Raw genomic sequence first — 54,693 nt, forward strand, 5'->3', positions numbered from 1 at the left:
CGCGGCACTGATCACCGGTCGCGGCAAGCTGGCCGACCTGCCCGCGGCCCGGCTGGTCGATCTGGAGGTGATGGAGCCGGACGAGGCCCTCGGGCTGTTCGCCGCGGTCGCCGGGCCGGAGCGGGTGTCGGCCGAGCGGGCCGCCGCCATGGACGTGGTGGCGATCTGCGGGTTCCTGCCGCTGGCCGTACGCATCGTCGCGGCCCGGCTGGCCGCCCGCCCGTCCTGGACGGTCGCCTCGCTCGTCCCCCGGCTGACCGACGAGCGGCGCCGGCTGGACGAGATGCGCATCGGCCACCTGGCAGTGGACGCGACCTTCTCGCTGGGCTACGAGCACCTGGACCCGGCGCAGGCCCGGGCGTTCCGCCTGCTGTCGCTGCCCAGCGGGCCGGACATCTCGGTGCACGCGGCCGCCGCCGTGCTGGAGTCGAGCCCGGTGCGGACCGAGGACATGCTCGAGTCCCTGGTCGACGCGAGCCTGCTGGAGGCGCCGGCCGCCGGGCGGTACCGCTTCCACGATCTGCTGCGCCTGTTCGCCCGGCGGCAGGCCGAGGTCACCGAGAATCCGGACGCCGGCGCGGCGGCGCTGCGCCGGCTGCTCGGCTACTACCTCGAATCGGCGCGGGCCGCGCACCGGCTCGCCTACGAGGGCAGCGTCATCGCCGACCACCTGGTGCCGGCCGGGGTGTCGGGCCGGAACTTCACCGGCGCGGACGAGGCCGTCGCCTGGCTGACCGCCGAGGCGGAGACGCTGTTCGCGGCCATCGGGCAGTGCGCCGACGCCGGCCCGGCCCCGGCCGCCCTGCTGCCCGCCGCCGACCTGCTGCTGGCCATGGAGCCGCTGCTGGAGTCCGGCGCGTACGTCCGCGAGTTCGCCGGTCGGGCCGGCGCCGTCCTCGGTACCGCCCGGGCGATCGGGGACACCGCGAGCGAGCTGCGCTGCCGGTACGTCATGGGGCGGGTGCTGTTCGGCGCGAACCGGCTCGGCGACGCCGACGCGCAGTTCCGCGCCGCGCTCGACCTGGCCGAGACCACCGGCGACCACATCGTCACCGGCGAGATCTTCAACGCGCTGGCGGTGGTCGCCGGCCGCCGCCGCCGGCACGAGGAGGCGCTGGGCTGGTTCGACCACGCGCTCAAGGCCTACCGGGAGATCGGCGCGGCGGCCGGGGAGGCGCTGGTGGCGAGCTACTCGGCCCGCGACCACCTCGGGCTCGGCCATCCCGAGGAGGCCATCGCCGCGGCCGAGCGGGGGCTCGCCATCTTCTCCGAGCTGGGCAGCGGCGCCGGGACGGCCCGGGCGCGCTATCACCTGGGCATCGTGCTGTCGCGGGTCGGCCGGCTCACCGAGGCGGTGGTGCACCATGCCGAGTGCCTGGAGTTCTTCCGGTCCGGCGCGCAGAAGGTGTGGGAGCAGCGGGTGTGCTGCCGGCTCGCCGAGACGTTCATCGCCGCCGGGCGGTACCAGGACGCGGTGCGGCACGCCGAGGAGGCCCTGACGGTGAGCAGGGAGATCGGTCATCCCTACGGCGAGGCCCTCTCGCTGACCGTGCTAGGCCGGGCGCTCGCCGGGCTCGGCAGCGTCCGGCGCAGCGGGGACTGCCTGCGCCGCGCCCTCGACATCTTCACCCGCCTGGGGTCCCCCGAGGCCGACGACCTGCGCGCTCTGCTGCAGCTCGACCAGGTCGGCGATTAACTCCCGAACGCCGCAGAACGGTTCGTCGTCCAGGCGGGTCATCCACACGTGGTTGATCACAGCTCACCATGTCCCGTCGTCAGGTACGCCGTTCCGGGTCCGGCCGGCCGCCCGGCCACCGCCGGGCGCCGGGGGGCCCGGTGCCTGCCGGAGGCGCCACGCGGTGGCCGGCCGCCTTTCGGCGACGGCCGGCCGGACCTTCGGCACGGTCTCGAACCCCCAAGCCCCGTGCCACGAAACAGCCTGGCGGAGGCGGCTCAACGCCGGATCAATGCCGGATCAACATCCACGCCACGACACGCCCGAGGCCGATGACCTGGGGCTCCGGGTGGGCAAGCGGCAGGCAAGCCGTGGTCAAGGGGGTACAGATATCACAGTCGTGTAAGGCCGCGCCGTACATGCAAGGAGCGGATCTCCCATGTTGATCCCGTGTTACGCCTGCGAATCCCGGTTCCGGCCGGACGAGTTCTTCGGCGCCTGTCATGACTATCACCGGGGGCTGGATCAGGTCGCGTGGACCTGCCCGCGGTGCGGCAACCGCGACGACCTGCGGGTGCTGCCCGGCGCGCTCGGCTTCGGCTACCCGCGCCGGGGGCGCTTCGACGTGCACGACCGGGTGCGGGTGCCCGGGCTGCGCCGCCACCGGCAGGAGCTGCGGCTGGACATCTCGCTGGACGAAAAGGTCTGGCGGGTCCCCTCGCGCGTCCGGCAGGCCGTCTGACCGCTGCCGGAAACCCGCCCACATCCGAATACAGAAATCGTCTTGACAATAAAAGTTGTCGGTGAGACGGTGGTCGTACGCGAAAGGCGGACCCGCCCGGTCCCCTCGCGGAACCAGGTGAAGCCGGGCAACGACCACGAAGGAACCCCGATGAACGCCACTGTCGAGACCACCCCCGACCTGCGGGCCGGGCGGCGCGAATGGATCGGGCTGGCGGTGCTGGCCCTGCCGACCCTGTTGCTGTCGCTGGACATCAGCGTGCTGTACCTGGCCCTGCCCCACCTGAGCTCCGGCCTCGGCGCCGACTCGACCCAGCAGCTGTGGATCCTGGACATCTACTCGTTCATGCTGGCCGGCTTCCTGGTCACCATGGGCACCCTGGGCGACCGGATCGGCCGCCGCCGGCTGCTGCTCACCGGTGCCGCGACCTTCGGCGTCGCCTCCGTGCTCGCCGCCTACTCCACCAGCCCCGAGATGCTGATCGCCTCCCGGGCGCTGCTCGGCGTGGCCGGTGCCACCCTCATGCCCTCCACCCTGGCACTGATCCGCAACATGTTCCGCGACCCCAAGCAGATGGGGTCGGCCATCGGAGTGTGGTTCGCCTGCTTCATGGGCGGCATGACCGTGGGCCCGCTGGTCGGCGGCCTGCTGCTGGAGCACTTCTGGTGGGGTTCGGCCTTCCTGCTCGGCGTCCCGGTGATGGTGCTGCTCCTGGCCGTCGGCCCCCGCCTGCTGCCCGAGTACCGCGACCCGAACGCCGGGCGCCTGGACCCGATCAGCGTCGCCCTGTCGCTCGCCGCGATCCTGCCCGCCATCTACGGTCTCAAGGAGCTCGCCCGCTCCGGGGTGCACGCCCTGCCGGTCGCCGCCCTGATCGTCGGCATCGCCGTCGGCGTGGTGTTCGTGCTGCGCCAGCGCGGCCTGGCCAGCCCGCTGCTCGACCTGCGCCTGTTCGCCAACCGCTCGTTCAGCACCGCGATGGGCGTCATGCTGCTGGCCGGCATCGTGATGGCCGGCACGACCCTGCTCTCCAGCCTGTACCTGCAGACCGTCCAGGGCCTGTCGCCGATGAGCGCCGGGCTGTGGCTGCTCCCGCAGAACATCGCCATGGTCGCCGGCTCGATGGTCGCCCCGGCGCTGGCCCGCAGGTTCCGCCCGGCCTACGTCATCGCGGCCGGTCTGGTCATCGCCGGCGCCGGCCTGGTGGCGCACACCCAGGTGCCGAGCGTCGACGGGCTGCCCCTGCTGGTCACCGGTCTGGTGCTCGCCTCCTTCGGCATCGCGTTCCCGATGTCGCTGACCATGAACCTGATCATGAGCTCGGTGCCGCTGGAGAAGACGGGCTCGGCCGCCTCGATCAACCAGACCAGCGGCGAGTTCGGGGTGGCCATGGGCGTGGCCGCCCTGGGCAGCCTGGCGACCTTCGTCTACCGCACCCAGCTCGCCGACGACCGCCCGGCCGGCGTCCCGGCCGCCGTCGCCGACGCCGCGCACCAGAGCATCACCGCCGCGCTGACCGCCGCCCAGCAGCTCCCCGGCCGGCTCGGCACCGAGCTGGTCGAGGCCGCCCGCGGCGCCTTCACCGGCGGTCTCAACACCGTGGCCGCGGTGGGCGCGGTCATCTTCATCGGCCTGGCGGTGCTGTCGGCCGTGGTGCTGCGCGGCGGCGGGCAGCCGGCCCAGGCGCCGGGAGCCGCACCGGCGGGCGAGGCCGCCGAGAGCGGCGAGAGCGACCAGAACGGCCCGCACGCCGGCAGCGACGCCGAGGCCGGGCTGGTGACGGCCGGCAAGGACTGACCGGACCGCTCCCAGGGCCGGACACGGGCCGGGCGGACCACGGGCGACCGTGGACCGCCCGGCTCCTTCGCATGCGGGCCCGGCTCAGCCGAGCCGGAGACTCTGCCAGGCGGCGGCGCAGAGCATCTTGATCTCGTCTTCGGCCGGCTGGTGGGCGCCGGAGAACCACAGGCGGCACATCTCGGTCGCCGGGCCGAGCCACAGCACGTAGCACATGGTGGGGTGGACCGGCCGCAGCACTCCGGCGTCCATGTGCGGGCGCCACCAGTCCGCCACCTGGCGGAAGAAGGCCCGGCGCGACTCGGCGACCTCCTGACCCCCGGGCTCCTGCCGGCGCGGCGGCCGCTCGCTGATCAGCACCCTGGCCCGTTCGGGATGCTCGCCGCACCAGGCCATGTGCAGCGCCACGATCGCCTCGATGCCGCCCTGCGCGGTCTCGTGCCGGTACAGCTCGTCCACGAAGGCCCGCTGGTACATGGTCTGGATCTCGGAGTAGAGCACTCCGAAGACGTGTTCCTTGCTGGCGAAGTGGTGGTAGAAGCTGCCGACGCTGACGCCGCTCTCCTCGCGGAGGCTGGCCAGCGTGGTGGCGGAGACGCCGTCCTGGCTGAACCGGCGCAGCGCCCCCTCGATGATGCGGGTGCGGCCGTCGCGGCCGGTCTTCGCGGTCTTCACGCCGTCAATGGTGGCCTAACAGAACCTTGTTCTGCAAACTCCGCCGGGTCCGGTCATGCTAGCGCGGCCGTCCACCTGGCGGAAAGGCCGTCTCGGCATCCGGGCGGGCGCGCGGTCAGCCCCGCTGCTGCATGACCCGCAGCACCCGACGGAACGCCAGCAGCGACGCCGCGGCGGCCAGCACCATGAGCAGCGCCACCGCCGCCGTCCGGACGATCAGGTACGTCTGGATCGGCTCGCTGAACAGCAGCCACAGGCTGAGCGTCCCGTTGGCGAACTGCACCAGGCCCCACAGCAGCGACAGGTGCACGAAGAAGCGGCGCATCCGCGGATGCCGCACCAGGTGGTCGGGCAGCGGCACCAGGTCGGTGGTGACCCGCTGGATCAGCGGGCGACGCCCGGCCGCCGTGCAGAGGAACGCCAGACTGGCGCAGAACACCCCGAGCGTCGGCTGCAGGAAGTAGATGACCACGTTCCCGGTGAGCAGGGCCAGCGCCGCGCGCACCGTGATCGCCAGCATCGCGAGCAGCACGGTGCCCGGCACGGTGCGCCGGCGCACCAGGCGCAGCACCACCCCGCCGTACACCCAGGCGACCGCCAGGACCAGGCCGCCGTGCACGCCGGCCACCAGCAGGCCGGCGTAGAAGACCGCCACCGGAAGGATCATGCCCTCCAGCACCCGCGGGGCGGCATGCCGGACCAGCACCGAGATCCTCGGCAACGTCGCGGACTGCGGGACGGCCGGAAGCGCGATGGAGGACGCTGTCATGGTCGGGTGGGGCTCCTGCGGCCGATGTGGTGGTCTGGGGGCGAACCTCCACGACCGTACGGCATGCCCGACAGGTCGGCGAGCGGTTCCTGAAGATCATAGATGGCCGGCGGACATGCGGATTCCGCGGTCGTTCCCGCACCGCGGCCAGGCGCCGCGCCACCTGCCTCATCCGGTACGAGGGTGACATCACCGTCACCCCCGGTCAGGGAGATCTGGCGTTAAGGACATCCGGCCGCCCGGCCGGACCGGCACACCGGCGCGGGCCCGGCCGGGTGCGGGACCGCGGCCGGCGCTGCCTAGGCTGGCAGTCGTGTACCGGTTCCTCCTCAAGCCCCGGTGGCTGGCGCTCCACCTGCTCGTCCTGCTGCTGATCCCCGCCTTCGTGTTCCTGGGCCGGTGGCAGTACGGGCGCTACGAGGATCGGTCGGCGGCGAGCGAGCTGGCGTCCCGCAACCTGGCCGCGGCCGCGGTGCCGCTCACCGCGCTGGACCGGCCGGGTGCCGACCCGCCGGCCGCGGCCCGGCACCGCGAGGTCACCGTCGCCGGACGCTACGACCCGTCGCACGAGCTGGTAGTGCGGCGCCGGGTGCAGAACGGCCGGGTCGGGTACTACGCGCTGACCCCGCTGATCACCGCGGAAGGCGCCGCGGTGCTGGTCAACCGCGGCTGGGTGCCGATGGGGGCGACCGCGACCGCGCCGCCGCGGATACCGCCGCCCGCGGCCGGGCAGGTCGCCCTCACCGGACGGCTCCGCCAGGCGGAGACCCCGGAGAGCACCGGCATCCGGCCGCTGAGCGGCCTGCCCGCCGGGCAGATCATGCTGATCGACACCCCGGCCATCGGCCGCGCGATGCCGTACCCGCTGTTCGGCGGCTACGTCGAGCTTGTCGAGCAGCGGCCGGCCGCCGCGGCGGCGCCCGCGCCGGTCCCGCCGCCGGACGTCGGCGGCCGGGGCGGGCTCAACCTCGCGTACGCCGTGCAGTGGTGGGTCTTCATCGCCATCGCGATCGGCGGGTGGTTCACGCTCATCCGCCGGGAGGCCCGCGACCTTCGCGCCGGAGAGGGCGCCGACGGCGGCGCCGGCGGCGGCCGGCCGGCCGGCGCGGGCGCCCCGGCCTGAACGGATACCAACCGGAGACCTGCTGGCTTGTCTCGTGTTATGCCGACGCCATACGGTTTTCCTGTGACTACATCGCTGCCTCCTGACCCTGAGCCACGGCGGCGAGACTATGTGATCATTTCCGTCGATGATCATGTCATCGAGCCGCCGGACCTGTTCGAGGGCAGGCTCCCCGCCAAGTACGCCGAGGTCGCTCCCAAGGTCGTGGAGACCGAGGCGGGCCACCAGGTATGGCGGTACGGCGGCGGCACCTACTCCTGCGCGGGCATGGACGCCGGCGCCGGCCTGCCGCGCGAGCAGTGGACGCTCGACCCGGTGCGCTTCGAGGAGATGCGGCCGGGCTGCCACGACATCGAGGCCCGGATCGCCGACATGGACATCGCCGGCATCTGGGCGGTGCTCAGCTTCCCCGGCATGCTCGCCGTGCAGTCCGGCATGGCCTTCGCAAAGACCCGCGACCAGGACCTCGGGCTGGCCCTCACCCGTGCCTGGAACGACTGGCACTGCGACGTGTGGGCCGGCACCTATCCCGAGCGGGTCATCGCCCTGCAACTGCCCTGGCTGCCCGACCCGGAGGTCGCGGCCAAGGAGGTACGCGCCAACGCGGCGCGCGGCTTCAAGGCCGTCGTCTTCCCGGAATTCCCGAGCCGGCTGCGGCTGCCGTCCATCCACACCGGGCACTGGGACCCGTTCTTCGCCGCCTGCGAGGAGACCGGCACGGTCGTCTGCCTGCACACCGGCGCGTCCTCCTGGGCGCCGGTGCCCTCGCCGGACACCCCGATCGAGGCCATCACCACGCTGATCCCGGCCAGCGCGATGTTCGCCTGTGCCGACTGGCTCTGGTCGGGGGTGCCGCTGCGCTTCCCCAAGCTGCGCATCCTCATCGCCGAGGGCGGCGTCGGCTGGCTGCCCATGCTGGCCGCCCGCGCCGACTACGCGCTCGACCACCCGGTCGCCGGCGAGACCGAGTGGGAGGGCGGGCTGAAGCCGAGCGAGGTGCTGCGGCGCAACTTCTACTTCGGCACCCTGGACGACTACGCGCTGTCGGGCGTGCGGCTGGCCGTCGGCCTGGAGCACGTCCTGCTGGAGAGCGGTTACCCGCGCTCGGAGTCCACCTGGCCCGACGTCCAGCACGCGCTGGCGCGCAACCTCGGCAGCCTGCCGCCCACCGACATCGCCCGGGTGGCCTACGGCAACGCGGCCCGGCTGTTCGGCCACCCGCTGCCCTCCCGCGCCTGGCTGATGGCCGAGGAGCTCTGACCGGCGGGAACGCCTGACCCGGATCCTGGATCCAGGCCGGTCGCCCGGCCCGCCGAACCGGACTCCGGTGGAGGAGACGGTCCGGGCCGGCGCGCCCGAAGGACGCGGGCGCGCCGCGAACCGACGTGCCGGCTACACGACCTCGCCCTCGACGTGCCGCCTGCCGCGGCCCTTGTCGTGGCTCCTGTCGTGGCCGGGCACCTGGCCGCGCTCCCAGTCCAGATAGCGGTCGCTCTCGCCGAGCAGCGAGCCCATCAGCCACAGGAAGGCGCCGAAGTCGTCGGCGACCCCGATGAGCGGCAGGAAGTCGGGCACCACGTCGAACGGGGACACGATGTAGAGCACGCCGAGCCCCATCAGGGCCAGCTTGCCCTTGCTCAGGTCACGGTATTCGCCGCGCAGCGCGCCGCCGATCATGCGGGGCAGCGCGCGGATCCGATCCATCAGCCCGGCCGAACCGGGCCGGCTCACCTGGCGGTAGGCGCGGTACGCCGCCGCCGCACGTCCGGTCTTGCCCATCTGGCACCTCCGTCTGCGCCCGCGGTCCGCGGCGCGGTCGGAACCCGTCGATCGCGCACTACCCGTGCGGGCACTTCGATAACGCACGGGACGACCCGCCGGGTTCCGCGGCCGGCATCCGGACGCCTCCGGGGCGAGCGCGCACCGTCCCGGCCGCCGGGCACGACGGCGAACACAAGGGGCGAACACAAGGGGCGGACACAAGGGGCGGACACAAGGGGCGGACACGGCGACGGGCCAGGCGGACGGTCGGTCCGACGGGCTCAGGTGCGCAGCTCGCGCATGGCGGTGATGAAATCCTTGGTCACCCCGCGCAGGCCGGGCAGGTGCGAGAGCCCGACCAGCCGGTCGATCAGCGGCACCATCACCTCGATCAGCCGGTACGTGCGCGCGCAGCCGGGCGAGGTGTCGTGCACCCAGAAGAGGATCACCCCGAGCGAGGACAGCCACAGCAGCTCGGGCAGTTCCTCGCGCAGTTCGGCGTCGATGCGGTCCGCCGCGCCCTCCACGACCTGGCGGTAGATCGCGATGGCCGCCTCCCGCGCCGGCGCCGACTCCCCGCTGAACGGGCTGAGCGGATTGCCGGGCTCGGAGGCGTGCTTGTAGAACTTCACCGCGAACGCGTGATACGGCTCCGAGACCGCAACCCAGGCGCGCAGCACGCCGCTCAGCCGGTCGGCGAACCGGCGCTCGGCGGCCAGCAGCTCGCGGCAGGCGGCCTCGTGCGCCTCCTGCGCGCGGTCATAGTAGGCCTGGACCAGTTGCTCCTTGGAGGCGAAGTAGTAGTACGCGTTCCCCACCGATACCCCGGCCTCGGCGGCGATGGCCCGCATGGTCGTCGCCTCGTACCCCCTCTCCCGGAAGAGCCGCAGCGCGGTCTCCACGATGACGTCCCGGGTCTTCTCTCCGCCTCGCGCCTTCGGCCTCGACTCGACCACGTGGCAACTGTACGGCCGCGGCCAAGCAAGGTCACAGACGCACAGCTCGCCCGCCATTTTCCCGCAAAAAGCCGCAGAGCAGTGGAGTCAGCACTTTGGGTATGTGGGATAGATCTTCCTGGCGGAGGGGCGCTGCGACAGAGGATCGATATGGGCTTTAATCCATGCACAACGGGATCTGCCTGGCTCGGCGCCGGCGCGCTGCTCGCCGCGCACATCGTGCTGGCCGGCCCCGCGCTGGCCGCGCCCGCCCCGGCGCCGGAGGGACTGGCCGGAACGGCCGCCCGGCCGACCGCCCGGGAGCGGGCCGGCGGGCCCGCCCGCCCGGCCGCCCGCCGGATGAGCCATCCCGTCCTCACCACGCTGCACGCGGCGCAGGCCGCCCGGGCCGCCGCCCGCCGCCGCGCCCCCGGGATGGTGAGCGCGGCGCTGTGGCGGCAGCACCGGCGCTTCCGGGCGCTGCCGCTGGCGCACCCGCAGGCGGTCCGGCGGCTGCGGCACGCCGGGCTGCGCTGGAAGTCCTCCGGGCACTGCCACAGCCGGCACCGGCCCACCTGCACATCGCTGGCATCCGTCCGGCTGGGAACGCTGTGGGGGCTGGTGAACCTCAGACGCCGCAGCGGCTGCCCGGTCATGGTGACCGGCGGCACCGAGGTGGGACACGCGCCCGGCCCGTTCAGCCACGGCCGAGGTTACAAGATCGACATCCTGCACAACCGGTGCGTCGACCGGTACGTCCGCGGCAAGCGCCGCGGCCGGATCCGCGACGACGGCGCCCGCCTCTACTACGAGCGCCGCGGCAAGGCGTACACCGTCTACGCCGACGAACCCAGCCACTGGGACATCACGTTCCGCTGACGCCCGCGTCCCACGAGGGGCCGCCGCGCGCGTGCGGGGGCGCGACGGCCCCCGCACGGCGCGGACGTCAGGCGGTGAGTTCGGCGGCGACCAGCTCGGCGATCTCCGCGGTGTTCAGCGCGGCGCCCTTGCGCAGGTTGTCGCCGCACACGAACATGTCCAGCGTGTTCGGGAAGTCGAGCGCCTGCCGGATGCGCCCCACATAGGTGGGGTCGGTGCCGACGACGTCGGCCGGCGTGGGGAACACCCCGTTCGCCGGGTCGTCCAGCACCACCACGGTGGGCGCCGCGTCCAGCACCGCGCGCGCCTGCGCCACCGTCACCGGCTCGGCGAAGGTGGCGTGCACGGCGAGCGAGTGGGTGGTCACCACCGGCACCCGCACGCAGGTGGCGGAAACCTTGAGATCCGGGATGCCGAGGATCTTGCGCGACTCGTTGCGCACCTTCAGCTCCTCGGAGAACCAGCCGTCCTCCTTGAGCGACCCGGCCATCGGCACCACGTTGAATGCCAGCGGCGCCGGGAACGGCGAGCCGACCAGATCGGGCACCGCCTTGCGGACGTCGCCCGCCACCGTGCCGAGCGTACGGTTGCCGGCCACCGCCTCGATCTCGTCGTACAGGCGCTCGGGCCCGCTGACGCCCATGCCGGACACCGCCTGGTAGGAGGCGACGACCAGCTCGCGCAGGCCGTACTCGCGGTGCAGCGCGCCGAGCGCGGCCATCATCGACAGCGTGGTGCAGTTGGGGTTGGCGATGATGCCCTTGGGCCGCTCGGCCACCTGGCGCGGATTGCACTCGGGCACGACCAGCGGTACCTGCGGGTCCATCCGGAACGCGCCGGAGTTGTCCACCGCGACCGCGCCGCGGGAGACGGCGATCGGCGCCCACTCCGCCGACACCTCGTCCGGGACGTCGAACATGGCCACGTCGACCCCGTCGAAGGCCTCCGGCGCCAGCGCGACGACCTCGACCTCCTCGCCCCGCACCCGCAGCCGGCGGCCGGCCGAGCGCGCGGAGGCGATGAGCCGGATCTCGCCCCACACGTCCGGGCGGCTGGAGAGGATCTCCAGCATGACCGTGCCGACGGCGCCGGTGGCGCCGACGACGGCCAGGGTGGGCTTGGCGGTGCTGTCCGCGGTCACTGCCTGGTCACTCTCCTTGCCGGTGTGCCGATCGGGGGCGCTCATCGCCCGGTACCGCCGTAGACGACGGCCTCCACCTGGTCGGCGTCGAGGTCGAACGCCCGGTGCGCGGCGGTGACCGCGGCGTCCACCTCGTCCTGCCCGACGATGACCGAGATGCGGATCTCCGAGGTGGAGATCATCTCGATGTTCACCCCGGCGTCGGCCAGGGCACCGAAGAACTTCGCGGTGACGCCCGGATGCGAGCGCATGCCCGCGCCGACCAGCGACACCTTGCCGATCTGGTCGTCGAAGAGGATCTTTTCGAACCCGATCTGCTCCTGGATGCGCTTCAGCGCCGTCACCGCGACCGTGCTGTCGGCGGACGGCAGCGTGAAGGAGATGTCCGTGCGCCCGGTGGCGGCGGCCGAGATGTTCTGCACGATCATGTCGATGTTGATCTCGGCGGCGGCCAGCGTCTTGAAGATGGCCGCGGCCTCTCCGACCTTGTCGGGGACCCCGACCACAGTGATCTTGGCCTCGCTCCGGTCGTGCGCGACGCCGGAGATGATCGGCTGCTCCATCTCGCTTCCTTCAGTGTTGGGATCGGAGACGACCCAGGTGCCTTCCCGGCTGCTGAACGAGCTGCGCACGTGGATCGGCAACTCGAAACGCCGGGCGTACTCCACGCAGCGCAGATGCAGGATCTTCGCGCCGCAGGCCGCCATCTCCATCGCCTCCTCGTAGGAGATGCGGGGGATCTGGCGGGCCGCGGCGACGATGCGCGGATCGGCGGTGAAGATGCCGTCCACGTCGGTGTAGATCTCGCAGACGTCGGCCGCCAGGGCCGCGGCGAGCGCGACCGCAGTGGTGTCCGAGCCGCCCCGGCCGAGCGTCGTGATGTCCTTGGTGTCCTGCGAGACACCCTGGAAGCCGGCGACGATCGCGATCTGCCCCGCCCGCACGGCCTCCTGGATGCGCCCGGGCGTGACGTCGATGATGCGCGCCTTGCCGTGCGAGGAGTCGGTGATCACGCCGGCCTGCGAGCCGGTGAACGAGCGGGCCTCGTGGCCGAGATTGGCGATCGCCATGGCGAGCAGCGCCATCGAGATGCGCTCACCGGCGGTCAGCAGCATGTCGAGCTCGCGGCCGGGCGGCAACGGCGACACCTGCTGGGCCAGGTCGAGCAGCTCGTCGGTGGTGTCGCCCATCGCCGAGACGATGACCACGACGTCGTTGCCGGCTTTTCTCGTCGCGACGATCCGCTGGGCCACCCGCTTGATGCCTGCGGCGTCTGCGACGGAGGAACCACCGTATTTCTGGACAACGAGCGCCACGGGACGTCTCCCCAAAGGTCGGGCCTGCGGAGCTCACAGTCTACTTGCGCCCCCTGAATCGCCGACCGGGCCGGTCAGCATGTGGACAGCGGGCCGGCTGCGCTCAGACGGCGGTGACCTCTTCCACCACGTCGAGGCGGGTGTGCGCCACCAGTGCCTGCAACGCGCGCATCGCGGCGCCCGCGTGGTTGCCCCAGGTGTTGAAGTAGGAGTACTGCCACCACCACAGCGCCTCCAGCGGGCGCCCGGCCCGGTAGTGGCCCAGGCCGTGCACGAGGTCGGCCGCCACGGCCGCCAGGTCGTCCGACAGCCGGTAGGGGGTGACGCCGGTGTCCTTGTACGGGTCGAACACCTCGGCGTAGTCGTCCACCGGGCCGAGGCGCGCGGCCAGCGCCTGGCGCATCCCGTCCAGGTCGGGGTCGGGGCCGGTGGCCGGCTCGAAGTTGCCCTGCAGGATCACGTCCTGCACCGCGCCGAGCTGGGCGCCCGCCAGGCTGACCTGCGCGACCTCCACCAGGAGCATCGGCAGGATGGCGTCACCGCCCTCGCCGCCCGCCAGCCGGGCCAGGCCGTCCAGGTAGTTCTGCGCGTGCACCGCGACGCCATCCGCGAGAGCGCTCCACTCGTCAAACATCCAGCAGTCTCCGTCCTTCGAAAGCGCGGCCCAATGTGACCTCGTCGGCATACTCCAGGTCTCCGCCCACGGGCAGTCCGCTCGCCAGCCTGGTGACCTTCAAACCCATCGGTTTCACCAATCTGGCGAGATATGTCGCCGTGGCCTCCCCCTCGAGGTTCGGATCGGTGGCGAGGATCAGCTCGGTGACCCGGCCGTCCGCCAGCCGGGTCATCAGCTCGCGGATCCGCAGGTCGTCCGGGCCGACGCCCTCGATGGGGCTGATCGCGCCGCCCAGCACGTGGTAGCGGCCGCGGAACTCGCGGGTCTTCTCGATCGCGACGACGTCCTTGGACTCCTCGACCACGCAGATGACGTGGGGGTCACGCCGGGTGTCCCGGCAGATCCGGCACTCCTCCTCGGCCGCGACGTTCCCGCAGACACGGCAGAACCGGACCTTGTCCTTCACCTCCAGCAGCGCGTGCGCCAGCCGCTTGACGTCGGCCGGGTCGGCGGACATCAGATGGAAGGCGATGCGCTGCGCGCTCTTGGGACCGACGCCGGGCAGCAGCCCGAGCTCGTCGATCAGATTCTGGACGACCCCTTCGTACATGGCGGATCAGAAGCCGGGCAGCTGGAGCCCGCCCCCGCCGAGGCCCTGGGCCAGCGGGCCGAGCTTCTCCTGCTGGAGGTCGGAAGCCGCCCGCACGGCGTCCCGGACCGCGGCGATCACCAGGTCGGCCACGGTGTCCGCGGTCTCCTTGGGATCGGCCGCGTCGATGACGTTCGGACTGATCTTCAATTCCAGCAGCTCGCCGCTGCCGTTCACCGTGGCGACCACCAGCCCCCCGCCGGCCGACCCCTCGATCTCGGCGTCGGTCAGCTCCTGCTGGGCGTTCGCCAACTGCTGCTGCATGAGCTGCGCCTGCTCCAGCAACTGCTGCAGGTTGACATCCCCTGGATTCACGATCATGCGCTCCTCATGGCCTCGCGTGTGGCACGAGCCTACGGCTTCCCCGGCCATGATGCATCGGCCCCTCACCAAGCCGTCACCATGCCCGCGCCACCATCCCAGCGGCCCGGGGCGTCTCAGGTGTGGTCGATCTCTCCGATGATCTGGCCACCGAGTTCGCGCTGGACCAGCGCCATCCCGGTGAGCGCGTCGGCGTCGGCGTCCGCGTCGTTGAGAGGATCGACCTCGTCGGCCTCAGGGCCGCGCGCCGGCCGGCCCGGCACCGCGTCCGGCCAGGCCGCCGCCCCCGCCGGCCGGGGGCCGGACTGCGCCGCCGCCTGCGCCGCCGACCGGGCGGCGGCCAGCCCGGCGCCGGACGGCGGCGGGTGGCCGATGTCCTCCGGTGGCGGATCGTCCGGCCAGGGCTCGTCGGCGGGGGCCGACGGCCCGCTCGACCGGGCTCCCGGGGCGCGCCGCCGGGACGCCTGGGCCTGCCCCGCCGGGGCGCCTGGCCCGCCGGCGGCGGGAGCACCGGCCGCGGGAGCACCGGCGGCCGCGGCGGCGTCGGGCCGGGCGGCCCGCGGCGCCGGGCGGCCCCGGGACGGCGCCGGGCCGGCCGGCGGGGCGGACCCGCCCGCCGAATCGCCGACGACGGCCTCCACCCGCCAGGACCCGCCCATCACCTCGTTGATCACGGCCGCGACCACCGTGTCCTTGCCGCCGTTGACGAAGTTGCGCATCGCGCCCACCTGGCTGAAGCCCAAGGTGGCGATCTCGCCCTCGACCCCGGCCAGCCGGGCGTTGGTGCTGACGTTGGCCCACACCGCCGGGGAACGCCGCCGGAGCAGGTCGAGAACCTGCCCCCAGCCCTGCTGGAGCGGACCTGCGGCGGCGGGCCGCGCGCCGCCGGCCGGCGGCGCCTCCTCCGGCGCCGGCCGGACCGGCGCGGGGCGTTCGTCCTCCACCGGCCGCCGGGCCGGGGTGGGCGCGGCGGCCGCGGCGGGCTGCGGCTGCGCGGGCCGGCCGCCCGGCCCCGGCGCCGGGCCCGGATCGGCCGTCGCGGGCGCGGCGGCCGGTGCCGGCGCGGGCGACGGTGCCGGCGCGGGCGACGCGGCGACGCGGCCCCCGGTCGCCACCACGCCACCGCGCTCCAGCCGCTCCAGCCGGGTGAGCAGCGCGGCCTCACCCTGCTCGGCGGCCGGCAGCAGCACCCGGGCGCACATCAGCTCCAGCAGCAGCCGGGGGGAGGTCGCCCCGCGCATCTCGGTGAGCCCGGCGTTGAAGATCTCAGCCGCCCGGGTCAGCTCGGCCGGCCCCATCGACGCGGCCTGGGCGACCAGCCGCTCCAGCTCGTCCGCCGGCCGGTCGAGCAGCCCGTTGGCCGCCGCCTCCGGCACGTTGGCGAGCACGACCAGATCCCGGAACCGCTCCAGCAGGTCGGCCGCGAACCGCCGGGGGTCGTGGCCGCCCTCGATCACCCGGTTCACCGCCTGGAAGACGGCCGCGCCGTCCCGGGCGGCGAAGGCGTCGACCATCTCGTCGAGCAGGTCGCCATCGGTATAGCCGAGCAGCGAGGCGGCGCCGGCGTGCGTGATGCCCGACTCGCCGGCGCCGGCCAGCAACTGGTCCAGGATGGACAGCGAGTCACGGGCCGAACCGGCGCCCGCGCGCACGACGAGCGGCAGCGCGGCGGGCTCGTACGGCACCGACTCCGAGTCGAGGATCTCCTCCATCAACCCGCGCAGCGTCCCCGGCGGCATGAGCCGGAACGGGTAGTGATGGGTGCGGGACTTGATCGTCCCGATGACCTTCTCCGGCTCGGTGGTGGCGAAGACGAACTTCAGGTGCGGCGGCGGCTCCTCGACCAGTTTGAGCAGCGCGTTGAAGCCCTCGCGGGTCACCATGTGCGCCTCGTCGATGATGTAGATCTTGAAGCGCGCGGAGACGGGGGCGAAGAAGGCGCGCTCACGCAGGTCGCGAGCGTCGTCGACGCCGCCGTGCGAGGCCGCGTCGATCTCGATGACGTCCAGGTGGCCCGGCCCGGTGGCGGCGAGGGCGACACACGACTCGCACTCGCCGCAGGGATCGGGGGTCGGGCCCTTCTCGCAGTTCAGCGACCGGGCGAGGATGCGGGCGCTGGAGGTCTTCCCGCAGCCGCGCGGGCCGCTGAACAGGTAGGCGTGGTTGATCCGGCCGGAACGCAGGGCCTGGCGCAGCGGCTCGGTGACGTGCTCCTGCCCCTTGACCTCGGCGAACGTTCCAGGCCGGTACTTACGGTAGAGGGCGAGACTCATGCCGTCTCCTCGCCTTGAGGGCCGGAGTGCGAACGCGCCGGCACCCGCGGGGCGCACGCGCGCCGACCGGCTCGCGCTGGTACGGGCGGGCCCCAGGGCTCCAGCGAAGAGACCCCTCGCACACCCGACAGAGCCCGCTTATCCTTGCTGCCTTCCGGCCCTGGGGAGGTTCACAGGATGACGCCATGCGAGGGGTCCGGGTGACAGTCTAGCGGGGTGCGGCGGTGCTCCGTGCCGCCAGCGCGCACGGAATCTCGAGACCGATTCGAGGCCCTCCGGGTGGTCTTCGCACCCGCTGCGGTCCGGTAAGCTTCTCGGCGGAGGATTCGCCTAGTTGGCCTAGGGCGCACGCTTGGAAAGCGTGTTGGGGGCAACCCCTCAGGAGTTCGAATCTCCTATCCTCCGCGCTTGGTTGAGCAGCAAGAACACGTAGGGCCCGGGTCGATCCAACCCGGGCCCTACGTGCGTCTGGGTCTCAGTTCGGGTCTCAGTCGCCGCCCTGGCAAGGCCTCGCAGGGCCATCACTCCACTGACGCCGGACATGCCTCCCGTCACCTCACAGCCTCACCCGACGGATAATAACAGAATTATAACGAGATGCTAACGGGATGATTGCCACAGCGGGCTGACCTGGCCATCTGCCCTACCTTGTAGCAGGGTTCCCTGAGACTTAGGAAAATTCCCTGAGCCTAGGGAAGGCCCGCGCCCCATGCCTTGACCAGCATTGGGGGGCACGGGCCCTCCGGGAATGACCTTCCTGACCTCTAGCTAGTTCTGGCTAGAGGTCAGGACTGTCACCGTTGCGAAACAGCTCGACGATAAATCGTCCAACTGCCGCGAGCGCCGAAACAGCCGGCCAGATCCAAGATCTAGAAGTCCGATGTCGCGATGCGCGATTACGGCGACCCATGATCACTCGGTCCTCTCTGCGACCCTCCGGGGGGAGGGGGCGACCATTCGGCCGACCGGGTGACGGTCGAATGAAGCCGATCACAATTGAGGACGTGCGTACCATACTGCATACCCCTTGATGATCACCCGTTATCGACCGGAACGTGTCGCGAACCCGTCGGGCATCACTCGACGTGTCCAACTATTTGCGGTTATGCACGGGCGCGTGGCTCAGGGAACGAGCGGGCGCCTCGCGGGGAAACCACCCAACCTGGAAGGTGCGTTGAGGGCCACCCCTCGCGGGCTCGAATCTCGTATCTCCCACGCCCGGTCCGAGCGGCCGGAACACGCACGCCCCGGACCGATCCCGCCGTGCATCCGGGACATGGCGCGTCCGAGCCGCACGGCCGGCATCGGACTCCCGCGAAGGTTCACGGAATCTGGCGGTAGATGTCGCGGCGGTTACCGACGGCCAGGACCCACACGATCAGCCGGCCATCCTCGACGGTGTAGACGACACGGTAGTCGGCGACTCTGAGCCGCAGGCGGGAACTGTGCCCCTGCAGGGCCTTGATGTCGAACGCCGAGGTGTCACCCGCGTCCATCGCCTTCTGCAGGTCGGTGAGGCGATGAAGGATCCGCACGGCGTCCGGCCGCGGAATCTTGAGCATCTCCCGTTGGGCGGCCGGCGTGAAGCGTGTCGTGTACCCCATGCGGTTCAACCCTGGTTGTCGCGGAGCAGCGCGGCCATCTCCTCCAGGGAGACCGCCCCTCTGGTGCCCTCCGCCTCGGCCTCGTCGGCCAGCCGGTTGAGCCACGCCTCTTCGACGTCTTCCGCGATCCGATGGAGTCGCTGGTACTCCTCGATGTCGATCACGACGGCCTCCCGCCTGCCGCGTCGCGTGATGATCGTCGGGGTCTCGTCCCGGCGAGCCCGGTCGATGACGTCGGCCAGGTGGCTACGGACCTCGGCCATGGATTCCACTACTGGATCGCCCATGCCTTGAAGGTAACAGATGTACATCTGTTACTACAGCGGTCACCCCTCCGGATATCGGCCGCGCATGACACTCGTCCTGCTTGCTCCGCTCCCGGATGCGGCGCACCTCGGCCAGCACGTCGGCCGGCGGGGCCTTCGTGCTGTCCGGGACTCGGTTCGGGTTCCGCCACCCCGGCCGGCCGAGGTGGCGGAACGGGTCCAGGCCCGGCGCTGTGCCGGCGGCGCGCGCGCCCGATCTCGGTCAGGACAGGAAGGCGCCGTAGGGGCCGTTGAGCATGCCGTTCTTCTGGGTCTGGTCGAAGGTGCAATTCGGGTAGGAGTAGAAGGACGCCGACATGCACGTGCCGTCGGTGGACGTGGCGTCCGGCAGGCCGAACGCGTGTCCCAGCTCGTGGACCATGCCGCCGTACCACCGGTTCATCGGGCCGTTGATGCCGGCGTTGCCGTCGGCGTCATGGCCGCTGAGGATCACCCAGCCGTTGCCGCCGCCGCCGCCGGCGCCGTCACCTTCCGCGCTGATCTCCCCGACGTTGACCCAGCGGCTGTCCGGCGCGCCGAGGCCGAACCTGCGCCGTAGTTCCTCCTGCATGTTGCACACCGTCCACCAGTACTTCTCCCCACACTTCGGGGTGTTCTCGTACCAGCTTCGCGGCTGGTCGCCGTTCACCACCTCCACCACCGGGTCGTTCAGGGTGAACGTCTTGCCGAGTCGCTGCTTGAAGAAGCGCTGCGCCTCCCGCATGACATTGGCGATGCCATTTGGGTAGCGCTGGTCGTAGGCCACGTCCGACGGCTTGAGCCAGAAGACGCGCACCGTCCGCGGGGCCGGGGTGCCCGGCGATCGGGTGGGCGCCGGCGAAGGCGTGGCCGACGGGGACGGGCTCGGGGAGGCGGTCACGCCGCCCGTGCAGGCCACCCCGTTGAGGGTGAAGGCGGCCGGTACCGGGTTGGCGGTGCCGTTCCAGGTGCCGTTGAACCCGAACGAGGCGGTGCCGCCGGTCGCCACGGAGCCGTTCCAGCTGACGTTGGCAGCGGTCACCGCGCTGCCGCCCTGGGTCACGCCGGCACCCCACGCCTGGGCCACCGCCTGCCCGGCGTCGAAGTTCCAGCGCAGCGACCAGCCGGTCAGCGGATCGCCGAGGTTCTTGATCGTGACGTTCGCACTGAAGCCGCCGGTCCACTGCGAGCCGATGGCGTAGGTGACCTGGCAACCGGTCGCGGCGGCGTGTGCCGCGACCGTGGTCACCGCCGTGACACCGGCCACGCAGCAGGCCATGATCACGGCGATGAGGCGTGCGGATAACCCTCTTGGCTTTCGGGACATCTTTCCTCCGTTGCGGCTCGCATGGCGCCTTGCTCCAAGGCGTTTACGGCAGATTCCGGTACGGAGAAGTGGACAGGGCTCCAGTAAACCGGAAGATCAGCGTTGTTAACGCTAAACGGGGCGGCTCTCGATGTCTCTCCACGCCGGCGAAGCCATGCCGGGCACCCTCGGGACCTGCAACGATTTCTGCTTAGCTCAGAAAATTTCAGGCGAGCGCGTGAGACATCGCGCCGATTCAGCCCGCGGGCTCCGCGGCGGCCGGCCAGGCGGCCATCGCCAGGGTGACGATGGCGTCCAGCTCGGCGGCCGAGGCGCCGTCCTGGGCCTGGCGGGACAGGCCCTGGATGACGGCGGCGTAGAAGGCGCCCAGCGCCTCGGCGTCGGTGCCGGCGGGCAGCCGGCCGGCGCCGGCGTCCTGCCGGATCCGGGTCACCAGCGCCTGCTTGCTCCGCTCCCGGATGTCGCGTAGCTCGGCCACCACGTCGGCCGACTCTGGACCGCAGTTCGTCGCCGCAGAGATGATCATGCAACCCGGCGGATGGGCGGGGTCGGCGTAGTTCACCGCCGCCTCGCGCAGCAGCCGCTCGATGGCGGCGCGGGCGGTCGGCTCCTCGGCCAGTGCCCGCGCGGTGAAGGCTCCGTGGGTCTCCTGGTAGTGGGCGACCGCCTCGCCGAAGAGCCGCCGCTTGTCGCCGAACGCCGCGTACAGGCTGGGCGGGCGGACGCCCATCGCGGCGGTCAGCGAGGCGATCGACGTCGCCTGGTATCCGTACCGCCAGAACTCCGCCAGCGCGCGATCCAGCGCGGCGTCCCGGTCGAAGGCCCTCGGTCGTCCCATCCTCCAATTTTATATCGATCGCTACACATGTGGTACGGTCCCGTTCTGTAGCGATCACTAAGGAAAGGGACATGACATGAGCACGCTGGCGGGCAGGACCGCGTTGGTCACCGGAGCCGGGCGCGGCATCGGCCGGGCCGTCGCCGAACGACTGGCGGCCGATGGAGCGCTGGTGGCGGTCAACTACGCCGGGGACGAGCGGGCGGCTACCGAGACCGTCAGGGCGATCCGGTCCGCCGGCGGCCGGGCCTTTCCCGTCCGCGCCCGGCTCGGCACGGACACCGGCGTCGACGACCTCTTCGCCGGCTTGGCGGCCGGGCTACAGGAGCACGGGGCGGGTCCGCATCTCGACATCCTGGTCAACAACGCGGGCATCAGCCCGGGAGGCGCCATCGAGGCGACCTCGGCCGCCGACTACGACCTGGTGTTCGCGGTCAACACCCGGGCGCTCTTCTTCCTCACCCAACGGGCACTGACCCGGCTCCGCGACGGCGGGCGGATCATCAACATCACCACCGGCGCCACCCGGATCGCGCTGCCGGAGAAGATCGCGTACGGCATGACCAAGGGAGCGGTGGAGGTCTTCACCCGGACGCTGGCCGCGCACCTGGGGCCCCGCCAGATCACCGTCAACAACGTGGCGCCCGGCTTCGTCGACACCGACATGAACGCCGACTGGCTGCGCGGGGACCCCGTCGCGCAGGAGTACGCCGCGGGCTTCTCGGCGCTGCGCAGGGTCGGCCGTCCCGACGACATCGCGGCGGCCGTCGCCTTCCTGGCCTCCGATGACGGTCGCTGGGTCACCGGGACCACCATCGACGCCACCGGCGGCTCCCGGCTCTGACGCCCCCCGGTCGCTCCGCCCCGCCACCATTACGGAGGCGGGGCCGCGGGACGTGCGGGCGGGTCGTGGAGTGCCGGGGCGGGCGGGCAGGACGGGCTGAGGCCCATTCCGACGCCGAGGCCGGCCGCCGAGGCGATGACGACGGCGGCCACGAACGGGCCCTGCGTCGCCAGTCTTGCCCGGAGCCAGGCGCCCAGCGGGGTCACCGGGAGGACGCGGACGAAGTAGGCGGGAGGCGGCGTGTCATCGGGCATGCGCGGAAACGCTCCCGTCTCGGTGCTCCAGCGGGCGGATCACTGGTGACGCTAATGACGATGCGCAGGTGGGAGGCATTTCGCCGGTCCCGGCAGAAGGGAATTTCGCGGATGCCGGCCCGTTCCTTGACCGAAGAATGACACCGTCGTGCCACCACCGGGATGCGACCGGAGAGATGATCCGGCCATCCTGCGGGCCACCGGTCATGCATGATCGTTTCGCTTCGGGGCAGTGGCCGCCCATATGACCTTGAGAACCTCATAGAAGGACGACGGGCCGATGGACTTCCGCGATGATGCCAATCTGGACGCATCACAGGTAGAGAACCGTGGTGGCGGAGGCCGATTTCCCGGCGGCGGCCTCGCCGTCGGCGGCGGGGCGGCGGGCATCATCGCCCTCATCGCCGCCTTGATCTTCGGTATCAACCCGGGGGACATCACCGGCGGCAGCGAGGACCCCGGTGCCGTCCAGCCGAGCTCGGACCTGTCCCAGGAGTGCAAGAAGGGTTCCGACGCCGACCAGTCGGAGAACTGCCGGGTGGTCGGCGTCGTCAACAGTATCCAGGCGTACTGGCAGGACACCTTCCAGGAGTCGGCCCAGGCCGACTACAGCAACGCGCGGACCGTGCTGTTCTCGCAGGCGGTGAGCACCGGATGCGGCCAGGCGACCTCCCAGGTGGGCCCGTTCTACTGCCCGAACGACAAGCGGGTCTACCTCGATCTCTCCTTCTTCGACGATCTTCAGAGCAAGTTCGGCGCCAAGGGCGGCCCCTTCGCCCAGGCGTACGTCATCGCCCATGAATACGGCCATCACGTCCAGGACCTGCTCGGCACGATGAACAAGGTCGGCAACGACAGCCAGGGAGCGCAGAGCGCGTCCGTCCGGCTGGAGTTGCAGGCGGACTGCTACGCGGGAGTGTGGGCCAAGAACGCGGTGGACACCGGCTTCTACGAGAAGCCCTTCACCGACGCCGAGATCAAGGAGGCGCTGGACGCGGCGGCCGCCGTCGGTGACGACCGGATCCAGGAGAAGGCCCAGGGCCGGGTCGACCCGGAGTCCTTCACCCACGGCACCGCCGAGCAGCGCACCAAGTGGTTCACCACCGGCTACCAGACCGGGGCACCCGACCGATGTGACACCTTCGGCGGCTCGATCTGACCTCGTTCGTGGGCGGCCCGGTTCCGGTGCCGCCCACGGCTGCGGGGCCGCCCGGCGAGCAGAGCAAGCGGAGCGCTCTCTTAAACTGAACAGGTGATCTTCAAGTCAGTGGGAGACGAACGACCATACCCCGAACACGGGTTGTCGCACCGCGATTGGGCCCGGATACCGCCGCGGCAGGTCCGGCTCGACTCCTTGATCACCACCAAGGCGGTGCTCGACCTGCACTCCCTGCTCGCCAAGGACTCCACCTTCTACGGTGATCTCTTCCCGCACGTGGTGCAGTGGAAGGGCGAGCTGTACCTGGAGGACGGCCTGCACCGGGCGTTGCGTGCCGCGCTGCACCAGCGTTCGGTCCTGCACGCGCGGGTCCTGGACGCCGACGCCGGCGAAGCGCAGCACTCGCCCGCCCCGGAGTAAACAGTTCGCGTTCCTCGCCGCCCGGCCGGCCCTCGGTCTCTAGGCTGCGGCCGTGGCGTCGGGTGACACGGCCCGCCGCCGGTGGGACGACGACCTCGGGCGGGATACGCATGCGAGATGTCACGCAGATCGTGGCACAGGTTCGTGAAGAGCTCGCGGGAGAGCTGCGCGAGCGGGTTCGGCGGCGGCTCGGCGAGCAACCGGCCGAGTGGCTCGCCGACCAGCTGACCTCGCTGGCGCTGGGCGGCGGCGAGGTCGCCGGCCCCGCCGTCCCGCGTCAGGTGCGCCGGAGTCCCGGGGACGGATCCGAGGCGGCGGGAACCGCCGAGCGCTGATCCGCGGCCGTTCCGGGGAAGTGGCCTCGCCCGGAACGGCGCGATCGTGCCCGCTGGTCAGCGGTGCCGGCGATGGTGCTTGGGCTTGTGCTGGTGGCGCTTGTGCTTGGCGCTGTGATGACGCTTCGGCTTGTGCGAGGCGTGCCGCTTGCGCTTGTGGTGGTCGCGGGCGCTCACCGGGGCCGGTGCGCCCACCGACGCGGTGACGGAGGCGGCCGCCTCGGCCGGCCGCGTCGCGGGCGTCGCCGGGAAGACCAGGGCCGAGGCCACCAGGGCACCGGCGGTCAGGACGTGTCTGAGCATGAGAGATCACTCCGTTGTCGTGACGGTCACGGCACCGGGTGAGGACCCGGGCCGGCGGAGCGCTGTGTTGGTCTACTCGGGACTCGCCAAACCGCGCAAAACCACGAACACCACGTTAACTGTGAGATATCCAGCAACAGCGCCATAGGCGGCAAAGGGTTCGTTCGTCGGTTTTATTCGGTTGACCGGCTCGCCGCCCGGCCGGAAACCTGGCCGGATGCTGATACGACGCGAGACCCCGGGGGACGCGGCCGCCGTCCGCCGGGTGCACGACGCCGCCTTCGCCAAGCCCGACGGCCCACCCGGGGCGACCGTCGAATCGCGGCTGGTGGACGAGCTGCGCGAGTGCGACGGGTGGCTGCCGGCACTGTCCCTGGTGGCCCTGGACGGCGACGGCTCGGTGGCGGGTCATGTGGTGTGCACCAGGGGCACCGTGGCGGGTACGCCGGCGCTCGGCCTGGGGCCGCTCGGCGTGCTGCCGGACCACCAGCGCCGGGGCGTCGGGGGCGCGCTGATGCACGCGGTGCTCGGTGCCGCCGACGCGCTGGACGAACCGCTCGTCGTCCTTCTCGGGCACCGGGACTACTATCCGCGGTTCGGCTTCCGGCCGGCCGTCGAGTTCGGTGTGATCCCACCGGTGGCGGAATGGGGGCCGTATTTCCAGGTACGCCCGCTCAACGCGTACGACGCGGAGATCCGGGGGGCGTTCGACTACGCCGCGCCGTTCCGGAACCTGACGTGACCCCGCCGGCCGCGGCGACCGCGGCCGGCGCGTTCGACGGCAGAGCTCCGCACGATCCCGCCGCCGAAACTCCTGACGTGATGGGTGCCCGGCGGCGACCGGATCTGCACCCGATTGATGCGAGGATGGGTCAGCCGATGGACAAAACGCGCAAAGGTGACAAACCATGGATCCTGTTCAGGTGATATTCGTGATCGCCATCGTGATCGTCGCGGTGATCGCCTGGAGGTACGTCGTCCGGCGGCGCCGATGAACCCGCCGCACGCCGCTCACCGGCTCCGGTGACCGGCGGCCCCGAGAACGACGAAACCCTCGAACCCGTGGGTTCGAGGGTTTCCGATGTCCAAGGGACATCATGTGGCGGTGGAGGTGGGATTTGAACCCACGGATGGGTTGCCCCATCACACGCTTTCGAGGCGTGCGCCCTCGGCCACTAGGCGACTCCACCGCGGAGCAGCCTACCGGATCCGGGGCCCGGTTCGCGCATGGCGGGTGCCCGTCATGTCAAGGAATGTGACGATCGTCGGGGCGGCCTCGCCGGTCGGCGAAGAAGTCGCGCAGCGCGGCCGCGCACTCGCCCGCCAGTACCCCGCGGATCACCTCGGGCCGATGATTCAGCCGCCGGTCGCGCAGCACGTCCCACAGCGAGCCGGCCGCGCCCGCCTTCTCGTCGTCGGCGCCGAAGACCACCCGGGCGATCCGGGCGAGCACCGCGGCGCCGGCGCACATCGTGCAGGGCTCCAGGGTGACCACCAGCGTGCAGCCGGCCAGCCGCCACTCGCCGCGCGACCGGGCGGCCGCGCGTAGCGCCAGCACCTCGGCGTGCGCGGTGGGGTCGGCGGCGCCCTCCCGGTCGTTGCCGGCCGACGCCAGCACCGCGCCGTCCGGACCGAGCACCACGGCGCCGACCGGCACCTCGCCACGCCGGCCCGCCTCGGCCGCCCTGGTCAGGGCCAGCCGCATCGGCTCTTCGAAGGACGGGGCGCGCACGGTCGGGCGGCGATCAGCGGAGGCGGTCGATCTCGTCCGCGAAGGAGAGCCGCTCGGCGATCACCGACAGCGTGTCGGCGGGCAGTACGCCCTCCTCCATGCTCAGCTCCACCAGTTCCTCCGCGCTCACCCCGAGATCGCGCAGCAGCTCGAAGTCGCCCGCCGGCCGGACACCGAGATCGGCCTCCTTGTCCGCCGTGACGGTTCCGGCCAGCTCCATGAACAGCTCGCCGAGCGCGTCGCCGGCGGCGGCGTGCGCGTCCGAAAGGAAGGCCCGCGGCTCGGCGTCGCCGTCGTAGCGGACCAGGGCGAACCACTCGTCCTCCACCTCGACGCACAGCAGGGCCAGCTCGTCGCCGCGCAGGTTGAGGGCCTCCTGCACCGCGTCGCCGATGTCGTCGGCGATCTCGGTGTCCGCCAGGTCGACCTCCGCGCCGCTCCACCCCCCGGAGATACGCACGAAGGCCGCGGCGAACAGAGCGCTGTTCGATGGTCTGGAGGGCATGATGAGGCTCCCGCGGTCAGCCGATGGCGACGTCGACGGCACGTTCGAACGGCTGGGAGAACCCGAGCCGGGCGGCGATGCTGGACAGCACCTCGTCGGGGAGCAGTTCGAGATCACCGGAGAGCGCGCCGAGCTCCATCTCGTCCAGGCCGAGATCGGAGAAGATGGACAGGTCTCCCGCGGGGAGGACCATGTCGAGCTCCTCCTCCTCGGGCACCGGCACGTCCAGGTACTCCAGGACCTGCCTGGCCAGTGGCCAGTCCCACGAGGCCGTGATGTCGGACAGGAACACGTCGACGCGTTCGCCGAACATCCGCAATGCCACGAAGAAGTCATCCCCCACCGCGACAAGGCCAATCGTGGCACCCATGCTCGGCTGCTGCCGCAGCGCGTGGATGAGGCCGTGCAGGTCCTTGGTAAGACCCACCGGCAACATCTCGGCTTCCCAGCGGTCGTCCTCGCGGTAGACCACGATGGCGAAGTCAAGAGCGTCTACATCTGTCATCTTCACCCCACCGACGCGGTTCTTACAGTTGGTAATGGTGTCAGAGTCACTCGCCGCCCGTAGGCCGCTCAGGCAAATTGTGATCAAAGACCGGGACGTCTGCCCAACTTAGGGGGAGATGGGGGCTTACGAGCCAGTCGTACCGTTCACCCGGCACAGGAGATACCGTTGGCAGCCATGAAGACCCTCGTCGTCGACCATCCGCTCGTCGCCCACAAGCTCACCACGCTGCGTGACGTGCGTACGGACTCTCCGACGTTCCGCAGGCTCGCGGACGAACTCGTCACCCTCCTCGCCTACGAGGCGACCCGGGACGTGCGCGTCACCGAGGCGACGGTCGACACCCCGGTCGCCCCGGCGCACGGCGTGCGGCTGGCCCGCCCGGCGCCGCTGGTGGTGCCGATCCTGCGGGCCGGGCTGGGCATGCTCGACGGCATGACCCGGCTGCTGCCCACCGCCGAGGTGGGGTTTCTCGGCATGATCCGCGACGAGGGCACGCTGAAGGCGCAGACCTACGCGACCCGCCTGCCCGAGGACCTCTCCGGCCGCCAGTGCTACGTGCTGGACCCGATGCTCGCCACCGGCGGCACGCTGGCGGCGGCGATCGAGTTGCTGTTCGCCCGGGGCGCCGAGGACGTCACCGCCATCTGCCTGCTCGCCGCGCCCGAGGGTCTGGCGTACATGGAGAAGGTGTTCGCCGGGTCCGAGGCGCCGGTGCGGGTGGTCACCGCCGCGCTGGACGAGCGGCTCAACGAACTCGGCTACATCGTGCCGGGCCTGGGTGACGCCGGAGACCGTCTGTACGGCGTGGTGTGATTCTTTTCCTTCTTCTTCCCGTGTCTGACATTTGATTCGTTACATAGCGTCTTAGCCTGGGTACACAAAGTGACGAGAACGTCATCGTGTTCCCCGGTCTCCCAGCCGTGGACGCACCTCTGGGAGATGCGATGGACCAGTTGCCGGAAATCGACGCCTATGCGCAAGTCGAGACCACGCTGCGGATCGAGTTCGCCGGGATCCATCCCGCCGAGACCGTGACCCGCTGCATGGACGCGGCCCGCCACGGCGCGATGGAGGTGACCGGCCACGCGCACCCGGGCCTGGTGGAACGCATCGCGCGCAAGCACCTGCAGGTGCTCGCCGCCGTCGTCGCCGACCAGGAGTGACACAGGTCACATCCAGACCCCTAACGACTGTGGGGTCCGGATGCGCTTTACCCGGCCGACCGGCTGGGTAATGTATACGGTGGGTGCAGTGGGTGAGTGGTTAATCGGAGGCGGCCGTGCAGGTCAAGAAGGTTCTAACGTACGCAGCCATCGCGTTTGTGGCTTTCTACCTGTTCACCAGACCGGCAGACGCGGCTAGCGCGGTCAAGGGAGCGATGGACACTGTGGTGAATGCCGCGGATTCGCTGGCTCTATTCTTCACCAAGCTGACATGAGGCTGGTGACCCACGGGGAGTCTGCTCCGTCGTCGGTCAACCGTTACCTCCTCCCCAACGAACAGCAAGTGATCATGGTACGCCGCCACCCGGCGGTCCTGTTACGGCCGGTCGCCGAGGTCTTCGGCGGTCTGATCCTGGCGGGCCTGCTGAGCAAGTGGCTGGGCGGCAGTCAGGGCTCCCAGGCCCTGGTCATCGTCTGGTGGGCCTGGTTGCTGTTGCTGATCCGTTTCGTGTGGAAGGTCGCGGAGTGGTCGGTCGACTATTTCGTGGTGACATCCAAGCGCATGCTGCTGACGACCGGTCTGATCACCCGCCGGGTGGCGATGATGCCGCTCGGCAAGGTGACCGACATGAGCTTCCAGCGGTCGCTGCTCGGCCGCATGCTCGGCTACGGCGAGTTCGTGCTGGAATCGGCCGGCCAGGACCAGGCCCTGTCGACGGTGCCGTACATCCCCTACCCCGAGACGTTGTACCTCGAAGTCTGTCAGATGCTGTTTCCCAGTTCTGACGACGATGATTAGTCCACATTCGTCCGGAATCCCGAGGAGTGAGACCGACTTGCTCCCGGGATTCTTGACGTGGGTATACCCGTTTCGGCTCCTTCGTGCCATCATGGCGGAATCATTGACCATAACCTTGCGCAAAGAGATCACATGCCGAGTCAGGGAAGCATCGGTGATCGCGTCCGCGGGCTGCGCCTGAGCAGGCGAATGTCTCAGGCCCAACTGGCCGGACCCGACCTCTCCGACAGTTACGTCTCTCTCATCGAGTCCGGCAAGCGCACGCCGACGCCGGTGGTGGCCCGCCTGTTGGCGGAGCGTCTGGGGTGCACCACCGAGTTCCTGGTCCACGGGATCGAGCCGCGCCAGCGCATCGATACCGAGCTCGGCCTGCGCCACGCGGAGCTGGAGCTGTACCACGGCGACCCGGCGCTCGCCGTCGAGCGGTTCGCCGACATCGCCAAGGCGGCGGGCGAGGACAACGCGCTGCTGGCCGCGCACGCCCGGCTGGGGCGGGCCCGCGCGCTGGAGGCGCACGGCCGCATCGACCTGGCCGTGGAGGCCTACGAACGGCTGCGCCGGGAGGCCGCCGCCCATCCCGAGCGTCTGGCCGACGTCCCGCTCACCGTGGCGCTGTGCCGCTGCTACCACCGGGCGGGCGACGTCATGCGAGCCCGCGACCTGGGCACCACGGCGCTGGCGCAGGCCGACCGGCTGATGCTGCACCACGGCGAGGTCGCGGTCGACCTGGCCCTGGCGCTGGCCGAGGCCGAGGTCGGGCTGCCTTACGTCCAGCAGGTGCTGGAGGCGACCGGGCTGTCGGCGCCGGCCGATCGCACCCCCGAGATCCTCTCGCTGTGGCAGGCCAGCGTGTCGGCCGCCGAGGGGGAGGATTCGGCCCTCGCGGTCCAGCTGGCCGACGACGCCCTCGCCGCCGGCCGCCCGCTGCGGATCACGGCGCAGGCCGCCAGGATCGCCACGCGCTGGGCGGAACTGGCCGGCGGGCACCCCGACGACCTCGACCGGGCCGAGTCGCTGGCCGGCCGGGCGAGCGAGGTGTTCGCGGCCTTGCCCACCGAGACGGCGAACCAGGCGCGCAGCCTGATCGTGCTCTCCCGCCTGCGGCTGCGCGGCGGCGACGTCGCCGGCGCGCAGGAGCTGGCCGGTCGGGCGCTGGCGCTCACGCCGGACGGCCCGGCGACCGTCGCGGCGTCCGCTCATCTGCTGATGGCCGAGATCGGTTCGGCGCGGCCGGGTGTGGACGTGGCGGCGAGCCTGACCCGCGCGGCCGAGTTGCTCGCCGCGGCGCCGGGGGCGGACTCCATCCGCGATCCCGAGATCGCCGGGGTGTGGCGCCGGCTCGGCGACATGTGGGGCGGGGCGGGAATCCGCGAACGGCAGACCGCCGCGTACCGTAAGGCACTGGAAGCGGTCGGAGTCAGGTCGACCGTCGCCGACCCGGTGGTTCCCGCGGTGTTCGCCCGGTAGGCCACGAAAGGATCACGACAGGGCTCCGTGACCGGGAAGCCGCGGATTTGGCGACGAGACTCCGGAATAATTAAGGTCGACCAATCATTGACTCGTAGGATGATTGGTTTTCCCGGAGGAGGCAGACTGTGAGTCTGCGTACGGCGCAGCGGGCTTCCCTCGTCGACCAGGTGATCGAGCAGTTGAAGGACCAGATCACCTCCGGATCGTGGCAGCTGCATGCCAAGATCCCAACGGAGACGGTGCTCGCCGAGCAGCTCGGCGTGGGACGCAACACGGTGCGGGAGGCCGTGCGGGCGCTCACGCACGCCGGGCTGCTGGAGTGCCGGCAGGGCGACGGTACCTACGTACGGGCGACCAGCGAGCTCTCCGGGGCTATGGCACGGCGATTGCGCGCCGCCGAGCACCTGGAGATCCTGGAGGTCCGCCGGGCGCTGGAGGTGGAGGCGGCCAAGCTGGCGGCCGTGCGGCGCACCTCCGGCGACATCGAGATGATCGAGGCGGCGCTGCTGCGTCGCGAGCAGGCGTGGGCCGGTGGCGAGGTGGACGACTTCGTGGAGGCCGACCTCGCCTTCCACGTGGCCGTGGTGGAGGCCACCCACAACCGGGTGCTGATCGACCTCTACAAGGACTTCTCCACCGCGCTGCGGGCCAGCATCGCCGCGGCCGGCGCGCCGCTGCAGAACGGGCACATCCCGCACGACGCCATCGCCGCCGCGATCTCCCGCGGTGACGCGGCCGCCGCCGAGCGGGCCGGGCACGCCTGCATGGAGCACATCGCGATCGCGCTGGCCGAGACGCCCGAACTGATCGACTGACGGCCGCCGCGTCAGCCGACCCGCAGGGACATGGTCAGATAGCGGAACGCCGGATCGTCCCCCGCGTCAGTGATCAGTGCCGGCCGGGTGGACGAGGCCATGTTGATCCGGACGGTCTCGGTCTGCACGCCGGCCAGCCCGTCGAGCAGGAAGTGCGGCTGGAAGGCGATCTCGATGTCCTCGCCGTGCAACTCGGCGGCGACCGCCTCCGCGCCCCGCCCGATGTCACCGCCGCCGGCCTGGATCAGCACCTGGCCGCGGGTGAACGACAGCCGGACGGCGGTGTGCCGCTCGGCCACCAGCGCCACCCGCTTGATCGCCTCGACGAACGGTGCCAGCTGCAGCTCGGCGTAGGTCGGCCACTCCTCGGCCAGCCGTGATCGGTAGTCGATGAACTGCTCGTCCAGCAGCCGCACGGTGGTCGCGCGGCCGGCGCACTCGAAGCCGGCGATGCCGTCGCCGAACCCGATCGACACCTCGCCGGACCGGAGCGACCGGCCCACCTCGACCATCACCCGGGCCGGCACCATCACCGAGACGGCCGTGTCGTCGCGGACCGGGTGCCAGAGCAGGTCGCGCGCGGCGATGCGGTAGCGGTCGGTGGCCGCCAAGGTCACCTGCACCCCGTCGATGTCGACCCGGATGCCGGTCAGCATCGGCAGCGCGTCGTCGCGGCTGGCCGCCGCCGCGACCTGGGCCACCGCGGTGGCGAACAGCCCGCCGCCGAGCGCGCCCGTCGCGGCCGGCAGGGCCGGCAGGGTGGGGAAGTCGTCCACCGGCAGGGTGAGCAGGCCGAACTCGGCGCTTCCACAGGTCAGCACCGCCTCGGAGCCGGCGGTGACGATCTCGACCGGCTCGGCGGGCAGGCTCTTGGTGATCTCCGCCAGCACCCGGCCGGGGATCAGCGCGCGGCCCGGCTCGGCGACCTCGGCGTCCACCGAGGCGCGCGCGGAGACGTCGTAGTCGAACGCGGACAGCGTGAGGCCGTCGTCCAGCGCCTCCAGCAGGATGCCGGAGAGCACCGGGACGGCGGGACGGCTCGGCAGCGTCCGGGCGGTCCACGCCACGGCGTCGGCGAGCACATCGCGGTTCACCTGGAACTTCACCCTGATCCATCCCCTTCGCAACATCTGTTGCCAGCACGTTAGCGCGCGGGTCGGACATTTGGCGGCCACCGGCCGGTCCAGGTCGCGCCGGGACGACGGCGATCAGCGGCGGCTGCCGTTGAGGTAGGCGAGCACCGCGAGCACCCGCCGGTTGTCGTCGTCGGACGCCGCCAGGCCGAGCTTGCCGAAGATGTTCGCGGTGTGCTTGGCCACCGCGCTCTCGCTCAGATACAGCCGCTGCGCGATGGCCGCGTTGGACCGTCCCTCGGCCATGAGCGCCAGCACGTCGCGCTCGCGCGGGGTGAGCCGGCCGACCGGCTCGTCCCGCACGTTGCTCGCCATCAGCTTGGCGATGACGTCCGGGTCCATCGCGGTGCCGCCGCCCGCCACCCGGCGCACCGCGTCGACGAACTGCGCCGCGTTGAACACCCGGTCCTTCAGCAGGTAGCCGACGCCGCCGGTGCCGTCGGCCAGCAGCTCCCTGGCGTACAGCTGCTCGACGTGCTGCGAGAGCACCAGCACCGGCAGCCCGGGAACCGCCCGGCGGGCCGCCAGCGCCGCCTGCAGACCCTCGTCGGTGAAGGTGGGCGGCAGCCGCACGTCGACCACCGCCACGTCGGGCCGCTCCTCCAGCAGCGCCCGGGACAGCTCCGGCCCGGACTCCACCGCCGCGACGATCTCGAAGCCGTGCGCCTGGAGCAGGTTGACCAGGCCTTCGCGCAGCAGGAAGAGATCTTCGGCCAGGACCACTCTCACGCGTTCGACTCCGAGGCCTTCCATCGGCTCTGTTCGGCCACCGCGAAGGCCAGCATGCCCGCGCCGAGCGCGATCATGCCGAGCAAGGTCGGCCACTGCCACGGCTCGGGCAGATAGAGGGCGAGGAACCAGCTGCGCTCGTCCACTCCCGCGATCTTCAAGACGATCGGCACCAGGCCCTGGGGGAACAGCGGCAGCCAGCACAGGCCGAAGCAGACGCCCATCAACTTCGTCCGCCAGCCTGCCGGAACCGCCCGGCGGGCGGCATGGCCCTGGAAGGCGTGCGGCAGCTCGACGGTGGCCGTGGTCGGCCCGCCCCGAGGGCTGTGCAGTGCCAGCACCCCGTCGAACGCGGCCAGCCGCCGCTCGATGCCGCGCAGCCCGCTGCCGCGGGCCGGGTCGGCGCCCCCCTGGCCGTCGTCGGTCACGGTGATCCGCAGGGCCGGGCCGCGATGGCTGATGTCGATGGTGACCGAGGCCGCCCCGCTGTGCCGGCTCGCGTTGGTCAGCAGCTCGCTGACGACGAAGTAGGCGGCCGACTCGACCGGTGCCGCCGACCGGCCGGGCAGGTCGACGCTCACCGTCACCGCGAGCGGGCTGTCCAGCGCCAGGGCGCGCACCGCGTCCCCGAGGCCACGCTCGGCCAGCACGGGCGGGTGGATGCCGCGCACCATCCGGCGCAGCTCGATGAGGGACGTGGCCGACGCGTCCCGGGCCTTGGCGATCAGGGCCCGCGCGGCCTGCGGGTCGGTCTCGACCAGCTCCTCGGCGGCGCCGAGCGTCATGCCGATGGCCACCAGCCGGGCCTGCGCCCCGTCGTGCAGATCGCGTTCGATCCGCCGCAGCTCGGCCGCCTGGACGTCGACGATGATGGTGCGAGCCTGGTCGACCCGGCGCAGCTCGTTGGTCAGCCGGGCCTTCTCGGTCGGCGCCAGCAGCAGCTCGGTCCACCGGCCGTGCAGGCGGACGGTGTGCGGAGCCAAGAACAGCCCGGCGACCGCCAGCAGCACGCCCGCGGCCGTCTCCAGCGGGCGCCCGGTGGCGACGAGGCCGGCCACCGATCCGGCGACCATGATGACCGGGACGGCGGTGACCGCCGCACCGAGGATCGGCTGGCCGAATACCCAGGCGAGATCGCGCCACGTCGCCGGATCCTTGAGCATCCAGTCCAGGGCGCGGTTGAATGACGGCACCAGCGACGTGCGATAAAGGGACCGGCCCTCGCGGTACCACCCGTCGGCCTGCGGCACCGGCGGGGGCGGCGGCGGGCGGTAGGGGTCGGCGATGTCCACTCCCGACCAGGAACGCGCGATCCTGCGGGCCAGCGCGGTGCGGCGGCGGACCAGGCGGATGGTCGCCGGGAACAGGAAGACCATCCCCAGCCCGAAGGACAGCACCATCACGACCGCGGCCAGCGCGCAGAGCAGCGCGTCGGCCAGCGCCAGCGTGACCAGCACGAGGCTGCGGCCGAATCCCTTCGACGTTCTGAGGAGCATGCCACCAGTCTGGGCCACCGGCCGGCCGTTCCGAAGTAGTGCCGCGACCCGAATCCGGGGTGTACCCAGGTACACCCCGCCCGGGAGGCAGGCTCATTCCGCCGGCCCGCCCCCGGTTCCTAACGTCGTCGGCATGTCGGTCATCGAACTCAGGAACCTGCACAAGACCTACGCCGGCCGGGCCGCCGTCGACGACGTGTCCTTCAGCGTGTCGGAGGGCGAGATCTTCGGGGTGGTGGGGCGCAACGGCGCCGGCAAGACCACCACGGTGGAATGCGTGTCCGGACTGCGCCGTCCCGACGGCGGCACGGTCACCGTCACCGGCCTGGACCCCCGGCGCGACCGCGCCGAGGTGCGGCGCCGGCTCGGCGTACAACTCCAGGACTGCACGCTGCCGGACCGGCTGCGCGCCGGCGAGGCGCTGGAGCTGTACGCGAGCTTTTACGAGCGGCCCGCAGACTGGCGCGCCCTGCTGGAGGAGTTCGGCCTCGGCGCCAAGCGGGACACCCCGTTCGCCAAGCTGTCCGGCGGCCAGCGGCAACGGCTGTCCATCGCCCTGGCGCTGGTGGGCAGGCCCCGGGTGGCGATCCTGGACGAGCTCACCACCGGTCTGGACCCGCAGGCCAGGCGGGAGACCTGGGACCTCATCGAGGCGGTACGCGCCCGCGGCGTCACCATCGTGCTGGTCACCCACTTCATGGAGGAGGCCGAGCGTCTCTGCGACCGGATCGCGGTGATCGACGCGGGCCGGGTGGCCGCCGTCGACACCCCCGAAGGGCTGATCGCCCGGGTGGAGGGGGCCGAGCGGATGAGCCTCCGCGTCGAGCAGCGCGCCGACCCCCTCCTGCGCGAACTCCCCGAGGTCACCGGCCTGACCCGGTCCGGCGACCAGATCACCGTCACCGGCTCCGACGGCCTGCTGTTCTCGGTGATCACCACGCTGGCCGCCCACCGCCTCACCCCGGCCGGGCTGCGGGCCGACCGGGCCACGCTCGACGACGCCTTCCTCGCCCTCACCGGCCGTCCGGCCGCCGAGACCACCGCCTAGGAGACCACCATGACCTCGACCACCGGCCCGGCCGTGACCCGCCCGGCCCGGCGCCGCACCTCGGCGCCACTCCGGCTCACCGTGGCGGAGGCCCGGCTCTACCTGCGGGAACCCGCGGTCCTCTTCTTCACGATCATCCTCCCGCTCGGACTGGCACTCGTGCTCGGCAACTTCCTGCCCGGCATGCGGGAGCCGGACCCCCTGATGAACGGCCAGCGCGCCGTCGACACCCAGCTACCGGTCATGATGATCACACTGGCCGCGATGACCTCCGCCTTCACCATCGTGCCCGGCGTGCTGGCGCTCTACCGGGAACGGGGGGTGCTGCGCCGCATGTCGGTCACCCCCGTCCCGCCGGCCCTGGTACTCGCGGTGCAACTCCTGCTCAACGTGACCATCAGCCTGCTCGCCACCCTGTTGATGATCGCGGCGGTGGTGCTGGCCTTCGACTCCCGGCCTCCGGCCGCTCCGCTGTGGTTCGCGGTGTCCTTCCTGGCCGGGGTGGTGGCGCTGTTCGCCATCGGCCTGCTGCTCGCCGCGGTGGTGCCCGGCAGCCGGGCGGCCGGCGGCGCCGGGTCGGTGGTGATGTTCCCGCTGCTGTTCCTGGCGGGGATGTGGATCCCCCGCGAGCACATGCCCGACGGGCTGCGCGTGGCCAGCGACATCAGCCCGGGCGGCGCGTTCGGGCAGGCGCTGCGCGACGCGTGGGCCGGTGCCGCCCCGCAGCCGTTGCACCTGGCGGTGCTGCTGGGCTGGACGCTGGTCGCGGGCCTGCTGGCAGCCCGGCTGTTCCGCTGGGAGTGAGCCGACGGGGTCACGGTGGCGCGGGGGCCCGTCGTGACCCCGTCGATGACCTCGGAGGTAATCGCGGGGCGGACGACCGCTCGGTAGCCTCGGGACATGAGCACCATGGTCAGCTCCCCCCGGCCGGTCGGTGAGCTGCTCCGCCGGTGGCGCGAGCACCGCCGGCTCAGCCAGCTCGACCTGGCCATCCAGGCCGACATCTCCACCCGGCACCTCAGCTTCCTGGAGACCGGGCGGTCCAACCCCAGCCGCGAGATGGTCCTCCATCTCTCCGAGGAGCTCGAACTGTCGCTGCGCGAGCGCAACCGCCTGCTGCTGGCCGCCGGATACGCGCCGGTCTTCGCCGAGACCCCGCTGGACGAGCCGCGGATGGCGGCCGTGCACACCGCGCTCCGGCAGATCCTCACCGGCCACGACCCGTACCCGGCCGTGGTGGTGGACGCCCGGTGGAACCTGGTGGACGCCAACGCGAGCCTCGCGCTGCTGACCCGGCTGGTCTCCCCGGAGCTGCTGCGGCCACCGGCGAACGTGCTGCGGGCCAGCCTGCACCCGGACGGGCTGGCCCCGCACATCGTCAACGCGGGCGAATGGCGGGCCCACCTGCTCGGCCGGCTGCGGCGCCAGATCGCCGTCACCGCCGACCCGCAGCTCGAGGCGCTGCTCGCCGAGCTGCGCGCCTACCCCTGCGACCGGCCGGAGCCGGAGGTGGAGGTACCGGGGCCGGGCGACATCGTGGTGCCCCTGCGGCTGCGGCACCAGGACGGCGAGCTGACCTTCTTCAGTACGATCGCCACCTTCGGCACCCCGCTCGACATCACCGTGGCCGAGCTCGCCATCGAGTCCTTCTTCCCCGCCGACCCCCACACCGCCAAGGTCCTTAACGATCGCTAATGCGGGGCCATGTCGACGAAGCGGCTGTAGTGGCCCTGGAAGGCGACGGTCACCGTGGCCGTCGGGCCGTTGCGGTGCTTGGCCACGATGAGGTCGGCCTCGCCCGCCCGTGGGGACTCCCGCTCGTAGGCGTCCTCGCGATGCAGCAGGATGACGACGTCGGCGTCCTGCTCGATGCTGCCGGATTCGCGCAGGTCCGACACCTGGGGGCGCTTGTCGGTGCGCTGTTCGGGACCGCGGTTCAGCTGAGAGATGGCGATCACCGGGACCTCCAGTTCCTTGGCCAGGAGCTTGAGCGCCCGCGAGATCTCCGACACCTCCTGCTGGCGGCTCTCGGTCTTCTTCGGCGAGCTCATCAGCTGCAGATAGTCGACGATGACGAAGCGCAGGTCGTGACGCTGTTTGAGCCGGCGGCACTTGGCCCGGATCTCCATCATCGACATGTTGGGCGAGTCGTCGATGAACAGCGGCGCCTCGGCGACCTCGCTCATCCGGCGGGCCAGCCGGGTCCAATCGTCGTCGTTCATGGTGCCGCCGCGCATGTTCTGCAGGCTGACCCGGGCCTCGGCGGACAGCAGCCGCATGGTGATCTCGTTGCGCGACATCTCCAGGGAGAACACCACGGTCGTCATGTGGTGTCTGATCGCGGCGGACCTGGCGAAGTCGAGGCCCAGGGTGCTCTTGCCGATGGCCGGGCGAGCCGCGACCACGATCATCTGGCCCGGGTGCAGGCCGTTCATCAGCGCGTCCAGGTCCTGGAACCCGGTCGGCACGCCGACCATCTGGCCGCTGCGGCTGCCGATGGCCTCGATCTCGTCCAGCGCGCCCGGCATGATCTCGGAGAGCGGGCGGTAGTCCTCGCTGGTCCGGCGCTCGGTGACCGCGTACACCTCGGCCTGGGCCCGGTCCACCAGGTCGTCGACTTCCTCACTCTGCCCGCCGTAGCCGAAGGAGACGATGCGGGTGCCCGCCTCGATGAGCCGCCGCAGGATCGCCTGCTCCCGCACGATCTTGGCGTAGTAGCCGGCGTTCGCCGCGGTGGGAACGACCGCGGTCAAGGTGTGCAGGTAGGCGCCACCGCCCACCCGGGCGATCTCGCCGCGTCGCGACAGCTCGTTGAAGACGGTGACGGAGTCGGCCGGCTCGCCCCGGCCGTACAGGTCGATGACGGCGTCGTAGATGATCTGGTGGGCCGGCCGGTAGAAGTCGTCGGACCGCAGCACCTCGACCACGTCGGCGATGGCGTCCTTGGACAGGAGCATGCCACCCAGCACGGACTGCTCGGCCTCGATGTTGCTCGGCGGCGTGCGCTCGAACGGTGTGTCGAATGCCTGGGCCACCTCGCTGCTCATGCCGGCCCCCTTCCACCGTTTCCGGGCCACCCCCGAAGTGACCGGGCTGACAGTCTCGCCGGTTCCGCCGTCCCCGGCAACGCACCCTGTAGACAGGGCTGTGGATAACGTGTGCAGTTCTCCGCACAGCATGTGGGCAGGCTGGGGACAAGTCTGTGGATAACTCGGCGGCAGTTGTCCACAACCCCTGCCGAGCAGGCAGAACGTTATCCACCGGCTGTGGAGAAAAGAAAGTCGGCCGGACACGCCCGGTGCGCCCCCTCCTCGGGCCAGGGCACCGCTCGGTAAGGAGCAGAATTACCACGTGACACTTACCCCCCGGGCGGGCGGCCGGGAGATCCTCCGGCTGGCCGTCCCGGCCTTCGGCGCCCTGGTGGCCGAGCCGCTGTTCATCCTCGTCGACTACGCCATCGTGGGCCGGCTGGGCAGCGCGTCGCTCGGTGCACTCGGCGTGGCGGGCACCGTGCTCACCACCCTGGTCAACATCTGTGTCTTCCTCGCCTACGGCACCACCGCGTCGGTCGCCCGCCAGGTGGGCGCGGGTGATCTGCCGCGCGCCGTCAAACAGGGCGTGGACGGCCTGTGGCTGGCCGTGGGCATCGGGCTGGCCGTGGTCCTCATCGGCTGGCCGCTCGCCCCGGCGATCGTCGACTGGTTCGGCGCCTCTCCCGAGGTGGCCGGTCAGGCCGTGACCTACCTGCGGATCAGCCTGCTCGGCGCACCGGCCATGCTGGCCGTGCTGGCCGGCACCGGGGTGCTGCGCGGGCTGCAGGACACCCTCACGCCGCTCGCCGTCGCGGTGGGGTCGTTCGCGCTCAACGCCGTGCTGAACTACCTGCTGGTGCTGGTCCTCGGCTGGGGCATCGCCGGCTCGGCCTGGGGAACCGTCGTGGCCCAGGCGCTCGGCGCCGCCGCCTACCTGGTGGTCACCGTCCGGGCGGCCCGCCGGCACCGGGTGCCGCTGCGGCCGGACGCGGCCGGAATCCGGGCGGCCGGCACCGCGGGCGTCGCCCTGCTGGTGCGCACCGTATGCCTGCGGATCGTGCTGGTCGTGGCCACCGCCGTCGCCACCCGGATGGGCGTCGCCCAGCTCGCCGCGCACGCCGTCGCGACGCAGATCTGGACCCTGCTCGCCTTCGCGCTCGACGCGATCGCCATCGCCGGTCAGGCGATCACCGGGCGGGCGCTCGGCGCCGGAGACGTGGCCCGGACCCGTGCCGCCACCCGCACCATGGTCGTCTGGGGCCTCGGTTACGGCGTGGTGCTCGGCGGGGTGGTCCTGGCGCTGCGCGGTGCGATCCCCGGGCTGTTCGACGCCGACGCCGCGGTGCGCGCGCAGCTGGAGCCGGTGCTCTGGGTGGTGGCGGTGCTGCAGCCGCTGGCCGGAGTGGTGTTCGTGCTGGACGGCGTGCTGATCGGCGCGGGCGACCGCCGCTACCTGGCCTGGGCCTCCGCGCTCACCACGCTGGTCTACCTGCCGGCGGCGCTCGCGGTCGGACCGTTCGGTGGCGGCCTGCCCGCGCTGTGGGCGGCGCTCGGGCTGTGGATGGCGGCCCGGCTGGTCACTCTCGGCCTGCGCGCCTACGGCCGCTCGTGGCTGGTCACCGGCGGCTGACCGGCCGGCTGAAACCGCTCCGGGCGCTCGGTGTCCCGGGCCGCGAGCCCTGAGCCATGATCATCGGTCCCGGGACGGCGAAGGGCCCCTTCCGGATGCTTGGGTTCACATGGTCGTCGCAACACCTCGATCTTGAGGGGTTGCGACGACCATGTCGTTGTCGGAGGAGATGGGCCGGGAGCGCGATGAGCTGTTGAGGCTGGTCGATGCCGGGGTTTCGGTGCGGTCGGCTGCGGCGGTGCTGGGAATCTCGGGTACTCGGGCATATGAGGTGTTGCGCGCCGCCGGACGAGGGCCGGGCCGGCCCTAGACCGTGATCACCGGCGGGCATCGCGAGCGGGTGCTGGCGGCGTTCGCGGCGTCCGGGAGCGTTAACCAGGCGGCGAAGGCGGCCGGGTTGTGTCATTCGGCGGCCCGTCGGATCCTGGTCGCGGCCGGGGTGCTGACGGCTGCCCGGCAGGCCCGGGGTAAGCAGGAGGCCAAGGAGCGCTACCTTCAGCTCGTCGGGCAGGGCTGGTCGTCGGCCCGCGCCGCTGGGGAGGTGGGGGTCCATCCGCGGACCGCTCGGGACTGGCGCCGGGGGGTCCGCAAGACCGGCAACACGCGGGTCTATCCCGACGGGACGGTCGTGGACTCGGGGGCAGGTGGCCGGTACAAGACCTCCGTGAACGATGAGACGGTGATCAGCAGCCGGTATCTGTCGCTGACCAACCGGTTGGCGATCGCTGACGGCCTGGTCAACAAGCAGACGCCGACCCAGATCGCCGCACAGATCGGCAAGGACAAGTCCACCGTCTCGCGTGAGGTCGCCCGGCATTCGGTCCAGGGCGTCTACCTGCCGTATCAGGCCCATCGAGCCGCCGCCACCGGGCGGGCCCGGCCCAAAATCTCCAAACTGGCCGAGCACACGGCGCTACGCGGGCAGGTCGAACACGGCCTGGAACGGAAGTTGTCTCCCGAGCAGATCTCCCGCAGGCTCGTCAAGGACTTCCCCGATGACGAGAGCATGCGCGTGAGCCACGAGACGATCTACCAGGCCCTCTACCTCCAAGCCCGCGGCGGCCTCAAACGCGAGATCCACACAGCGTTGCGGACGGGCAGAACCCGCCGTAAGCCCCACCGGCAGCCCGACCAGCGCCAGCACCGGTTCGTCGAGGAGATGGTGATGATCGCCGATCGGCCCGCCGAGATCGAAGACCGGGCCGTGCCAGGCCACTGGGAAGGCGACCTCATCATGGGCGCCGGCAACCAGTCCGCGATCGCCACCCTGGTCGAGCGGACCACCCGCTATACCCTGCTGGTCCACCTACCGAACGGCCACAACGCCGAACAGGTCCGCGACGGCCTGATCGCCACCATGTCGACCCTGCCCGCCCACCTACGCGGCTCACTCACCTGGGACCAGGGCTGCGAGATGGCCCGCCACCAGCAGTTCTCCATCGCCACCGACATCGCCGTCTACTTCTGCGACCCGCACAGCCCCTGGCAGCGCGGCACGAACGAGAACACCAACGGCCTGCTGCGCCAGTACTTCCCCAAAGGCACCGATCTGAGCGTCTACGGACCCGAGGACCTCGAACACGTCGCCCAAGAACTCAACGGCCGCCCACGCAAAACGCTCGACTGGGACACCCCAGCCGAGCGCTTGCGTGATCTACTTACTGCCTAACACCAGCGGTGTTGCGACCACCCCTTGAAACCGCCATGGGAAGGGGCCCTTCTCCTGGCTCTCGCGGCCGGGGAGTGCGGCGGTCAGGCGCCGACGACCTCCACGTCCACGTTGGCCGCGACCTCCGGGTGCAGCCGGACCGAGACGCGGTGCGTGCCGACGCTCTTGATCGGGTTACCGATCTCGATGCGGCGGCGGTCCAGCACCGGACCGCCGGCGGCCTTGACCGCGTCGGCGATGTCGGCGGTGGTCACCGAGCCGAACAGGCGGCCGGAGTCGCCGGCCTTCGTCTTCAGCCGGACACGCAGGGCGCCGAGCTGGCCGGCGACCTCCTTGGCCGTGCCGAGGTCGCGGATCTCGCGGGCGGACCGAGCCTTCTTGATGGACTCGATCTGCTTCTCGCCGCCTCGGGTCCACCGCATGGCGAACCCGCGCGGGATGAGGTAGTTACGGCCGTAGCCGTCCTTGACCTCGACGACGTCTCCCGGGGCGCCGAGGCCGGAGACCTCGGTGGTGAGAATGAGTTTCATGTCTCAAGGCCTCCTTCTCAGCGCGCGGTGCTCGTGTACGGCAGCAGCGCCATCTCACGAGCATTCTTGATCGCGGTCGCCACGTCACGCTGGTGCTGGGTGCAGTTGCCCGTCACCCGGCGGGCACGGATCTTGCCGCGGTCGGAGATGAACTTCCGCAGCAGCGCCGTGTCCTTATAGTCGACGTAGGAGATCTTGTCGTGGCAGAACAGGCAAACCTTTTTCTTCGGCTTGCGCAGTGCCGGCTTCGCCATCGTGGTGCTCCTCCTAGGAGAGCCCCGCGTGTCGCGGGAATGGTCGATCGGTTACTGGATGTGGATCAGTGATCAGAAAGGCGGTTCGTCGCTCAGGTCGCCGCCACCACCCTGGGAGCCGCCGAAGCCGCCCCCCTGGTTGTAGCCGCCGCCACCACCGCCGCCGTAGCCGCCACCGCCACCACCGCCACCACCGGACTGGGCCGGAGTGGCCGAGGCCCACGGGTCGTCGCCGCCGCCGCCGAACCCGCCCCCGCCGCCGCCACCCTGGCGCGCGGTCTTGTTGACCTTGCACGTGGCGTTGCGGAGCGAGGGGCCGACCTCGTCGACCTCGACCTCGTAGACGGTGCGCTTCTCGCCTTCCCTGGTCTCGTACGACCGCTGGCGCAGCCGCCCCTGCACGATGACGCGCATGCCGCGCTGCAGGCTCTCGGCGACGTTCTCCGCCGCCTGACGCCACACGTTGCAGGTGAGAAAGAGGCTCTCGCCGTCTTTCCACTCGTTGGTCTGCCGGTCCATGAACCGGGGAGTGGATGCGATGCGGAACCGGGCCACGGCCTGCCCCGAAGGGGTGAAACGCAGCTCGGGGTCGTCGACGAGATTGCCGACGATAGTGATCGTTGTGTCGCCTGCTGCCATCGGTCGCTTTCGCCTTCCTGCGGGTATCTGCGCAGCCTGTCGGCCTTAGAGTACGGCCGGCGCCCGACAAAAGCCGGACTTCGGCGTGCCCAGGGTGCCGCTCAGTGCACGTCGGGCCGCAACACCTTGGTGCGCAGGATGCCCTCGTTCAGGTTGAGCTGGCGGTCGAGCTCCTTGACCGTGGCCGGCTCGGCGGTGAGGTCGATGACGGCGTAGATGCCCTCGGACTTCTTGATGATGTCGTAGGACAGCCGGCGCCGCCCCCAGACGTCGACCTTCTCCACGGTGCCGCCGTCGTTGCGGACGACGCTGAGGAACTGGTCGAGGGACGGGCTCACCGTACGCTCGTCGAGGGACGGGTCGAGGATGACCATCAATTCGTAACGACGCATGCGGTCTTCCAACCTCCTCTGGACTCTTGCGGTCACGACACCATGCCGTGACAGGAGGACGCTGACGTCTTCGCGCCCCGCTCTTCGGCCGGCGGGGGCGATCACGCGGCACGAGACACGCGCATATCTAACGCAGCCAAAGGAGTCTACCAGGGGCTTCCGGCTGCTCGACCGTGATTGCCGATCACCGGCCGGGGAACGCCCATGGAGGGGCAGGTAAGGGAGGTGGCCGGTATGCCACGTGTCCTACGTCCGACCGGCGGCGAACGTTTCCGGCTCACCCTCAACACCGACGGCCGCAGGCATCCGCTGGAGAACGCGCTGTCGCTGGGGGCGCTGGCCCTGGGGCTGGTGGCGTTCGTGTGCGGGTTCATCGCCGCCGCCCACGTGCCCGCCTCGTGGGCCGGGCTCGCGGGATTCGCGGTCGGGATGTACTCGCAGTACGTCTCCGCCACCACCGCCGAGCGCTCGGTCAACATCGTGGGCGTGGTGATGTCCTTCGTCGGCGTGGTGCTGGGCATCTACCACGGTGGATTCCTGCCCTGAGCCGGGCCGGCCGGCGGGATGCCGGCCGGGCGCCCCCCGAGGCGCCCGCCGGCGGCGTGCCGGAGGCGTCGCCTCCGCACGACGGATCAGCCGTCGCCGCCGATGTGCAGATCCACACCGAGCAGGACGAGGAACCACAGGAAGATTGCGAGCAGCGCCTGGGCGATCCTCTTCAGCAGGCTCGGCGTGATGTACTCATGGACCCATGCCACATAGATGCCGATGATGATGTAGATCAACGCCAATAGGTTGATCCCGCGGCGATAGTAGGCCACCGTCGTCTCCTATATGTCGCGGTACGCGGGTTACAGGGCGCACCAGCCCGGCGCTCCACTGCCCGTGCGGCGGTCATTGAAACGGCTACGCTCGTCCTCATGGTGCGTATTGGAGCTCATGTCGACCGCGACGATCCCCTGGCCCACGCCGCGGCGCGCGACGCCGAGGTCGTGCAGTTCTTCCTCGGTGACCCGCAGGGGTGGAAGGGGCCGGTGCTACCGGAGACCGCCGAGGCGATCAAGGCCTCCGACGTCGAGGTCTACGTGCACGCCCCGTACGTGATCAACGTCGCCACGGCGAACAACCGCATCCGCATCCCGAGCCGCAAGCTGCTCGCCGGCCAGCTGGCGGCGGCGGCGTCCATCGGGGCCAAAGGGCTGATCGTGCACGGTGGTCACGTGAGCAAGGACGACGACCCGCAGGTCGGGTTCGACAACTGGCGCAAGGTGTTCGAGCGGCTGGAGACGCCGATCCCTGTTCTCATCGAGAACACCGCGGGGGGCGGCAACGCGATGGCGCGGCGGTTCGACCGGCTGGCCCGGCTGTGGGACGCGCTGGACGGCTTCGACGTCGGTTTCTGCCTGGACACCTGCCACGCGCACGCCGGCGGCGAGGATCTCGCGGACGTGGTCGACCGGGTCAAGGCCATCACCGGGCGGATCGACCTGGTGCACTGCAACGACTCGCGAGACGCCTTCGACTCGGGGGCGGACCGGCACGCCAACCTCGGAAAGGGCCGCATCGACCCGGAGCTGATCCTCGGCGTGTGCCGGGCGGCCGGCGCGCCGATCGTGGTGGAGACCCCGGGTGACGGCCAGGCCGCGGACATCGCCCACCTGCGCGCCAACCTTTGATCCACAGCCTGTGGATAACTCCGCTGGATTACTCCACCGGAAAAACGGGTATGCCTGTCGGTTCGGTCAGCCGGCCCAGGCGCCGTTGAGGAACGCGATCGTGTTCACCACCATCAACGGCCCGGCCACCAGGCCGTACACCACCAGCACCCACGGGCGCCGGGCGGCGGTCCGGCCGAGCAGCACCCACAGCGGAAACCACAGCAGCGCCGAGCGCGGGATCGACAGGTAGAAGGCGGACACCATCAGGGCGCCCAGCTGGAGCCCCACGTAGACCGTCTCGCTCCAGCGCCGGGCCAGCACCAGCCACAGCAGCGCGGCCAGCCCGACGACCACGCCGGCGATCTCCATGCGGAACGGCCAGACGAACTGGCCGTCGTTGACGGCCATCCCCCAGGTGGTCTGGAACGACTCCCACGGCCACACCAGCCGGCGGCCCCATCCGGCCTCCTGCGCGTGCTGCCAGGCCAGCCAGTCGCCGGACCGGTGATAGTGGAAGGCGGAGTAGGCCACCAACGGCAGGAACGGGACCAGCAGCCAGCCCGCCCGCCGGATCGGTTCGCGCCGCGCCGCGTATTCCACGATGAGGGCACAGGCCAGGAACAGCCCGGTGATGCGCACGCAGGACGCGCCCGCCGCCAGCAGTGCCGCCCCCGGCCAGTCGCCGCGCCTGGCCCGCAGCCAGGCCGGGATGGCGAAGGCCAGGAACAGCGCCTCGCTGTAGCCGGCGAACAGGAACACCGCGGTGGGGAACAGCAGCAGGGCCGGTACGGCCCAGCGGCCGGCGCCGGGCATCTCCAGGTCGGCGAGCCGGGCCAGCGCCACCATCGCCACCGCCCCGGCGACGAAGGAGATGAGCAGCCCGGCCAGCGACCAGTCCGGCACGATCAGATGCATCAGGCGCAGCGCGATGGGCATACCCGGAAAGAAGGCCGGCAGCCCCGGGTCGCGGTGGTCCGCCGCCGGGTCGCCGTCGTACCCGAACTTCGCGATCTGCACCAGCAGCTGGGCGTCCCAGTGCTGCCAGCGTTCCAGGAACGGTGGCATGTTCTTGGCGAGGTCGAGGACGCCGACCCCGACCGTCGCCACCAGAAGGATGCCGGCCCGCGAGCCGGCCCACGATAAAAGGGCATCACTGCCCGGCCATCGGCGCGGCCGGTCCGGCGTGTCCGACCCCGGCCGCGAGTCCGGCTCTGGCTCTGGCTCCGAATCCGACTGTGACTCCGATGACCGCGGGGCCGGCTGCGACTCCGGCTGTGACTCCGGCTGTGACTCCGGTTGCGGGCCGGTCTCCGGACCGGGGTCCGGCTGCGGGTTGGGGGTCTCCACGCCCAGCAGAATAGAGGGTCATCCCGGAGTGTGGCCGGTGGAGACGACGCCTCCCCGGTGGGGAACCGGGCTCACGCGGCACTCGGCTCCGGCTCCGGATCCACCCGGCGCGGCCGCCGCAGCACGAAGCGGTCTTCGGCGCCGTCGAAGACCCCGCCCGCCGGATCGTCCACGCCGCCCTGGCGGATCACGTCGTGCGCCGGCCGCAGGATGTCACGGACCACGAACGCCGCCATGATGGCGATCGTCAGCGCCCGGCCCCAGACCGCGGTGAAGTAGGTGGTGTCGCTGATGCCGAGCGCCTCGTTCCCCGGCTGGATGCCCACCAGGTACAGCCAGATGGCGAAGAAATACCAGATCTCCGACAACTGCCACAGCACCAGCGGCTTCCAGTTCGGCCGGGCGAGCACCGCGAACGGCACCAGCCACAGCACGTACTGCGGCGACCACACCTTGTTGGTGACCATGAAGGCGGCCAGGACCAGGAAGCACAGTTGCATGAGCCGCGGCCGGACCGGCGCGGTGAGCGCCAGCACCGCGACGGCCAGGCAGAGCAGGCCGAACGACGCGATGCCCAGCTTGTCCAGCACGGCGGCGTCACCGAGGACCGGCCACTGCCGCATCTGGAAGTAGTACCAGAGCGACCCCCAGTCGGCCCCGCGCTCGCTGCTGAAGACGTAGAACCGCTTCCACCCCTCGAACGCGAGCAGCATGAACGGCACGTTGACCACGACCCAGGTGACCGCGGTGCCGGCCAGGGCCTTCAGGAAGGCCGGCAGCCGCCCGGTGCGCAACGCGAGCAGGAAGATCGGTCCGAACAGCACGATCGGGTAGAACTTGGTCGCCACGGCGAGCCCGAGGAGCACTCCGGTCAGCACGTGCCGCCGGTCCGCCCAGGCGAGGAAGGCGCCCAGGGCCAGCGCGCCGCAGAGCAGGTCCCAGTTGATGAACGCGGTGAGGACGAGTGCCGGCGCGAGCGCGTACCAGGCGGCGTCCCACGGGCGCCCCTGCCGGGCGGCCAGCCGGGCCATCAGCAGCACGCCCACCACCAGGGACACCGCCATGACCAGCACGGTGATGTCGTAGAACCACACGCCCGGCTCGTTGATGTCGCCGAACAGCCCGATCGCCCGCAGGCCGCCGATCAGCCGCTGCACGAACCACATCAGCGCGCCGATACCGACCGGATACTCCACCGGGTGCCCGAAGTACGGGGCCAGCCCTTGGTCCAGCTTCTCATTCCACCACAGCGGATAGATGTCGGTGTAACAGAAGTGCAGGAACTGCTGCGTGCCGTCGTTCCAGGCGCCGCCGAACCGGCACGGCGCCTTCCAGGCATAGGCCAGCACCGCGCCGAGCGCGGCGAGCAGGCCGAGGGGCAGTAACGGCAGGGCGGCACGCGCCGGGCCGGGGACCCGGCGCGTCTCGGTCGGTCGGCTCATGGCGTCATCCGATCATTGCCCAGGCCCCGGTGTCGAGCGCCGGCCCGTAGCAGGTGCGGACGGAGGCGCGGTGACCGGTGCCGACCCCTGGTTGCCGCCGAACCCGTTACCGCCGCCGTTCCCGTTACCGCCGCCGTTCCCGTTGCCGTTCCCGTTGCCGTTTCCATTCCCGCCGCCGTTGCAGGAGTCGTCCCAGGGGACACACTCGTTGCCGCCGCCGCCATCGCCGTTGTCGTTCGGGAACCCGTCGTCGTTCGGGAACCCGTCGTCGTTCGGGAAGTTGTTGTCATTCGGGAAGTTGTCGTCGGGCAGGCCGTTCTCCGGGTCGGGGGTCGGGGTGGGCACCGGCTTGGGCACGAGGTTGGTCTGGTCGCCGACGTTGGCCGGCGGCGGGAACTGCTCGGCCGGCTTGCCCTTCATCGCCTCGGCCATGAAGGCCCGCCACACCTTGGTGGGATAGGTGGCGCCCTGAATGTTTCCGAGCGAGATCTCCTTGGTCCGGCTGTCCGGCGGGCAGACCGCCTTACCGGTGATCGTCTTCTTGCCCTTCACGCACACCTCGCGGAACATGCCCACCGCGGTGGACACCTGCGGGGTGAAGCCGACGAACCACGCTTCCTTGTTCTCGTTGTTGGTTCCGGTCTTGCCGGCCACCGGCCGGTCCGGGAAGGCGGCGCCCCGGCCAGTGCCCTTCTTGACCACGGCCTGCAGCGCCACGTCGGCGTCCGCGGCCGCGGAGGGCGAGATCACCTGGGTGAAACTCTTCTCCTCCTTGTACGCGACCACCCTCTCCGCGTTGAGCACCTTCTCCACCACGTGCGTCTCGTAGTGCTTGCCCTCGTTGGCGAAGATCGAGTAGCCGCCGGCCTGCTCCACGGGGGTGACCCCGGCGGTACCGATGGAGAAGAGGTACTTGTGCGCGTCGATACTGTCCTGCAGGTCCTTCTCGGACAGGCCGGCGCCGGCGGCGATCTCCTTCACCTTCTCCAGCGAGACCTTGTAGGCCATCGAGGCGTAGGCGGTGTTGATCGACTGGGCGGTCGCCGTGGTCACGTCGATGGCGGCCGGCATGCTGTGCTCGTTGGTGACCGGGGTGGTACCGGGCAGCGTCTTCGGCACCGTCTCGTTGCCCGGGACGAAGCTGTTGAGGTTGTAGTTGGATTCCAGCCAGGCGGCCAGCACGTACGGCTTGAACGCCGAGGCGGCCTGCTTGCGAGCTCGGAACGCGTCGTTGAACTGGTCGGGGTTCTTGCCCAGGTAGTTCCGGCCGCTGTAGAAGGCGATGACCCGGCCGTTGCGCGGGTCGACCGCGGCCAGCCCGGTGTGGATCTCCGGGGACAGCGGCGAGGTGTTGTTGATCACCGCGTCCGCGGCGGCCTGCATCAGCCGCTTGTCGAAGGTCGTGTAGATCTTGTAGCCGCCCTCGTTGATGTCCTCCTCGGTGAGGCTGGCCTTGGTCTTCAGCTCGTCGAGCACCGCCTCGATCATGTAGCCACCGAAGCCCTTTTTCCACTCGCTGACCTTCTTGGGCTTGGGCTTGGGGAACTTCACCGTGGCCGGCAGCGAGGCGTAGGTCTGCCCGGACGGCGTCTTCTTGGTCGGCCAGATCTTGGCCATCTGCCCCAGCGCGTAACGGAAGCGCTCCTGGGTACCCGCGTAGTTGCCCTGCGTCTCCTGGGCATCGAAGTTACCCGGCTGCTGGATGCGGCCGGCCAGGTAGGCCGCCTGGGCGGCGTTCAGCTCCCAGGTGTGCTTGCGGAAGAACTGCCGGGCGGCCGCCTCGATGCCGTAGGTGTTGCGGCCGAACGGCACCGTGTTCAGGTAGTAGAGCAGGACCTTGTCCTTCTCCCACTGCTTGTCCAGCTTGACGGCGATGAAGATCTCCTTGAGCTTCCGCGTCATCGTCCGGTCGGTGCTCAGGCTGCTGAAATAGTTGCGGGCCATCTGCTGGGTGATGGTGGAGGCGCCCTGCACCTGCTGGCCGCTCACCGTGCTCCACACCGAGCGGGCCATGCCGGACAGCGAGATGCCGGAGTCCTCGCGGAAGGTGTCGTTCTCCGCGCCGATGACCGCGTCCTGCACCACCTCGGGGACCTGCTTCTTCAGGTCGGTCAGCGTGACGCGTTCGGTGCCCATCCGGGCCAGCACCGTCTTGCCGTCGCCGTAGTAGATCGTGCTCTGCTGGGCGATCGCGTCCGCCTTGGCGCTCTTCTCGTCCGGCAGCGGGGTGGTGGCGTAGGCCACCGCGATCATGCCGAAGACACCGGCCGCGATGACCGTGAAGCCGACCATGAGGATCTTCCAGCTGGGCAGGAAGCGCCGCCAGCCGGTGCGGCGCGGCGGGCCGTCCCCGCCGCCGCGCGCCCGGCGGCGGCCGGGGCCCTCGCCGCCCGGGCCGTCCCCGGGGCCGCCCGACCCGCCGGGACCGCCCGGGCCTCCGGTGCGCGCGCGCCGACGTCCGCCCGGCTCCCGGCTCACCATTGTCTCCGCGGCGGCCACGCCGGATCGGGTGGGGCCGCCACCTGGGGCGCCCCCAGGGCCGGCATCAAGGCCGCCGGCGCGGGTGGCGGCGCCCCCCGGTGCCGCGGCCCGCGACTCGCCGCCCGGCCGGCCGGACACCTGCCCCATCGACGCGGTGTCCTCGAAGGCCGCCTCGGCACGCCGGCCGGACCGGCCGGTACGCGGACCGGCCGCGCCGGCCGGGTGGTCGCCGGAGTCGCGGCCCCGGGGGGCCGCGGGGCGACCCTGTACCTGGGTCGGCTCGCCCGCCGGCGCGGCTCGGCGCACCGGTTGCGGGGCGGATGCGTACGTGGAGGCGGGTCGCCCGCCGGCGGGCGTGTCGCCGGAGGTGGAGCGACGGCGCCGCCCGGCGCGGCCGGATCCCTCGGGACCCTCCGGTTGTCCGGGGCGGCCGGTCGGCTCGGGGCCATAGCTGCTGTAACTCACGCGTCCTCGTCGGGTCATCTGGCGATCTGGGTCTGGCACGTCCCTCCACGGTGCGGCGGCGCGCCTTTCGGAGGGGCAGGTCTCGGCCGGGGCCGGCCTACGTCTCCGCGGTCCGTCCGTCCGCGCCGGCGTCACCGGGTGGCCCGCCGTTGCCGAGGACGAAGGAAACCGTCAGGTGATTCCATGAACAACCTTGGCAGACCTCGACCACGTAGACCCGGAATTCCTGGTATTCGCGGGCCATCGCGGCGAGGTCTGACGTGGCCTTTACCCGGCCGGTACCCCGGCCGAGCTGGTCGCCGTACACATATGTGACATGGGTCACGTTGCGACGTTCGCAGATGGGGCAGACGCGTTGCGTGGGCTCGCCGTGGTACCGAGCGGCACGCAGGAGGTAGGGGTGGGCGTCGCACACATCTTGCCTGGCCATGCGGCCGGAGCGGAGCGACTGGACCGCCGCCCGCTTCGCGAGGCCGTAGTCCACGACCGCTCGCTGTGACCACATGGGCGCCAGACTACGACTTTTTTATCGATTCCGCCCAACCACTTGACGCATTTCTCGATTGCACAGTATGCCAGCTGGACGTATCCTCCTGATGTATCGGCTCGATACATCGACAGGTCACATCAGGGGGAGAGGGGGCGGTTCCAGTGGCGGTCGGCAAAGGCGGAGTGCTGGAACTGGCCGTGCTCGGTTCGCTGCACGAGACGCCCCTACATGGCTATGAGCTGCGCAAACGGCTCAACGCCCTGCTCGGGATGTTCCGTGCGTTCTCCTATGGCTCGCTCTACCCGTGCCTGCGGCAGTTGCTGGGCAACGGCCTCATCACCGAGGAGCCGCCTGTCGACACCACCCGCGGTGCCGCCGCGCCGGCGCCGCGCGAAGGCGCGCTCCCGCTGGCCGGGCGGCGATCGAAGATCGTCTACCGGCTGACGGCCGAGGGCAAGGAGCGCCTGCAGGAGCTGCTCACCCAGGCGGGGCCGTCCTCCTGGGAGGACGAGAGCTTCGGGGTGCACTTCGCGTTCTTCCGCCACACCGAGGCGGAGGTGCGGTTGCGCATCCTTGAGGGCCGCCGCAGCCGGCTGGAGGAGCGGCTGGACGCGGTCCGCACCGCCCTGGCCCGCACCCGCGAGCGGCTGGACAGCTACACCCTCGAACTGCAGCGGCACGGCTTGGAATCGGTCGAGCGCGAAGTGCGCTGGCTGAACGAATTGATCGACACCGAACGGGCGCAGGCCGTCCGGGCAAGAGCGGAGGGGGCGCGGGCGCAGGACGCCGGCCCAGCTCCTGATAACACAAGTGAGTAAAGGAGCGAGTGCCATGGGTTCCGTGCGCGTAGCCATCGTCGGCGTCGGCAACTGTGCGGCCGCACTGGTGCAGGGCGTGCATTTCTATCGAGACGCCGACCCCGCCACCCGGGTTCCGGGCCTCATGCACGTCAGGTTCGGCGACTACCACGTCGGTGACCTGGAGTTCGTGGCGGCGTTCGACGTGGACGCCAAGAAGGTCGGCCGTGACCTGTCCGAGGCGATCGTGGCCTCGGAGAACAACACGATCAAGATCTGTGACGTGCCGCCCACCGGGGTGACCGTGCAGCGCGGCCCGACCTACGACGGTCTCGGCGAGTACTACCTCGAGATGATCGAGGAGTCGGACGAGGCCGCCGTCGACGTGGTGGCCGCGCTGCGCGAGTCCCGGGCCGACGTGCTCGTCTCCTATCTTCCGGTGGGCTCGGAGGAGGCCGACCGCTTCTACGCGCAGTGCGCGCTGGACGCGGGGGTGGCCTTCGTGAACGCGCTCCCGGTGTTCATCGCCTCCGACCCGGTCTGGGCGAAGAAGTTCACCGACGCCGGCGTGCCCATCGTCGGCGACGACATCAAGTCCCAGGTCGGCGCCACCATCACCCACCGGGTGATGGCCAAGCTCTTCGAGGACCGCGGGGTGGAGCTGCTGCGCACGTACCAGCTCAACTTCGGCGGCAACATGGACTTCATGAACATGCTGGAGCGCAAGCGCCTCCAGTCCAAGAAGATCTCCAAGACGCAGTCGGTCACCTCGCAGATCCCGCACGAGATGGCCCGGGCGGACGTGCACATCGGCCCGTCGGACCACGTGCCGTGGCTGGACGACCGCAAGTGGGCCTATGTCCGCCTGGAGGGCCGGTCCTTCGGCGACACGCCGCTCAACCTGGAGTACAAGCTCGAGGTCTGGGACTCCCCCAACTCGGCCGGTGTGATCATCGACGCCGTCCGGGCCGCGAAGATCGCCATGGACCGTGGCATCGGCGGGCCGATCCTGTCGGCGTCCTCGTACTTCATGAAGTCGCCGCCGGAGCAGTACTCCGACGACGACGCGCGCGAATCCGTTGAAAGGTTCATCCGCGGCGAGGTCGAGCGCTGACCCGCTCCCCTTCCGGCGTACCGGCACCGGCACCGCTCCGGCGGGCCGGTGCCGGCCGTTCTCCGGCCCCTCAGCCGGCGGCGGACGGCGGGCGCGCGGCCGGCGGCAGCGCGGCCGGGTCGGCGACGGCCCAGGTGTGCGGGTCCGGCCCGAGGGCGACCAGCGCGGGCACCTGCTCGGCGCACCACGGGGACACCTCCAGCCGGCCGGCCAGCACGTCGTCGGCGAACTCCTTCCACGGCAGCCACCGCGCGTCGTCCACTTCGTCCGGGTTCGGTGCCGGCTCGCGGGCGATGACCGCCCGGTAGACCGGGCAGATCTCGTGCTCCACGGTGCCGTCGTCCATGACCGCCCGGTAGGCGAACTCGGGCAGCACCAGGTCGACCCGCTCGACGGCCAGCCCCAGCTCGTAGGCGAGCCGGCGGCGGACCGCGTCCGGCGGCGCCTCGCCCGGCAGGGGATGACCGCAGCAGCTGTTGGTCAGCACACCCGGCCAGGTGCGCTTGTGCGCGGCGCGGCGGGTCAGCAGCACCCGGCCCTCGTCGTCGAACACATAGCAGGAGAACGCCAGGTGCAGCGGCGTGGCGGTGCCGTGCACGGCGGCCTTGGGCGCGGTTCCGATGGCCTGCCCGTCGGCGTCCACCAGTACGACATGCTCTTCTAGCGTCACCCTGTCGAGACTACGAGATCATGTCCGGTCCGCCGCCGCCGGGCCGGAGCCGCGCCGGTCCGTCCGGAGCAGGTGTCCCTCGCGGGCGGGAAATCTTCATCCCCGGTCGGTGAACCGTCTACCGCGCCGCCACCGGACGACCGCCACCGGTGCGTGCGCCCGCCGCCGGATCGGCGTCCCCGCCCGGGATATCGGGGATGTTCCCGATGTGGCGCCGGAGATCCGGCCAGTAGTCTGATCGAGTGTCCTTCGTCTCCGACCTCCGTACCCTCCTGCGAGGCAGGGACTTCCGGCGGCTGTTCGCCACCCGCCTGGTGTCGCAGTTCTCCGACGGCGTCTTCCAGTTCGCGGTCGCCGGATACGCGTTCTTCACCCCGGAGAAGCAGACCACCGCCACCGAGGCGGCCGTCGCGTTCGCCGTGCTGCTGCTCCCCTACTCGATCCTCGGCCCGTTCGCCGGGGTCTTCATCGACCGCTGGTCGCGGCGGCAGATCCTGGTGGTCGCGCCGGTCGTGCGGGGCGCCCTGCTGGCGGTGGCCGCGCTACTGGTCGGGCTCGGCGCGCCGGACTGGTGCTTCTACGCCGCCGCGCTCGGCGTGCTCGGCGTCAACCGCTTCTTCCTGGCCGCGCTCAGCGCCTCGCTGC

At 71.1% G+C, this 54,693-nt stretch carries 60 protein-coding genes, 2 tRNA genes and 1 other RNA gene (1 of these 63 only partly in view); 28 read left to right on the top strand and 35 right to left on the bottom strand.

Annotated features, from left to right (window positions below; genetic code table 11):
- The 3 genes from Sru01_RS26625 to Sru01_RS26635 form a co-directional block, all read left to right on the top strand.
- Positions 1-1,696, top strand: a 1,696-nt coding sequence (locus Sru01_RS26625) for a tetratricopeptide repeat protein (protein ID WP_203990996.1), incomplete at its 5' end; no start/stop codon positions are given.
- Between the two features lie 418 nt (positions 1,697-2,114).
- Positions 2,115-2,417: a hypothetical protein gene (locus Sru01_RS26630; RefSeq protein WP_203991000.1), complete on the top strand. Its 303-nt coding sequence runs from the start codon at positions 2,115-2,117 to the stop codon at positions 2,415-2,417.
- 150 nt (positions 2,418-2,567) lie between these two features.
- Positions 2,568-4,214, top strand: a complete 1,647-nt coding sequence (locus Sru01_RS26635; RefSeq protein ID WP_203991003.1) for an MFS transporter — start codon at positions 2,568-2,570, stop codon at positions 4,212-4,214.
- Between the two features lie 84 nt (positions 4,215-4,298).
- Here the strand turns inward: Sru01_RS26635 and Sru01_RS26640 are convergent, their stop codons facing one another.
- Positions 4,299-4,889, bottom strand: a complete 591-nt coding sequence (locus tag Sru01_RS26640; RefSeq protein ID WP_203991005.1) for a TetR/AcrR family transcriptional regulator — start codon at positions 4,887-4,889, stop codon at positions 4,299-4,301.
- A gap of 115 nt (positions 4,890-5,004) precedes the next feature.
- Complete coding sequence (locus Sru01_RS26645) at positions 5,005-5,658, bottom strand: VC0807 family protein (protein WP_203991009.1); 654 nt, start codon at positions 5,656-5,658, stop codon at positions 5,005-5,007.
- A 313-nt stretch (positions 5,659-5,971) separates the two neighbouring features.
- On the opposite strand from Sru01_RS26645, the gene Sru01_RS26650 reads away from it, so the two are divergent.
- Together Sru01_RS26650 and Sru01_RS26655 are read left to right on the top strand one after the other, a co-directional pair.
- Positions 5,972-6,781: an SURF1 family cytochrome oxidase biogenesis protein gene (locus Sru01_RS26650; RefSeq protein WP_203991012.1), complete on the top strand. Its 810-nt coding sequence runs from the start codon at positions 5,972-5,974 to the stop codon at positions 6,779-6,781.
- 111 nt (positions 6,782-6,892) lie between these two features.
- Positions 6,893-8,041 (top strand): amidohydrolase family protein, encoded by a 1,149-nt coding sequence (locus Sru01_RS26655; RefSeq protein ID WP_239137762.1) that lies wholly within the window; start codon positions 6,893-6,895, stop codon positions 8,039-8,041.
- Positions 8,042-8,173: 132 nt separating this feature from the next.
- Here Sru01_RS26655 and Sru01_RS26660 read toward each other — a convergent pair whose 3' ends face one another.
- The gene (locus tag Sru01_RS26660) at positions 8,174-8,560 is read right to left on the bottom strand and encodes a YkvA family protein (RefSeq protein ID WP_203991018.1); all 387 of its coding nucleotides are present in this window, start codon (positions 8,558-8,560) and stop codon (positions 8,174-8,176) included.
- A gap of 263 nt (positions 8,561-8,823) precedes the next feature.
- Positions 8,824-9,498, bottom strand: a complete 675-nt coding sequence (locus Sru01_RS26665) for a TetR/AcrR family transcriptional regulator (protein WP_239137763.1) — start codon at positions 9,496-9,498, stop codon at positions 8,824-8,826.
- 150 nt (positions 9,499-9,648) lie between these two features.
- Here Sru01_RS26665 and Sru01_RS26670 point away from each other — a divergent pair, with 150 nt between their 5' ends.
- A complete protein-coding gene (locus Sru01_RS26670) occupies positions 9,649-10,356 on the top strand; it encodes a hypothetical protein (protein ID WP_203991024.1) in 708 nt (235 codons plus the stop codon).
- A 67-nt stretch (positions 10,357-10,423) separates the two neighbouring features.
- On the opposite strand, the gene Sru01_RS26675 is transcribed toward Sru01_RS26670, so the two are convergent.
- The 7 genes from Sru01_RS26675 to ffs form a co-directional block, all read right to left on the bottom strand.
- The gene (locus Sru01_RS26675; protein ID WP_203991031.1) at positions 10,424-11,542 is read right to left on the bottom strand and encodes an aspartate-semialdehyde dehydrogenase; all 1,119 of its coding nucleotides are present in this window, start codon (positions 11,540-11,542) and stop codon (positions 10,424-10,426) included.
- On the bottom strand, positions 11,539-12,813 hold the full coding sequence (locus tag Sru01_RS26680; RefSeq protein WP_203991033.1) for an aspartate kinase: 1,275 nt from the start codon (positions 12,811-12,813) through the stop codon (positions 11,539-11,541). Before Sru01_RS26680 ends, Sru01_RS26675 begins: the two co-directional genes overlap by 4 nt.
- Before the next feature lie 103 nt (positions 12,814-12,916).
- Positions 12,917-13,447, bottom strand: a complete 531-nt coding sequence (locus Sru01_RS26685) for a DUF5063 domain-containing protein (protein WP_203991035.1) — start codon at positions 13,445-13,447, stop codon at positions 12,917-12,919.
- Positions 13,440-14,039 carry a recombination mediator RecR gene (recR, locus tag Sru01_RS26690; RefSeq protein WP_203991038.1) on the bottom strand — a complete coding sequence of 200 codons (600 nt, stop codon included), beginning with the start codon at positions 14,037-14,039 and terminating at the stop codon, positions 13,440-13,442. Before recR ends, Sru01_RS26685 begins: the two co-directional genes overlap by 8 nt.
- 6 nt (positions 14,040-14,045) lie before the next feature.
- Positions 14,046-14,393 (bottom strand): YbaB/EbfC family nucleoid-associated protein, encoded by a 348-nt coding sequence (locus Sru01_RS26695; RefSeq protein ID WP_203991041.1) that lies wholly within the window; start codon positions 14,391-14,393, stop codon positions 14,046-14,048.
- 122 nt (positions 14,394-14,515) lie between these two features.
- On the bottom strand, positions 14,516-16,672 hold the full coding sequence (locus Sru01_RS26700) for a DNA polymerase III subunit gamma and tau (protein WP_203991045.1): 2,157 nt from the start codon (positions 16,670-16,672) through the stop codon (positions 14,516-14,518).
- A gap of 104 nt (positions 16,673-16,776) precedes the next feature.
- An RNA gene (ffs, locus tag Sru01_RS26705) (signal recognition particle sRNA small type) lies at positions 16,777-16,872 on the bottom strand.
- A gap of 119 nt (positions 16,873-16,991) precedes the next feature.
- Here ffs and Sru01_RS26710 point away from each other — a divergent pair.
- Positions 16,992-17,077: transfer RNA gene (locus Sru01_RS26710), tRNA-Ser, on the top strand.
- A 917-nt stretch (positions 17,078-17,994) separates the two neighbouring features.
- Here Sru01_RS26710 and Sru01_RS26715 read toward each other — a convergent pair.
- The 4 genes from Sru01_RS26715 to Sru01_RS26730 form a co-directional block, all read right to left on the bottom strand.
- The gene (locus Sru01_RS26715; RefSeq protein ID WP_239137764.1) at positions 17,995-18,276 is read right to left on the bottom strand and encodes a type II toxin-antitoxin system RelE family toxin; all 282 of its coding nucleotides are present in this window, start codon (positions 18,274-18,276) and stop codon (positions 17,995-17,997) included.
- A gap of 5 nt (positions 18,277-18,281) precedes the next feature.
- Positions 18,282-18,563 (bottom strand): type II toxin-antitoxin system Phd/YefM family antitoxin, encoded by a 282-nt coding sequence (locus Sru01_RS26720; RefSeq protein WP_239137765.1) that lies wholly within the window; start codon positions 18,561-18,563, stop codon positions 18,282-18,284.
- A gap of 241 nt (positions 18,564-18,804) precedes the next feature.
- Entirely contained in the window at positions 18,805-19,827 is a 1,023-nt protein-coding gene (locus tag Sru01_RS26725) for a cellulose-binding domain-containing protein (RefSeq protein WP_239137766.1), read from the bottom strand.
- Positions 19,828-20,122: 295 nt separating this feature from the next.
- Positions 20,123-20,725, bottom strand: coding sequence for a TetR/AcrR family transcriptional regulator (locus Sru01_RS26730; protein WP_203991056.1), 603 nt, complete (start codon positions 20,723-20,725; stop codon positions 20,123-20,125).
- A 76-nt stretch (positions 20,726-20,801) separates the two neighbouring features.
- Between Sru01_RS26730 and Sru01_RS26735 the strand changes: the two genes are divergently transcribed.
- Positions 20,802-21,569, top strand: coding sequence for an SDR family oxidoreductase (locus Sru01_RS26735; RefSeq protein WP_203991059.1), 768 nt, complete (start codon positions 20,802-20,804; stop codon positions 21,567-21,569).
- Positions 21,570-21,598: 29 nt separating this feature from the next.
- Here Sru01_RS26735 and Sru01_RS26740 read toward each other — a convergent pair whose 3' ends face one another.
- A complete protein-coding gene (locus tag Sru01_RS26740) occupies positions 21,599-21,823 on the bottom strand; it encodes a hypothetical protein (protein ID WP_203991062.1) in 225 nt (74 codons plus the stop codon).
- A 280-nt stretch (positions 21,824-22,103) separates the two neighbouring features.
- On the opposite strand from Sru01_RS26740, the gene ypfJ reads away from it, so the two are divergent.
- From ypfJ to Sru01_RS26755, 3 genes are all read left to right on the top strand, one after another.
- Complete coding sequence (gene ypfJ, locus Sru01_RS26745; protein WP_203991065.1) at positions 22,104-22,982, top strand: KPN_02809 family neutral zinc metallopeptidase; 879 nt, start codon at positions 22,104-22,106, stop codon at positions 22,980-22,982.
- Between the two features lie 93 nt (positions 22,983-23,075).
- Positions 23,076-23,402 carry a type II toxin-antitoxin system VapB family antitoxin gene (locus tag Sru01_RS26750; protein WP_203991068.1) on the top strand — a complete coding sequence of 109 codons (327 nt, stop codon included), beginning with the start codon at positions 23,076-23,078 and terminating at the stop codon, positions 23,400-23,402.
- 110 nt (positions 23,403-23,512) lie between these two features.
- Positions 23,513-23,737, top strand: coding sequence for a hypothetical protein (locus Sru01_RS26755; protein ID WP_203991070.1), 225 nt, complete (start codon positions 23,513-23,515; stop codon positions 23,735-23,737).
- A gap of 57 nt (positions 23,738-23,794) precedes the next feature.
- Here the strand turns inward: Sru01_RS26755 and Sru01_RS26760 are convergent, their stop codons facing one another.
- On the bottom strand, positions 23,795-24,040 hold the full coding sequence (locus tag Sru01_RS26760; RefSeq protein WP_203991073.1) for a hypothetical protein: 246 nt from the start codon (positions 24,038-24,040) through the stop codon (positions 23,795-23,797).
- A 217-nt stretch (positions 24,041-24,257) separates the two neighbouring features.
- On the opposite strand from Sru01_RS26760, the gene Sru01_RS26765 reads away from it, so the two are divergent.
- Positions 24,258-24,782, top strand: a complete 525-nt coding sequence (locus tag Sru01_RS26765) for a GNAT family N-acetyltransferase (RefSeq protein ID WP_203991076.1) — start codon at positions 24,258-24,260, stop codon at positions 24,780-24,782.
- Between the two features lie 358 nt (positions 24,783-25,140).
- Here Sru01_RS26765 and Sru01_RS26770 read toward each other — a convergent pair.
- The 4 genes from Sru01_RS26770 to Sru01_RS26785 form a co-directional block, all read right to left on the bottom strand.
- Positions 25,141-25,230: transfer RNA gene (locus Sru01_RS26770), tRNA-Ser, on the bottom strand.
- Between the two features lie 56 nt (positions 25,231-25,286).
- A complete protein-coding gene (gene tadA / locus Sru01_RS26775) occupies positions 25,287-25,745 on the bottom strand; it encodes a tRNA adenosine(34) deaminase TadA (RefSeq protein ID WP_203991255.1) in 459 nt (152 codons plus the stop codon).
- Positions 25,746-25,785: 40 nt separating this feature from the next.
- Entirely contained in the window at positions 25,786-26,277 is a 492-nt protein-coding gene (locus Sru01_RS26780; RefSeq protein ID WP_203991079.1) for a tRNA adenosine deaminase-associated protein, read from the bottom strand.
- Between the two features lie 16 nt (positions 26,278-26,293).
- Complete coding sequence (locus tag Sru01_RS26785) at positions 26,294-26,782, bottom strand: tRNA adenosine deaminase-associated protein (protein ID WP_203991081.1); 489 nt, start codon at positions 26,780-26,782, stop codon at positions 26,294-26,296.
- A gap of 177 nt (positions 26,783-26,959) precedes the next feature.
- Between Sru01_RS26785 and upp the strand changes: the two genes are divergently transcribed.
- From upp to Sru01_RS26815, 6 genes are all read left to right on the top strand, one after another.
- Complete coding sequence (upp, locus tag Sru01_RS26790; RefSeq protein ID WP_203991083.1) at positions 26,960-27,598, top strand: uracil phosphoribosyltransferase; 639 nt, start codon at positions 26,960-26,962, stop codon at positions 27,596-27,598.
- A gap of 131 nt (positions 27,599-27,729) precedes the next feature.
- The gene (locus Sru01_RS26795; RefSeq protein ID WP_203991085.1) at positions 27,730-27,948 is read left to right on the top strand and encodes a hypothetical protein; all 219 of its coding nucleotides are present in this window, start codon (positions 27,730-27,732) and stop codon (positions 27,946-27,948) included.
- A 116-nt stretch (positions 27,949-28,064) separates the two neighbouring features.
- Complete coding sequence (locus tag Sru01_RS26800; RefSeq protein WP_184610310.1) at positions 28,065-28,223, top strand: hypothetical protein; 159 nt, start codon at positions 28,065-28,067, stop codon at positions 28,221-28,223.
- Positions 28,220-28,747, top strand: a complete 528-nt coding sequence (locus Sru01_RS26805) for a PH domain-containing protein (protein ID WP_203991087.1) — start codon at positions 28,220-28,222, stop codon at positions 28,745-28,747. The genes Sru01_RS26800 and Sru01_RS26805 overlap by 4 nt, the downstream gene beginning before the upstream one ends.
- 132 nt (positions 28,748-28,879) lie before the next feature.
- Positions 28,880-30,214, top strand: coding sequence for a helix-turn-helix domain-containing protein (locus tag Sru01_RS26810; protein ID WP_203991089.1), 1,335 nt, complete (start codon positions 28,880-28,882; stop codon positions 30,212-30,214).
- Between the two features lie 128 nt (positions 30,215-30,342).
- Positions 30,343-31,032 carry a FadR/GntR family transcriptional regulator gene (locus Sru01_RS26815; RefSeq protein WP_203991091.1) on the top strand — a complete coding sequence of 230 codons (690 nt, stop codon included), beginning with the start codon at positions 30,343-30,345 and terminating at the stop codon, positions 31,030-31,032.
- Between the two features lie 11 nt (positions 31,033-31,043).
- Here the strand turns inward: Sru01_RS26815 and dnaN are convergent, their stop codons facing one another.
- The 3 genes from dnaN to Sru01_RS26830 form a co-directional block, all read right to left on the bottom strand.
- Positions 31,044-32,138, bottom strand: coding sequence for a DNA polymerase III subunit beta (gene dnaN, locus Sru01_RS26820; RefSeq protein WP_203991093.1), 1,095 nt, complete (start codon positions 32,136-32,138; stop codon positions 31,044-31,046).
- Positions 32,139-32,240: 102 nt separating this feature from the next.
- A complete protein-coding gene (locus tag Sru01_RS26825; protein ID WP_203991096.1) occupies positions 32,241-32,894 on the bottom strand; it encodes a LuxR C-terminal-related transcriptional regulator in 654 nt (217 codons plus the stop codon).
- On the bottom strand, positions 32,891-34,390 hold the full coding sequence (locus Sru01_RS26830; RefSeq protein ID WP_203991099.1) for a sensor histidine kinase: 1,500 nt from the start codon (positions 34,388-34,390) through the stop codon (positions 32,891-32,893). Before Sru01_RS26830 ends, Sru01_RS26825 begins: the two co-directional genes overlap by 4 nt.
- A gap of 133 nt (positions 34,391-34,523) precedes the next feature.
- On the opposite strand from Sru01_RS26830, the gene Sru01_RS26835 reads away from it, so the two are divergent.
- The 3 genes from Sru01_RS26835 (at position 34,524) to Sru01_RS26845 (ending at position 37,133) form a co-directional block, all read left to right on the top strand.
- Positions 34,524-35,438, top strand: coding sequence for an ABC transporter ATP-binding protein (locus Sru01_RS26835; RefSeq protein ID WP_203991102.1), 915 nt, complete (start codon positions 34,524-34,526; stop codon positions 35,436-35,438).
- Between the two features lie 9 nt (positions 35,439-35,447).
- Entirely contained in the window at positions 35,448-36,242 is a 795-nt protein-coding gene (locus Sru01_RS26840) for an ABC transporter permease (protein ID WP_203991105.1), read from the top strand.
- Between the two features lie 96 nt (positions 36,243-36,338).
- Complete coding sequence (locus Sru01_RS26845) at positions 36,339-37,133, top strand: helix-turn-helix domain-containing protein (RefSeq protein ID WP_203991107.1); 795 nt, start codon at positions 36,339-36,341, stop codon at positions 37,131-37,133.
- On the opposite strand, the gene dnaB is transcribed toward Sru01_RS26845, so the two are convergent.
- Positions 37,130-38,485: a replicative DNA helicase gene (gene dnaB / locus Sru01_RS26850; RefSeq protein ID WP_203991110.1), complete on the bottom strand. Its 1,356-nt coding sequence runs from the start codon at positions 38,483-38,485 to the stop codon at positions 37,130-37,132. The genes Sru01_RS26845 and dnaB overlap by 4 nt on opposite strands.
- Positions 38,486-38,789: 304 nt before the next feature.
- Between dnaB and Sru01_RS26855 the strand changes: the two genes are divergently transcribed.
- Positions 38,790-40,100 carry an MATE family efflux transporter gene (locus tag Sru01_RS26855; RefSeq protein ID WP_203991113.1) on the top strand — a complete coding sequence of 437 codons (1,311 nt, stop codon included), beginning with the start codon at positions 38,790-38,792 and terminating at the stop codon, positions 40,098-40,100.
- Between the two features lie 541 nt (positions 40,101-40,641).
- Positions 40,642-41,769, top strand: coding sequence for an IS30 family transposase (locus Sru01_RS26860; protein ID WP_203991256.1), 1,128 nt, complete (start codon positions 40,642-40,644; stop codon positions 41,767-41,769).
- A gap of 83 nt (positions 41,770-41,852) precedes the next feature.
- Here the strand turns inward: Sru01_RS26860 and rplI are convergent, their stop codons facing one another.
- The 4 genes from rplI to rpsF form a co-directional block, all read right to left on the bottom strand.
- Positions 41,853-42,299 carry a 50S ribosomal protein L9 gene (rplI, locus tag Sru01_RS26865; protein ID WP_203991114.1) on the bottom strand — a complete coding sequence of 149 codons (447 nt, stop codon included), beginning with the start codon at positions 42,297-42,299 and terminating at the stop codon, positions 41,853-41,855.
- Between the two features lie 17 nt (positions 42,300-42,316).
- On the bottom strand, positions 42,317-42,553 hold the full coding sequence (gene rpsR, locus Sru01_RS26870; protein ID WP_061256131.1) for a 30S ribosomal protein S18: 237 nt from the start codon (positions 42,551-42,553) through the stop codon (positions 42,317-42,319).
- A 72-nt stretch (positions 42,554-42,625) separates the two neighbouring features.
- Positions 42,626-43,192 (bottom strand): single-stranded DNA-binding protein, encoded by a 567-nt coding sequence (locus Sru01_RS26875; RefSeq protein WP_203991115.1) that lies wholly within the window; start codon positions 43,190-43,192, stop codon positions 42,626-42,628.
- A 101-nt stretch (positions 43,193-43,293) separates the two neighbouring features.
- Positions 43,294-43,584, bottom strand: coding sequence for a 30S ribosomal protein S6 (gene rpsF / locus Sru01_RS26880; protein ID WP_203991117.1), 291 nt, complete (start codon positions 43,582-43,584; stop codon positions 43,294-43,296).
- Positions 43,585-43,818: 234 nt separating this feature from the next.
- Between rpsF and Sru01_RS26885 the strand changes: the two genes are divergently transcribed.
- On the top strand, positions 43,819-44,130 hold the full coding sequence (locus Sru01_RS26885) for a hypothetical protein (RefSeq protein ID WP_203991119.1): 312 nt from the start codon (positions 43,819-43,821) through the stop codon (positions 44,128-44,130).
- A gap of 86 nt (positions 44,131-44,216) precedes the next feature.
- On the opposite strand, the gene Sru01_RS26890 is transcribed toward Sru01_RS26885, so the two are convergent.
- Positions 44,217-44,405, bottom strand: a complete 189-nt coding sequence (locus tag Sru01_RS26890) for a hypothetical protein (protein ID WP_203991121.1) — start codon at positions 44,403-44,405, stop codon at positions 44,217-44,219.
- A 99-nt stretch (positions 44,406-44,504) separates the two neighbouring features.
- Between Sru01_RS26890 and Sru01_RS26895 the strand changes: the two genes are divergently transcribed.
- Entirely contained in the window at positions 44,505-45,260 is a 756-nt protein-coding gene (locus tag Sru01_RS26895; RefSeq protein ID WP_203991123.1) for a deoxyribonuclease IV, read from the top strand.
- 66 nt (positions 45,261-45,326) lie between these two features.
- Here Sru01_RS26895 and Sru01_RS26900 read toward each other — a convergent pair whose 3' ends face one another.
- The 4 genes from Sru01_RS26900 to Sru01_RS26915 form a co-directional block, all read right to left on the bottom strand.
- The gene (locus Sru01_RS26900; RefSeq protein WP_239137767.1) at positions 45,327-46,349 is read right to left on the bottom strand and encodes a mannosyltransferase family protein; all 1,023 of its coding nucleotides are present in this window, start codon (positions 46,347-46,349) and stop codon (positions 45,327-45,329) included.
- Positions 46,350-46,660: 311 nt separating this feature from the next.
- Positions 46,661-48,031, bottom strand: a complete 1,371-nt coding sequence (locus Sru01_RS26905; RefSeq protein ID WP_203991126.1) for a glycosyltransferase family 87 protein — start codon at positions 48,029-48,031, stop codon at positions 46,661-46,663.
- A 12-nt stretch (positions 48,032-48,043) separates the two neighbouring features.
- The gene (locus tag Sru01_RS26910; protein ID WP_203991129.1) at positions 48,044-50,509 is read right to left on the bottom strand and encodes a transglycosylase domain-containing protein; all 2,466 of its coding nucleotides are present in this window, start codon (positions 50,507-50,509) and stop codon (positions 48,044-48,046) included.
- 565 nt (positions 50,510-51,074) lie between these two features.
- The gene (locus Sru01_RS26915; RefSeq protein ID WP_203991132.1) at positions 51,075-51,482 is read right to left on the bottom strand and encodes a DUF5318 family protein; all 408 of its coding nucleotides are present in this window, start codon (positions 51,480-51,482) and stop codon (positions 51,075-51,077) included.
- A gap of 146 nt (positions 51,483-51,628) precedes the next feature.
- Here Sru01_RS26915 and Sru01_RS26920 point away from each other — a divergent pair, with 146 nt between their 5' ends.
- Positions 51,629-52,285 carry a PadR family transcriptional regulator gene (locus Sru01_RS26920; protein ID WP_203991135.1) on the top strand — a complete coding sequence of 219 codons (657 nt, stop codon included), beginning with the start codon at positions 51,629-51,631 and terminating at the stop codon, positions 52,283-52,285.
- A 13-nt stretch (positions 52,286-52,298) separates the two neighbouring features.
- Complete coding sequence (locus Sru01_RS26925) at positions 52,299-53,378, top strand: inositol-3-phosphate synthase (protein WP_203991138.1); 1,080 nt, start codon at positions 52,299-52,301, stop codon at positions 53,376-53,378.
- A 70-nt stretch (positions 53,379-53,448) separates the two neighbouring features.
- On the opposite strand, the gene idi is transcribed toward Sru01_RS26925, so the two are convergent.
- The gene (gene idi / locus Sru01_RS26930) at positions 53,449-54,048 is read right to left on the bottom strand and encodes an isopentenyl-diphosphate Delta-isomerase (RefSeq protein ID WP_203991141.1); all 600 of its coding nucleotides are present in this window, start codon (positions 54,046-54,048) and stop codon (positions 53,449-53,451) included.
- A 242-nt stretch (positions 54,049-54,290) separates the two neighbouring features.
- Between idi and Sru01_RS26935 the strand changes: the two genes are divergently transcribed.
- Positions 54,291-54,693: the beginning of an MFS transporter gene (locus Sru01_RS26935; protein ID WP_203991144.1), read on the top strand. It continues 896 nt past the right edge of the window; 403 of the gene's 1,299 nt are visible here — the first part of the coding sequence; it begins with the start codon at positions 54,291-54,293; its stop codon lies beyond the right edge, outside the window.

Origin of the sequence: Sphaerisporangium rufum (assembly GCF_016863395.1) — a bacterium.
Taxonomy (GTDB): domain Bacteria; phylum Actinomycetota; class Actinomycetes; order Streptosporangiales; family Streptosporangiaceae; genus Sphaerisporangium; species Sphaerisporangium rufum.

What these genes read in the sequence shown, in the direction of transcription:
- Sru01_RS26630 (WP_203991000.1), top strand. Translation starts at nt 2,115, where the DNA reads ATGTTGATCCCGTGTTACGCCTGCGAATCCCGGTTCCGGCCGGACGAG.
- Sru01_RS26635 (WP_203991003.1), top strand. Translation starts at nt 2,568, where the DNA reads ATGAACGCCACTGTCGAGACCACCCCCGACCTGCGGGCCGGGCGGCGC.
- Sru01_RS26645 (WP_203991009.1), bottom strand. Translation starts at nt 5,658, where the DNA reads ATGACAGCGTCCTCCATCGCGCTTCCGGCCGTCCCGCAGTCCGCGACG.
- Sru01_RS26660 (WP_203991018.1), bottom strand. Translation starts at nt 8,560, where the DNA reads ATGGGCAAGACCGGACGTGCGGCGGCGGCGTACCGCGCCTACCGCCAG.
- Sru01_RS26670 (WP_203991024.1), top strand. Translation starts at nt 9,649, where the DNA reads ATGGGCTTTAATCCATGCACAACGGGATCTGCCTGGCTCGGCGCCGGC.
- Sru01_RS26675 (WP_203991031.1), bottom strand. Translation starts at nt 11,542, where the DNA reads ATGAGCGCCCCCGATCGGCACACCGGCAAGGAGAGTGACCAGGCAGTG.
- Sru01_RS26685 (WP_203991035.1), bottom strand. Translation starts at nt 13,447, where the DNA reads ATGTTTGACGAGTGGAGCGCTCTCGCGGATGGCGTCGCGGTGCACGCG.
- recR (WP_203991038.1), bottom strand. Translation starts at nt 14,039, where the DNA reads ATGTACGAAGGGGTCGTCCAGAATCTGATCGACGAGCTCGGGCTGCTG.
- Sru01_RS26700 (WP_203991045.1), bottom strand. Translation starts at nt 16,672, where the DNA reads ATGAGTCTCGCCCTCTACCGTAAGTACCGGCCTGGAACGTTCGCCGAG.
- Sru01_RS26715 (WP_239137764.1), bottom strand. Translation starts at nt 18,276, where the DNA reads ATGGGGTACACGACACGCTTCACGCCGGCCGCCCAACGGGAGATGCTC.
- Sru01_RS26720 (WP_239137765.1), bottom strand. Translation starts at nt 18,563, where the DNA reads ATGGGCGATCCAGTAGTGGAATCCATGGCCGAGGTCCGTAGCCACCTG.
- Sru01_RS26730 (WP_203991056.1), bottom strand. Translation starts at nt 20,725, where the DNA reads ATGGGACGACCGAGGGCCTTCGACCGGGACGCCGCGCTGGATCGCGCG.
- Sru01_RS26735 (WP_203991059.1), top strand. Translation starts at nt 20,802, where the DNA reads ATGAGCACGCTGGCGGGCAGGACCGCGTTGGTCACCGGAGCCGGGCGC.
- Sru01_RS26740 (WP_203991062.1), bottom strand. Translation starts at nt 21,823, where the DNA reads ATGCCCGATGACACGCCGCCTCCCGCCTACTTCGTCCGCGTCCTCCCG.
- ypfJ (WP_203991065.1), top strand. Translation starts at nt 22,104, where the DNA reads ATGGACTTCCGCGATGATGCCAATCTGGACGCATCACAGGTAGAGAAC.
- Sru01_RS26755 (WP_203991070.1), top strand. Translation starts at nt 23,513, where the DNA reads ATGCGAGATGTCACGCAGATCGTGGCACAGGTTCGTGAAGAGCTCGCG.
- Sru01_RS26760 (WP_203991073.1), bottom strand. Translation starts at nt 24,040, where the DNA reads ATGCTCAGACACGTCCTGACCGCCGGTGCCCTGGTGGCCTCGGCCCTG.
- Sru01_RS26765 (WP_203991076.1), top strand. Translation starts at nt 24,258, where the DNA reads ATGCTGATACGACGCGAGACCCCGGGGGACGCGGCCGCCGTCCGCCGG.
- tadA (WP_203991255.1), bottom strand. Translation starts at nt 25,745, where the DNA reads ATGCGGCTGGCCCTGACCAGGGCGGCCGAGGCGGGCCGGCGTGGCGAG.
- Sru01_RS26780 (WP_203991079.1), bottom strand. Translation starts at nt 26,277, where the DNA reads ATGCCCTCCAGACCATCGAACAGCGCTCTGTTCGCCGCGGCCTTCGTG.
- Sru01_RS26785 (WP_203991081.1), bottom strand. Translation starts at nt 26,782, where the DNA reads ATGACAGATGTAGACGCTCTTGACTTCGCCATCGTGGTCTACCGCGAG.
- upp (WP_203991083.1), top strand. Translation starts at nt 26,960, where the DNA reads ATGAAGACCCTCGTCGTCGACCATCCGCTCGTCGCCCACAAGCTCACC.
- Sru01_RS26795 (WP_203991085.1), top strand. Translation starts at nt 27,730, where the DNA reads ATGGACCAGTTGCCGGAAATCGACGCCTATGCGCAAGTCGAGACCACG.
- Sru01_RS26805 (WP_203991087.1), top strand. Translation starts at nt 28,220, where the DNA reads ATGAGGCTGGTGACCCACGGGGAGTCTGCTCCGTCGTCGGTCAACCGT.
- Sru01_RS26810 (WP_203991089.1), top strand. Translation starts at nt 28,880, where the DNA reads ATGCCGAGTCAGGGAAGCATCGGTGATCGCGTCCGCGGGCTGCGCCTG.
- Sru01_RS26830 (WP_203991099.1), bottom strand. Translation starts at nt 34,390, where the DNA reads ATGCTCCTCAGAACGTCGAAGGGATTCGGCCGCAGCCTCGTGCTGGTC.
- Sru01_RS26835 (WP_203991102.1), top strand. Translation starts at nt 34,524, where the DNA reads ATGTCGGTCATCGAACTCAGGAACCTGCACAAGACCTACGCCGGCCGG.
- Sru01_RS26840 (WP_203991105.1), top strand. Translation starts at nt 35,448, where the DNA reads ATGACCTCGACCACCGGCCCGGCCGTGACCCGCCCGGCCCGGCGCCGC.
- Sru01_RS26845 (WP_203991107.1), top strand. Translation starts at nt 36,339, where the DNA reads ATGAGCACCATGGTCAGCTCCCCCCGGCCGGTCGGTGAGCTGCTCCGC.
- dnaB (WP_203991110.1), bottom strand. Translation starts at nt 38,485, where the DNA reads ATGAGCAGCGAGGTGGCCCAGGCATTCGACACACCGTTCGAGCGCACG.
- rplI (WP_203991114.1), bottom strand. Translation starts at nt 42,299, where the DNA reads ATGAAACTCATTCTCACCACCGAGGTCTCCGGCCTCGGCGCCCCGGGA.
- rpsR (WP_061256131.1), bottom strand. Translation starts at nt 42,553, where the DNA reads ATGGCGAAGCCGGCACTGCGCAAGCCGAAGAAAAAGGTTTGCCTGTTC.
- Sru01_RS26875 (WP_203991115.1), bottom strand. Translation starts at nt 43,192, where the DNA reads ATGGCAGCAGGCGACACAACGATCACTATCGTCGGCAATCTCGTCGAC.
- rpsF (WP_203991117.1), bottom strand. Translation starts at nt 43,584, where the DNA reads ATGCGTCGTTACGAATTGATGGTCATCCTCGACCCGTCCCTCGACGAG.
- Sru01_RS26885 (WP_203991119.1), top strand. Translation starts at nt 43,819, where the DNA reads ATGCCACGTGTCCTACGTCCGACCGGCGGCGAACGTTTCCGGCTCACC.
- Sru01_RS26895 (WP_203991123.1), top strand. Translation starts at nt 44,505, where the DNA reads ATGGTGCGTATTGGAGCTCATGTCGACCGCGACGATCCCCTGGCCCAC.
- Sru01_RS26905 (WP_203991126.1), bottom strand. Translation starts at nt 48,031, where the DNA reads ATGAGCCGACCGACCGAGACGCGCCGGGTCCCCGGCCCGGCGCGTGCC.
- Sru01_RS26915 (WP_203991132.1), bottom strand. Translation starts at nt 51,482, where the DNA reads ATGTGGTCACAGCGAGCGGTCGTGGACTACGGCCTCGCGAAGCGGGCG.
- Sru01_RS26925 (WP_203991138.1), top strand. Translation starts at nt 52,299, where the DNA reads ATGGGTTCCGTGCGCGTAGCCATCGTCGGCGTCGGCAACTGTGCGGCC.